Source organism: Tsukamurella ocularis (genome assembly GCF_965138335.1).
GTDB lineage: Bacteria > Actinomycetota > Actinomycetes > Mycobacteriales > Mycobacteriaceae > Tsukamurella > Tsukamurella ocularis_A.
This window is the reverse complement of the sequence record NZ_CBCSDV010000002.1, coordinates 1-55,854: the sequence shown is the minus strand read 5'-3', so window position 1 is coordinate 55,854 and position 55,854 is coordinate 1. Positions and strand designations below refer to the sequence as shown.

Genomic DNA, 55,854 nt, shown 5'->3' with positions numbered 1-55,854 from the left:
AAGGTGGCCAAACAGCACGCCCGCGGCAAGATGACCGCCCGTGAGCGGGTCGCGCTGCTGGCGAACGGCGGATTCCACGAGTTCGGCGCCCTCGCCGGGCCCGGCCCCGCCCAGCAGGGCGCCGCTCCCCTCGTCGCTCCGGGCGACGGCGTGGTCACCGGCGTCGGCTACATCGACGGCCGGCCGGCGGCCATCGCGGCCTTCGACTTCACCGTGCTCGGCGGCAGCAACGGCGCGACCGGGATGGCGAAACTGGACCGGTGCGCCGAGCGCGCGCTGCTCGACGGGATCCCGCTGATCATGCTCATGGACGGCGGCGGGCACCGGATGCAGGAGGCGCTGGACTCCCGGCTCGCCGCGCCCGGGTCGCGGCTCCTGCTGCGCCTGGCCGACCTCTCCGGGCACGTGCCGCTCGTCGCCGCCATGATGGGGCCCGGTTTCGGTGCGCCCGCCAACATCTCGGCGTGCTGCGACTTCGTGACCATCGTGCGCGGCATGGGCACCATCGGCATCTCCTCGGCGCCGCTGGTGCAGGCCGCGACGGGTGAGAATCTCACCAACGACGAGATCGGCGGCGCCGACCTGCAGGCCGAGCGCGGCGTGGTGGACGTGGTGACCGATACCGAGCAGGAATCGGTGGACGCGATCCGCGCCTTCCTGAGCTACCTGCCCGCTTCCGCGGCCGACGAGCCGCTGGTCTCCGCCGGCCCGCACGAGCCCGGCGACACGGCGGACGGTATCGACACCCTCGTCCCGTCGTCGATGCGCCGGGCCTACGACGTGGTCGACGTGATCGAGGCGATCGCCGACGTCGACACCGTCTTCGAGCTCAAGCGACTGCACGCGCCGAACATCGTGACCGCGTTCGCGCGGATCGACGGCCGCCCGGTGGGCGTGGTCGCGAATCAGCCGCGCTTCCACGCGGGCGCGCTCGACGCCAACGCCTGCGAAAAGGCGGCGCACTTCATCGCCGTGTGCGACACCTTCGGGCTGCCGCTGCTCATCCTCATCGACCTGCCCGGCTTCCTCGTCGGCGCGGGCGCCGAGGAGACGAACCTCGTGCGGCGCAGCGCGCGGCTCGGCTACGAGCTGGCGGCCGCCACGGTGCCGCGATTCGTGATCGTGACGCGCAAGGCCTACGGCGCCGCGTACATCGCGATGGGCGGCGGCCGCAGCATCGAGGCCGACCTCTCGCTGGCCTGGCCCACCGCCGAGATCTGCGCGATCCCCATCGAGAGTGCGGTCGACCTCGCCTTCCGCTCGCAGTACGAGGCGGCGCCCGATCCGGCGAAGGCGCGCGGCGACCTCATCACGCTGTTCCAGGCGAACGTCGACCCGCTGCTCGCGGCCGACGGCTTCGGCATCGACGACGTGGTGCTGCCGTCGGCGACGCGGCCGATGCTGGCGGAGGCCCTGGGCCGGGTACGGCGCCGACAGCCGCGCGTGCCGCAGAAGCGCCGGTCCATCTCCCCGATCTGACCGGGGACTAGGCCCGACGGTGCCGGCGCACCGCGTCCGTGTTGGCGCAGCGCGGCGAGCAATACGACTGCCTGCCACCGCGGCTGGTGTCGGCGAAGACCCGCACGCAGCCCTCGCGGGCGCAGGCGCCGAGCCGCGCGCCCTCGGCCTCGGTGGTGAAGACGGCGAGCCCGCCGGCGGTGACCGCCTTGACCCGACTCAGCAGGGATTCGGTCTCCGGAGTGAAGTGCAGGTGCGGCCGCCAGTCGTCGTGGGCGGTGAGATAGATCCCCGCGGTGCCCGCGCCAAGAAGACGGTTCACCGCGGTGCACCGGTCGTCGACGGTCTCGGCGAGGAAGGGAGCGCGCAGCAGGTCCGCCCAGCCCCCGAGGCCGTCGACCGCGGCGGCGTCCAGCTCGACCCGCCGTATCTCGTGCTCGTGCAGCGCCGCGGCGACCCCGTCCTCGGACCACCCGCCATCGGCCCGGAGGTTCACCAGGTCGACGGCGAGCCGTACCCCGGTCATGTTGTCGTGATCGAACTGCACGGATCGATCATCCCGCCCGGGCGGCGATCTCGGGCTCCGACACGGGCACCTCGACGGTCCGGCCGACGAGCTTGATCCGCCACGCCCCGCAGGCGCAGCGTTGGTACATCACGATCCCCTCGCTGGTCGGGTGGTGCGATTCGGTCTCCCAGGCGTGGATCTGCATCTCGTTCTCGGTCATGCGATCGAGCGTGCGACGGGGCCATTCGACGTTTCAACCATTACACGACGAGCCACCGCACCGCCGCCGTCCTCGTACCCTAGGGGGGTATAGTAAGGTGGATCGATGCGAAAGGCGGGCGAGGCGATGAATCCCCTGGTGACGATAGGCGTGTTCGCGGCCGGCCTGGCCGTCGTGTTCGCCGCCGCGTTCGCCGTGGGCGCCGCCGTCGGCCCGACGCCCGAGGGCCCCGGGCCGCACGCGGCCGCACCGTCGACCTCGGAGGGAGGCCACGGTGGCCACTGACACCCACCCGCCCGAGGCGGTCGTCGACCTCGCGATCGAGGGTATGACGTGCGCCTCGTGCGCGCACCGCATCGAGCGCAAGCTGAACAAGCTCGACGGGGTCACCGCCACCGTCAACTTCGCCACCGAGAAGGCGCACGTCACGGCGCCGGCCGGCACCGATCCGGCGGTCCTCGTCGACACCGTGGAGCAGGCGGGCTACGCGGCGCACGTGCCCGCGGCGCCCGGCGGAGACGAGGACGACGAGCCCGCGGGCCGGACGCACGAGCCCGCCGATGCGCTGCGCCGGCGATTGACGATCAGCGCCGCGCTCACCGTCCCGGTGATCGGGATGGCGATGATCCCCGCCCTGCAGTTCGACTACTGGCAGTGGCTCTCCCTGACCCTCGCCTCGCCCGTGGTGGTGTGGGGCGCGCTCCCCTTCCACCGCGCGGCGTGGACCAATCTCCGGCACGGCACCGCCACGATGGACACGCTCGTCTCGATCGGCGTGCTCGCCGCGTTCGGCTGGTCGGTCTACGCCCTGTTCTGGGGCACTGCCGGCGTCACCGGCATGACGCACCCGTTCACGTTCACCATCGAGCGGATGGACGGCACCGCCACCATCTACCTCGAGGCCGCCGCCGGCGTCACCACGTTCATCCTCGCCGGGCGCTACTTCGAGGCGAAGAGCAAACGGCAGGCCGGGGCCGCCCTGCGCGCGCTCCTGGAGCTCGGCGCCAAGGACGCGACCGTGCTGCGCGGGGGCGTCGAGACACTCGTTCCCATCGGCGACCTGGTCGTGGGCGACGAGTTCGTCGTGCGGCCGGGCGAGAAGATCGCCACCGACGGCGTCGTCGCCTCCGGGCAGTCCGCCGTCGACGCCTCCATGCTCACGGGCGAGGCCGTGCCCGTCGAGGTACGTCCCGGCGACGCCGTGACCGGCGCGACCGTCAACGCGGGCGGCCGGCTCGTGGTGCGCGCAACCCGGGTCGGCGCCGACACGCAGCTCGCCCAGATGAGCCGCCTGGTCGAGGACGCGCAGGCCGGGAAGGCGAAGGCGCAGCGCCTCGCCGACCGGATCTCGGGCGTCTTCGTGCCGATCGTCATCGCGATCGCGGTCGGCTCCCTCGGCTTCTGGCTCGGCTCCGGGCAACCCGCCTCGATGGCGCTCACCGCAGCGGTCTCGGTGCTGATCATCGCCTGCCCGTGCGCCCTCGGCCTCGCCACGCCCACGGCGCTGCTGGTCGGCACGGGCCGCGGCGCCCAGCTCGGAATCCTCATCAAGGGCCCCGAGGCGCTGGAACACACCCGCACCGTCGACACCGTCGTGCTCGACAAGACGGGCACCGTGACCACCGGCGTCATGACCCTGCAGGCGGTGCACCCGGCCGCGGGCGAGTCCGCCGACGAGGTCCTGGCCGTGGCCGCCGCGCTGGAGGCCGCCTCCGAGCACCCGATCGCCCGCGCCGTCGTCCGCGCCGCGCCCGCGACGCTCGGCACCGTCGACGAGGTCGGCGCACTTCCAGGGCTCGGGATCCGCGGCACCGTCGACGGGCGCGCGGTCGCCGTCGGACGCCCGACCCTGCTGAGCGATGCCGCGATGCCCCTGCCCGACGATCTGCGGGCGGCGTTCGACGAGGCGCAGCAGCACGGCCGGACCCCGATCGCCGTCGGCTGGGACGGCGCCGCCCGCGGCGTCCTCGTGGTCTCCGACGAGGTCAAGCCCACGTCGCTGGAGGCCGTCGCGCGGCTCCGCGAGCTGGGGCTGCGGCCGATCATGCTCACGGGCGACAACGAGCCCGCGGCCCGGTTCATCGCGGCTCAGGTCGGCGTCGACGACGTGATCGCCGGCGTGCTGCCCGCCCAGAAGGTGGAGGCGGTGCGCCGCTTGCAGGCCGACGGCCACGCGGTGGCGATGGTCGGCGACGGGGTCAACGACGCCGCCGCGCTCGCCGCCGCCGATCTGGGCATCGCCATGGGCACCGGCACCGACGCCGCGATCGAGGCGTCCGACCTCACCCTCGTCGGCGGCGACCTGCGTACCGTCGTCGACGCCATCCGGCTCTCGCGACGCACCCTGAGCACCATCAGGACCAACCTGTTCTGGGCCTTCGCGTACAACGTGGCAGCACTCCCCCTCGCCGCGGCGGGTCTGCTCAACCCCATGCTGGCCGGCGCCGCGATGGCGCTGTCCTCCGTCTTCGTGGTCAGCAACAGCCTGCGACTGCGGAGTTTCCGTCCCAGGAAGGGATACTGATCCCATGACCACCGACACCGGCCACGCGCACCACGGCTACATGTCCGACAAGGACGAGTACCTCAAGCGGCTGCGCCGCATCGAGGGGCAGGCACGCGGCCTGCAGCGGATGGTCGAGGAGGAGAAGTACTGCATCGACATCCTCACGCAGGTCTCGGCCATGACCAAGGCCCTGCAGGCGGTCGGGCTCGGCCTCCTCGAGGACCACATGAGCCACTGCGTCGTGAACGCCGCCCGGTCGGGGGACGACGCGGAGACGGCGGCCAAGCTCAAAGAGGCGACCGACGCGATAGCCCGTTTCACGCGCTGAACCACTTCCACAGTTGCAGCGGCGAATTCCGGGCACTGGAATGCGCGAACCGACTTCCCCGGAGTAACGCGTTCCCGTACAGTGACTGTTGTCAGCGAAGTGAGACGCGTCTCACACTCCGACACCCTCACCCATGCACCCGCCCGGCCCACACATCACCGGGCGGGTGTTGGTGCGTTCGGGGCTACTTCGCCTCGGCGGACGCGAAACGCGACAGCGCCAGCAGGCGCGACGTCGCGCGCAGGTACTTCTTCCGGTAACCGCCGGCCAGCATCTCCGGGGTGAAGATCTCGTCGAGCTTGGCGCCCGAGACCAGCACCGGGATACCGGCGTCGTAGAGCCGGTCCGCGAGCACGACGATGCGCAGCGCGACGGTCTGGTTGTCGGCCGGGTGCACCCCGCTGATGCACACCTTGGAGATCCCGTCCACCAACTGCTTGTACCGCGAGGGATGCAGCTTCGACAGGTGCTCGGACAGCGCGTCGAAGTCGTCCAGGGTGGCGGTGGGGTCCGCCTCGGCGACGGCGACCAGCTCCTCGTCGGTGAGCGGGTCCGGCGCGGGCGGCAGATCGCGGTGCCGGTAGTCGGGCCCGTCGACGCGCACCGACTGACTGGAAGACCGAGCTGAGCTTGTTGATCTCGCGGAGGAAGTCCTGCGCGGCGAACCGGCCCTCGCCCAGCTGCCCCGGCAGCGTGTTCGACGTCGCGACGATCGAGACGCCCCGCGCCGCCAGCTCGGTGAGGAGCCGCGACATCACCATCGTGTCGCCCGGGTCGTCGAGCTCGAACTCGTCGATGCAGATCACGCTGTGGTTCGCCAGGTACTCGACGCACCGGTTGAACCCGAGCGCGCCCACCAGGTGGGTGTACTCGACGAAGGTGCCGAACGACTTCGGCGACGGGACGCTGTGGAAGATCGACGCCAGGAGGTGGGTTTTGCCGACGCCGAAGCCGCCGTCGAGGTAGAGACCCACGCCGTGCGGCGGGGTGCTCTTGCGGCCGAACAGGCCCTTCTTGTTCCGCTGCTTGGTGAGCTTGACGACGTCCGCCACGAACGCGCGCCCCGTCTGGACCGCGGCGGCCTGCGTCGGCTCGTTCGGGTCCGGGATGTAGCTGTCGAAGCTGACCTCGCTGAACATCTCCGGCGGAACGAGCTGCTCCACCATCTGCTCCGGCGTCACCGTCGGGTTGCGATCCACGAGATGCAGCGTCATGAGTCGTGATCATATGCGCTGGTCGTCGCGGTCGGAAAATCTCGCGCTACGGTCGTGACGTGATCGAGCCACTGCCCACCGACGACGCCGCCCTCGCCCGCGCCTTCGACCACCCGACCGCCGAGGGCCGATCGTACGTGCGCGCCAACATGATCGGCTCCCTCGACGGATCGTCCACCGCCGCCGGACGGTCGGGTGGCCTGGGCGGCGACGGCGACCGCCGCGTCTTCCGGGCGCTGCGGGCCGCGGCGGACGTGGTCCTGGTCGGGGCGGCGACGGTGCGCGACGAGGACTACGGCACGCCCGGGCACCCCGCGCTCGCGATCGTGACCCGGGGAACCGTCGCCCGCACGCCCCGCCTGTACCCGCCCGAGGGGCCCGAGCCTATCGTGTACTCCGGGCGGGGCGCATCCGTCGACCTGCGTTCGGTGCTCGACGATCTGTACGCGCGCGGCCACCGGCGGATCCTCACGGAGGGCGGCCCCGGTGTCCTCGGCGCGCTGCTCGCGGCGGGCCTCGTCGACGAGCTGTGCCTGACCATCGCGCCGATGCTGGTCGGGGGCGCGGGCAAGCGCATCGTGAGCGGGCCCGACCTCCCACTCGATCGCTGGCGGCGCGGCCCGGTGCTGGGCGACGACGAGGGCTACCTCTACACGCGCTGGATGCGCTGACGCCCGCCGCGGCCCGATCTCGCTACTGTGAACGCCATGTCCCACGCGCGCCACCGAGCCCTCGCCGCCGCCGGGATCGCCGTCGGCGCCATCGTCGCCGTGTCCGCCTGCGCGCCGGTCCCGGCTCCGACTCCCGACTACGTCACGGACTTCGGGCAGGGCGGCCGCGCGCCGTCCGCCTCCGCTGACGAAGCACCGAAGGGCCCGGAGTGGAAGGCCTCCGCGAAGGACCCGCTTGCCTGGCAGGACTGCACGAACCGCCTCGCCGCCCGCTACGGCACCCCGCCGGCGGGGAACGCCACCCTGCAGTGCGCCACTCTCACCGTCGGGGTCGGCCAGGCCGAGGCGCCTCTGAAGCTCGCCGTGACGCGGGCCCGGGTGCCCGGCACGCCCGATACCGCCGCGCCCCTGGTGCTGGTCGGCGGCACCGAGTTCACCGGCCAGCGGGCGCTGGCCACCCTCGCCGCCGGCGACAGCCCCGTGCTGGCGAACCGGCCCGTGGTGGCCGTCGAGCGTCGCGGCATCGGCACGTCCGGCGCGCTCACCTGCCGCACCGCCGCCGATCAGGCACTGCTGCGCAGCGGCGGCGCGGCGGGACAGAGCCTGGAGACGCGCGTGGCGAAGATCGGCGAGGCCGCGCAGAAGGCGTCGACCACGTGCGGCGACGCCTACGCCGACGCGATCTCCGACTTCACCGCGGCGTCCGCGGCCGAGGACCTGGAGAAGCTGCGCACCACGTGGGACGTGCCGGCCCTGGGGCTGCTCGCCGTCGGCGACGGCTCCACCACCGCCCTCGCGTACGCGGCGGAACACCCGAAACAGGTCGCGCGCCTGATCCTCGACTCCCCCGTCCGCTACGGCGGCACCGAGCTGCAGCGCGCCGAGGACGCCGCGCGCGGTACCTCGGCCACCGTCGACGCCTTCGCCGCGCAGTGCGGACCCACCTGCGCCCTCGGCGCGGACCCCGCCGGCGCCGTGCGCGGGATCATCGACGACGCGGCCGCGGGCCGGTTGGGCTCGTTCACGGACTCCGATGTCCGACGGGCCGTCGTCGTCACCCTGGGCGTGGGCCCCGGCGACCGAGACGCCCGCGTCACGCGCCTCGCCACCGCGCTGCAAGGCGCCCGGTCCGGGGACGCCGCCCCGCTGCGCGCGCTGCTCCGCACCGCCGACGAGGCCATCGGCACCGACGGCCAGTTCCTCGGGCGCTGTTCGGACGCCGTCACCAAGGCCTCCCCCGACCAGATCCTCGCCTCCGCGCGGAAGTGGGGTCCGGAGTTCCGGCTCGGCGCGGCCTCGGCGCTCGACCTCGGCACGTGCGCGGCCTGGCCGACGATGACGGCGCCGCCGAAGCTCACCGACCTCGGCGTGACGTCGGTGGTCGCCACCTCGGCCGCCGACCCCCTGACCGCGCGCACCGCGCTCGACACCCTGACGGGGCAGCTCACGGTCGTCGGCGCGCAACCCACCGCCGTCACCTGGGCCGGGATCGGCGACGGTGCCGTGGTCCGGTCGTCGTGCGTGCAGAAGTCGTTGATCGGCTACCTGGACCGGCTCGACCCGCCGTCGACGCGGGCCTGCCCCGCGTGACCGGCGCCGGCCCGGGCCGCCGGACGCGGGCGGGCCTCCGCGTCGCCGCCGCGGCGTCGGATACGGTTTAGCGGTGTCGTCTGTCGCCCTCGCTCGGATGAAGTCCGACCCCGGCCTCGTGGTCAAGGCCATCCTGTGGCCGCTCGCCCTCCTCACCCTGCTGCAACGGCTGATCGTCCTGGTCCCGAACGGGAACAAGACCGACGATTTCACCACCGTGTACGCCGCCGCCGTGCGGTTCCTGCGGCACGAGGCGGTGTACACCGAGAACTACGACACGGTGGATCCGCACTATCTCTACCCGCCGTCGGGAACGCTGCTGATGGCGCCGTTCGGGTACTTCGACCCGGAGACCGCGCGGTACATCTTCGTCGGGCTCAGCGCCGTCGCACTTCTGCTCGCCCTGTACATCATGCTCCGGATGTTCGGCTACGGCCTGAACTCCGTTGTCGCGCCCGTGGTGCTGTTCTTCGCGGTGGCCACCGAGGCCGTGACCAGCACGCTGGTCTACACGAACTTCAACTGCTTCGTCCTGCTGGCCGAGGTGGCCGCGATGGCGCTGTTGCTCAAGCGGAAGGACCTGTGGGCGGGCGTCCCCCTCGGGCTGTCGTTCGCCGTCAAACCGCTGCTCTTCGTGATGCTGCTGCTGATCGTCGTGAACCGTCAGTGGAAGGCGCTCATCGCCGCCGTCGGCATCCCCGTCGTGCTGATGGGTGCGGGCATGCTGCTCTCCGCGGATCGCACCGAGTTCTTCCACAAGACGCTGCCCTATCTCAGCGAGGCGCGCGACTACTACAACAGCTCGATCCAGGGCAACGCGCAGTACTTCGGGCTGCCGGAGTGGCTCTCGCTGTTCCTGCGGGCCGCCGTGGTCGTGATGGCCGCCGTCACCCTGTGGCTGCTCTGGAAGTACTACCGCCGGAGCAACGAGCTGCTGTGGCTCGCGACCTCCACCGGGACGCTCCTGACCACGTCGTGGCTCGTCCTGTCGCTGGGCCAGGGCTACTACTCGATGCTGCTGTTCCCGATGCTCATGACCGTGGTCTACCGCAGCTCCGTGCTGGGGAACTGGGCGTCCTGGGTCGCGGTCTACGGCTTCCTCAGTTACGACAACTGGCTATCCGGCAAATGGCCCGCGTTCGGGCGGTCGTTGGCGTACCTCAAGTGCACCCTCGGATGGTCGCTGCTCATCGTGGTGCCGTTCTGCGTCCTGCTGTTCCGGTACCTCGACGCGAAGGCCGAGAACCGGCTCGACGAAGGGATCGACCGGCCCCTCACGCCGGACGAGGAACCGGGCAAACACGAACTGGCACCAACCGCTGTACAGGGTTAACGTGGAGTCATGACAGACCCGAAGCCCAAGCTGGAACTGAGCGATTCCGAGTGGCGTAAGCGCCTCACCGCACCGGAATACCGCGTTCTGCGCGAGGCGGGGACCGAGGCTCCGTTCAAGGGCGAGTACACGGACACGAAGACCGCCGGCGTCTACCGGTGCCGGGCGTGCGGCGAAGAGCTCTTCCGTTCGGATGCCAAGTTCGAATCGCACTGCGGTTGGCCGTCGTTCTTCTCGCCGCTCGCGGGCGACAAGATCATCGAGCGCGTCGACAACTCGCTGGGCATGCGCCGCGTCGAGGTCCTGTGCGCCAACTGCGACAGCCACCTGGGCCACGTCTTCGAGGGCGAGGGCTACGACACCCCCACCGACCTCCGGTACTGCATCAACAGCATCTCCATGCGCCTGGAGCCCGACGACGCTTCCTGAGCCGACCTCGCAGCGGCTGCGGGGCGGGGCTCGTCGAACGATTCTGCAGCCCGCGAGCCGCTAGGCGAGGGGGCGAAGCCTAGTGAGCGAGGCCCGCCCCGCGGCCGCCCCCTGCCCACCGGCTAGGGAAGCGCCGTGACGAGCTCGCGCACCCCCACGCGCGGCCCCGAGAAGAACGGCGTCTCCTCGCGCGTGTGCCGGCGCGCATCGGTGGCGCGCAGGTCGCGCATCAGGTCGACGATGCGGTGCATCTCCGGCGCCTCGAAGGCGAGCAGCCACTCGTAGTCGCCGAGCGCGAAGGCGGGCACGGTGTTCGCGCGGACGTCCGGGTAGCCGCGCGCCGCGCGCCCGTGGTCGGCGAGCATCTTGCGGCGCTCGTCGTCGGGCAGGAGGTACCACTCCAGGCTGCGCACGAACGGGTAGACGCAGATGTACGCCCCCGGGTCCTCCCCCGCGAGGAAGGCGGGGATGTGGCTCTTGTTGAACTCCGCGGGGCGGTGCAGCGCCGAGTTCGACCACACCGGACGGCTCGCGCGGCCCAGGGCGGTGCTGCGCCGGAAGTCGTTGTACGCGGCCTGCAGGTCCTCGAGCTTCTCGGCGTGCCACCAGATCATGAAGTCGGCGTCGGCACGCATCCCCGCGACGTTGTACACGCCGCGGACGACCAGGTCGCCCTCCTGGATCTTCGCCAGGAACGCCTCGGCCTCAGTGGCCGCCGCGGCCCGCTGCTCGTCGTCGCCCAGCTCGCCCGGCGTGATCGAGAACACCGAGAACATGAGATAGCGGACGGTCGAATTGAGCTCTGCGTAATCCAGTTTGGCCATGCCCTCGATCGTAGTCCCGCGCGCGGGACCGGCTCAGGACAGGTCGGCGAGCACGCGCTGCGCTGCGGCATCGGCGCGGGCGATGCACGCGGGCACCCCGACCCCGTCGAAGTACGCCCCCGCGAGGGCCAGGCCCTTCGGCGTGGCCGTCTCGATCGCGGCGAGGGTGTCCCGGTGGCCCGGCAGGTAGACGGGGATGCCCTCGTACCAGCGCTGCACGTGCGCGACGGTCGGCTCCACGGTGACGCCGAGCACGTTGGCCAGGTCCTCCCGCGCCGCCGCGACCAACCCGGCGTCGACGTCGTCGACGATCCGGCTCACCCCGAGGCGACCGAAGGACAGGCGCACCGTTCCACCCGGCAGGTGATCCCACTTGCGGCCCGACAGCGTGACCGCCTTCGCGCTGACCTGCTCGCGACTCGCCACGAGCACGCCGGACAGGTCGGGCAGCTCGGTGTCCTCGGGCAGCCGCATCGTCACGAGCGCCGAGCTGGCCGCCGGGATCGTGCCCACCGCCGCGCCCAGCTCGGGCAGGCTCAGCCCGACGAGGCGGCGCACCTGCGGCGCGGGCACCGCGAGGACGACCGCATCGAACATCGAGCCGCGCAGGCTCCAGCCGGGCCGCACCTCGGGCACGGGGGCGCCCAGCATGATCCGATCGCCGAGCCGCTCGGCGAGTGCGTCGAGCAGCTGTTGGTAGCCGCCGCGGAAGGCCCCGAAGACGGGGCTGTCGTCGGGTTCGCCGAGGACGTCGCGAACGGCCTCCCCCAGCGACGCGGCGCCCGCATCGAGGCGGGCGGCCAGGGCGGGCAGCGCGGCGCGCACGGAGACGTCGTCGGCGTGGGCCGCGAAGACACCCGACACCATCGGGTCGACGCTGCGCTCGACGACCTCGTCGCCGAGCCGCGAGCGGACCAGTGCGCCGATCGAGGCGTCGGCACCGGGGTTCCATCGCAACGGGATCCGCACCTCGTCGGCATCGCCCGGGATGCCCATCACGGTGCGGCCGAAGCCACCACGGAGGGCGCCGTCGGCGAACAACGCCGGGCGGCGACCGGCGGGCTCGACCAACTGATCGGCGAGGCCGAGCTCGGTCGCCAGGTCGATCACCTCGGGCCGGCGGCGGACGAAGGCCTCGGCGCCGACGTCGAGGCGCTCTCCGCCGATGGTCTCGGAGCGCAGCTTGCCGCCCACCCGATTGCCCGATTCGAAGACGGTGACCCGCGCACCCGCCTGCTGCAGCCGCAGTGCGGCGACCAGCCCGGAGATGCCCGCCCCGACGACGGCGACGTTGCTCATAGCGTGTGCACCAGGTCGACGACGCGGGTGAGCGCATCGGGGTCGGTCGACGGGAGTACTCCGTGGCCGAGGTTGAAGACGTGCCCGACGGCGCCGGCGGCGAGCGCCGCATCGGCGTCGGCGACGACGCGCCGGACCTGCAGGTCGACGGTGGCCCGGTCGGCCATCAGGGTGGCCGGGTCCAGGTTCCCCTGCAGCGCCTTCCCGGGGCCGACGCGGCCCGCGGCCACGTCGAGGGGGACGCGCCAGTCGACGCCCACGACGTCGGCGCCGGCTTCTCCCATGGCCCCGAGCAACTCGCCGGTGCCGACCCCGAAGTGGAACGCGGGCAAGGCGGGAGCGCTCTCGCGCAGCGCGGCGAAGACCCGCTCCGAGTGGGGCTGGACGTAGGTGCGGTAGTCGGCGAGCGACAGCGCTCCGGCCCAGGAGTCGAACAGCTGGAAGGCCTGCGCGCCGGCGTCGGCCTGCACCCGCAGGAAGGTGATCGCGATGTCGGCGAGCGCGTCGAGCAGCGCGTGCCAGGTCTCGGGCTCGGTGTACATCAGCGACTTCGTGCGCTCGTGGTTACGACTCGGCCCGCCCTCCACGAGATACGAGGCCAGGGTGAACGGGGCGCCCGAGAAGCCGATGAGCGCGACGCCCGCGGGCAGCTCGCCGCGCAGCAACCGCACCGCCTCGGCGATCGGCTCGACCTGGGCCGCGTCGAGCTTCGGCATGGCGGCGACGGCCGCGGCGTCCCGGATCGGCTGCTCGATGACGGGGCCGATCCCGCTCACGATGTCGAGGTCGATCCCGGCGGCCTTGAGCGGGACCACGATGTCGGAGAACAGGATCGCGGCGTCCGTGCGGTGCCGGCGCACCGGCTGCAGCGTGATCTCGCACACGAGATCGGGTCGGAAGCACGACTGGAGCATCCCGATCCCCTCGCGCGCCTTGCGGTATTCGGGCAGGGAGCGCCCGGCCTGCCGCATGAACCACACCGGGCGGTGCTCCGGGGTGCGCCCCGCCGCCGCGTCGAGCAGCGGGTACGCCGCCGCGGCCGTCGTCGATCGATCCTCGGTACTCATCGACACCGATCATGTCATGACTGCCGCGCGCGTAGGCCGCGGCCTGCGGCGCGCCTCCACGTGCGTCGCCTCCGGAGCGGCTACGGTCACGGTTTGTGAGCCAACCAGGAACGGGTGACGAAGCGGCGGGCGGTGCGGGAGCGCGCGGCGCCGAGCCGGAGTCCTTCCGCGCGGCCGTCGAGTCCCTTCACACGGCGACGGTCCGCCCCGAGATCGAGATCGGCAGCATCCGGCCGCCGCAGCGACTCGCGCCCTACAGTTACGCCCTCGGCGCCGAGGTCCGTGCGCCCGAGGCCGACGTCGTGCCCGAGCACTCCGACGGCGAGACCTTCGGCCGCCTGATCCTGCTCCACGACCCCCACGGCCACGAGGCGTGGAACGGCATGATGCGGCTCGTCGCCTATGTGCAGTCCGAGGTCGACGAGTCGCTGGCGTCCGATCCGCTGCTCCCCGAGGTCGCCTGGAGCTGGTTGACCGACGCGCTCGCCGAACGCGGCCAGGAGGTGACCGCGCTGGGCGGCACCGTCACCGCGACCGCGTCAGTGCGCTACGGCGACATCGCCGGCCCGCCGCGCGCCCACCAGCTGGAGCTGCGGGCGTCGTGGACGCCCCTGGGAGACGACCTGTCCGGGCACGTCGAGGCCTTCTGCACGGTGCTCGAGACCGCCGCCGGGCTGCCTCCCGCCGGCATCACCCGGCTCGGCTCGGGGTAGGCACACCCGTGGGCAAGGCCTCATCGGAACCGGTCCCCGGCATTCCGCTCACCGAACCCGCCGAGGGCGTTCCGGAGCCCCTGACCACGGTCGAGGAGTTCGCCGAGTGCGCCGCGGCACTGCGCCGGGGCACCGGCCCGATCGCCGTCGACACCGAGCGGGCGTCGGGCTTCACCTACTCCTCCCGCGCCTACCTCATCCAGATCAAGCGGACGGGTTCCGGGCTGTTCCTGCTCGACCCGATCCACGAGCCCGAGGGCCTCGCTCCGGTGATCGAGGCGATGCGCGGCGTCGAGTGGGTGCTGCACGCCGCCGACCAGGACCTGCCCTGCCTGCGGGACGACGGCTTCGAGTGCGACGCGCTCTTCGACACCGAGCTCGCGGGCCGGCTCCTGGGGGCGCCGCGGGTCAATCTCGCGGCGATGACCTCGGAGTACACCGGCTACGCGCTGGCGAAGGGACACGGTGCCGCGGACTGGAGCACCCGGCCCCTGCCGCACGACTGGCTCAACTACGCGGCGCTGGACGTGGAGGTGCTGGTCGACCTGCGCGACGAGGCCTACGAGCGCCTCCAGGACGCCGGGAAACTGGAATGGGCGCTCGAGGAGTTCGAGTACGAGCGCACCCGGCCCGACCCCCTGCCGAAGACGGATCCCTGGCGCCGCGTCTCGGGCCTGAGCACGCTGCGCAACCGCCGCCAGCTCGGCCGGGCCCGTGAACTGTGGCTCGCGCGGGACGAGATGGCCGAGCAGCGCAACGTCGCGCCGGGGCGCACGCTGCCGGATGCCGCGATCATCAACGCCGCTGCGAAGAACCCGGCCACCGAGGCCGAACTCACCGCCCTGCCGGTGTTCGGCGGGCCGCGCATGCGACGCTCGGCGAAGCGCTGGCTCGGCGCGATCCAGCGGGCCAACGCCCTCCCCGAGACCGCTCTGCCCCCGCTCCACGGTCCGCGCAACGGGGTGCCCGCGAACAACCGCTGGGCGAAGTCGAACCCGGAGGCGGCCGAGCGCCTCGCGGCAGTGCGCGGAGCGCTCGCCGTGATCTCCGAGGAGGTCGCGGTGCCCGTGGAGAACCTGCTGCCGACGGACGCCGTCCGGCAGATCTGCTGGGACGGCACCGCCGACGGCGTCGCCGCCGTCGACGACGCACTGGCCGCCTCGGGCGCGCGGGCCTGGCAGCGGAGCCTCACGGCCGCCGCGGTCGCGGCCGCCCTCGCGTCCGTCTGAGCAGCGGCTCGCGCCGCTCAGGCGATCAACGCACCTGCTCCGGCGTGGCCTGCGCCTTCTCGACGGGCACGCTCACGTGCGCGCAGGAGGTGACCCAGCCGGTGATCCGGAAGGCGATCTCCGACGGGGTGAGCCCCAGGTCGGTCAGGATCTCGCCGCGGGAGGCGTGATCGAGGAAGCTCTGCTCGATCCCGAGGACGCGGGTCGGCACGTCCAGCTCGGCCCGTTGCAGCGCGGCGGTCACGGACGCCCCGATCCCACCGGCCACGCCGTTGTCCTCGAGGGTGACCACGAGGTGGTGGCTGCGCGCCAGGTCGACGATCGAGCCCGGCACGGGGAGCACCCACCGCGGGTCCACCACGGTCGCGGAGATGCCCTGATCGCGCAGGCGGGACGCCACGTCGACGGCGACGTGGGCGAAGGCCCCGACCGCGACGAGGAGCACGTCGGCGCCGCCGGCACCGTCCTCGACGAGGACGTCGGCACCGTCGGGCAGGCGGCGCACGGCCTCGAGGTCCGCGGGTACCGCGCCCTTGCCGTACCGAATGAGGGTCGGCGCATCGTCGACGTCGAGGGCCTCGGCGAACTCCTCACGCAGCCGAGCGGCGTCGCGGGGCACCGCCGCGCGCAGGCCGGGGACGATCGCGGCCAGCGAGAGGTCCCACATGCCGTGATGGCTGGCACCGTCGGGGCCGGTGACGCCGGAGCGGTCCAGCACCACGGTGACGCCCTGCCCCAGCAGCGCGACGTCCATGAGCAACTGGTCGAAGGCGCGGTTGAGGAAGGTCGCGTACAGGGCGACCACGGGATGCATGCCGCCCAGCGCGAGCCCGGCGGCGGAGGTGAGCGCGTGCTGCTCGGCGATGCCCACGTCGTACATGCGGTCCGGGAACTTCCGGCCGAAGTCGGCGACGCCGGTCGGCTCGGCCATGGCGCCGGTGATGGCGACCACGTCGTCGCGCCGCTCGCCGTGGGCGACCAACTCCTCCGCGAACACCGAGGTCCAGTCGCGGGCCCCGCCCGCGCCGCCGACGGGGAGGCCGGTGGCGGGGTCGATCACTCCGATGCCGTGCATCTGGTCGGCCTCGTGGTTCTCGGCGTGCTCGTAGCCGTTGCCCTTGCGGGTGAGGGCGTGCACCACCACCGGGCCACCGAAGTCCTTCGCGCGACGGAGGGCCGCCTCGAGGGCCAGCTCGTCATGCCCGTCGATGGGGCCGACGTACTTGAGACCCAGGTCCGCGAACAGCGCTTGCGGGCTCACCATGTCCTTGATGCCGGCCTTCATCCCGTGCAGCACGGAGTACGCGGGCTCGCCGACGACGGGCAGGTTCCGCAGCCGTCGCCGCGCCTCGCCCAGGAGCCGCTCGTACTCGGGCTGGGTGCGCAGGCCGGACAGGTGCGTGGCGAGACCGCCGATCGTCGGCGCGTACGAGCGGCCGTTGTCGTTGACGACGATGACGACCGGGCGGTCCGAGGCCGCGATGTTGTTGAGGGCCTCCCAGCACATGCCGCCGGTGAGGGCGCCGTCGCCGACCACGGCGACGACGGTGCGCTGCTCGCCTTTGAGTGCGAAGGCCTTCGCGAGGCCGTCGGCGTAACTGAGGGCCGCCGAGGCGTGCGAGGACTCGACCCAGTCGTGCTCCGACTCGGCGCGGCAGGGGTACCCGGACAGGCCGCCCGCCTGGCGGAGGGTGTCGAAGGCGTCGCGGCGCCCCGTGAGGATCTTGTGCACGTACGCCTGATGGCCCGTGTCGAAGAGCACCGGGTCCGTCGGCGAGTCGAAGACCCGGTGGATGGCCATCGTGAGCTCCACGACGCCGAGATTGGGGCCGAGGTGCCCGCCGGTCGCCGAGACCTTCTCCACGAGGAAGTCGCGGATCTCCCCGGCCAGCGCCGTGAGCTGGTCCTGATCCAGCCGACGCAGGTCGCGTGGGGTGTCGATGGTGCGCAGCAGGTTCATATCCCTCGTGTCTACTCCCGTGAGAGGTGCCTGTGCCACTTTACCGGCCGCGCCGGTCTTCGCGACCCGACACCAGGACCGCGAAGGCCTCGAGGTGATGGGTCCCCGGGAAGGCGTCCCAGGCCGACAGTTCGGCCACGCGGTAGCCGTTCTCGCACGCCGCGCCCAGGTCACGGGCGAAGGCCGCCGGATCGCAGCCGACGTGCACGATCGCCGCCGGCTCGGCCGCTGTGATCGCGCCCATGACCGCCGCCCCGGCACCCGTGCGCGGCGGGTCCAGCACCACGACGCCGGGCGCGGGCAGGCCCTTGTACCGCGCGGCCACGTCGCCGCGGTGGAAGGAGACGGGCTCGTGCGCGAAGGTCTGCCTGCCCGCCGCGATCGCACCGCCGGAGGTCTCCACCACGTCGACGGTGAAGCCACTGTCGACCAGGGCGCCGGCGAGGACGCCCGCGCCGCCGTACAGGTCCCAGGCCCGGCCGGGCCCTCCCCCGTACCGGGCGACGTAGTCGCCCACCCACTGCGCGTAGCGGCTCGCGGCGTCGCGGTGCGCCTGCCAGAACCCCCCGACGGGGATGCGCCAGGAGCGCCCACCCACGCGGTACTCGGCGAGCGCCTCGCCCGCGAGCACCTGCGCGGACCTGCCGCGGCGCGCGGGAACGGCCGCGTGCGCGGCGCCCGCGTCGTCGAGCACGAGCGCGACCTCGGCGCCGGGCTCGGTCCGCAGGCCGCCCGCGAGCTCGATGAGCCCGACCGGCAACTGCACGCACGGCGCCACGACGACGTCCGGACTGCGGTGCGCGTGCTGGCCGAGGCGGCCGTCCCCGTCGGCGACGAGGCGGGCGCGGTGCCGCCATCCCGCGACCGGGGCGTCGGACAGGGGCTCGACGACGGGCTCGAACGCGCCCGGATCGAAGCCGCCGACGCGGACCAGCAGATCCTGCAGGACCTGCGTCTTCATGGCGCGCTGGAACGCGGGCCCGGCGAAGGTCAGGTCGCAGCACCCCGCCCCCGCGGCGGCCGCGGCACAGGTCTCGGGCACGCGGTGCGGCGAGGCCTCGAGCACCTCGACGGTGCTCGCGCGGGCGTAGGACTTCTTGACCTCGGTGACCCGGGCGCGCACCGTCTCCCCGGGCAGCGCGCCGCGCACGAAGACGGCGCGCCCCTCGTGTCGCGCGATGACGAAGCCGCCGTGCCCCGGTGCGCCGCAGGTCAGCTCGAGCAGGTCATTCGGCGTGAGCATGCGTCGCCCTCCTGGCCACGAGGAAGGTGATCAGCAGGCCGACGGCGAACATGGGCCAGCCCATGATGATCCGGGCGACGCCGAGCCCGCCCACGTCGTCGTTCTGGTACAGCGCGAACTGGACGGCGAACCGCACGGCGAACATGCCGATCCACAGCACGGTCAGCCACACGAACGCGCGGTACTGCCGCCGGTCCGCGCGCCAGTCGGTGCCGGCATCCTGCGCAGCGGAGCCGGCCTCGCCCTTCTTCCGCTCGTCGAACAGGTGCCACAGCACGCCGACGAGCGGCCACCGCACGACGAGCGACACCGCGAACGCGACGGCGAAGACGGCCTGCATCACGATGCCGTACAGGAAGTACCCCTTCCCGTTGCCGCCCACGATCATCGCGATCACCACGCACACCGCGACGCCGAAGAAGCCGGAGATCGCGGGCTGGATCGAGGTGCGGGTCGCGACGCGGATCACCGCGACGAGCGCCGCCACGGCGAGCGCCGCGATCGCGCCGCCCTTGAGCCCCCAGACCGCGTTCGCGGGAACGAAGGCCATCACCGGCAGGGCGGAGTACACCATCCCCTGCCAGCCGCCCATCTGCTCGAGCACCTGATCCTTGATCGAGGGCTCGGGGGCCTCCTGCTCGGCCGTCGCGGGCTCCTGCTCAGCACCATCCGTCACAGGAACACAGTACGTGGGCCGCGCGGCCCACGAGCCCGACGTCGTACCGCGCGCAACCCCTGGCATGCTCGGCCCATGCACTTCCCCGCGGACACCACCGCCGTCCTGCTGCCGGGCTCGGGCTCGGACGCCGACTTCGTGGTCCGCGCGTTCGCGCCGCTCACGGCGCTCTGCGCGCGCACCGTCGCCGTCGACGCGGCGCCGCCCTCGGTCGTCGCGGGGTACCGCGCGGCGCTCGACGCCGCGGCGGCCCACGGCCCCGTGCTCGTGTGCGGCGTCTCCCTCGGCTCGGCCGTCGCGGCGAGCTGGGCGCTGGAGAACCCGGAGGCCGACATCGCGCTGGTGCTCACCCTGCCGCCGTGGAGCGGCGCGGCGGGGCCCGAGGTGCCCGCGGCGATGTCGGCCCGGGTGACCGCGGACACCGTCGACGAGGTCGGCGCGGCGGAGGCGATCGCCCGGATGCGCGCCGGGAGCCCGCCGTGGCTGGCGCGGGAGCTGAGCCGGTCCTGGGCGGGCCACGGCGACTTCCTCGCCGCTGCTCTGCGGGAGGCCGCCGGATACGCCGCCCCCACGGAGACCGAACTCGGTGGCCTGCCCGCGCGCACCGTCGTCGTCGGCGCCGCGGGTGACCTGATCCACCCTGTCGCCACGGCGCGGGACTGGGGCGCGGCGATCCCCGGTGCCACGACGGTGATCGTCGACCTCGCGGACCTCGGCCCCGACCCGGCCGTGCTGGGCCGGGCGGGGCTCGAGGGGCTTACTGCTGGTTGTTGAGTCGCGTGAGCGCGGAGCCCTGGGTGAGGCGGTCCTGATTGCTCTGCCGCAGGGCCGCCGGACCGTCCGCGGCGGCGCGCTGCGCGACCTGCGCGGCGATCGCGGCGGCGGCCTGCTCCTGCTGGGCCTGCTGCTCGGCCATGGCCTGCTGCAGCTGCTGCACCAATTCGGCGGGGAGCTCGATCTCGAGGTGATCGCGCGCCGGCCGGGGGTCGGTGCCGCGCCGGACCACCGTCTCCGCGAGCATGGCGCGCGCGAGCTGCGCGGCCTGATCGGCGTTCTCGAGCGGGGCGGCCACGACGATCCGGACCATCCACCGCGGACCGTCAACGCCGATGAACCGCAGCACGCCGTCGGGCTGGGTGCCCACGACCTCGCGGCCCCAGTGGCCGTCCTCGATCGCGACCTGGGCGCCGTTCTCGCGGAGCGAATCGGCCAGCTCGGTCACGACCTCGCGCCACTGCCCGCCCGACTTGGGCGCGGCGAAGACGCCCGGCGTGATGCGGCCGACCGGGGTGTCGAGGTGCACGCCCACGGGAGCGCCCTCGGGGCTCATCTCGACCTGCAGCTGCGATTCGGCCGGCATGGCCAGGATGATCGACCCCAGGTCGAGGCGGCCGTCGTCGAGTCCCTCGGTGCTCTCGAGGGAGTTGAGATCGTACGGCCCAGCGCCGGTGCCGAGCTCCTGCACCTCGTCGTCGTCCGTGGGCTCCGGCACCGTGTGATGCTCGGGCTGCCCGATCGTGGCGTACGGGTCGACGCTCGCGGTGCTGCGCTGCTTGGACTTGCGGCGGCCGAGGGCCATGAACGGTGCTCCTTGGTTGTTCGGGTACGGGAGGTCAGTGGGAGGTCTCGAGGCTGGCGTGCCCGCCCGACGAGCCGTAGCCGCCGGCGCCGCGCACGGTCTCGTCGAGGAACGAGACCTCCTTGAAGTCGGGCAACTCCACGCGCTGCACGAGCAGCTGCGCGATGCGGTCGCCGCGCTTGATGTCGACGGCAGTCTCGCGATCGGTGTTGAGCAGGCAGACCTTGATCTCGCCGCGATAGCCGGCGTCGATGGTGCCGGGCGTATTGACCACGGTGAGACCGTGTTTCGCGGCAAGGCCGGACCGGGGGTGGATCAGGCCGACGGTGCCGTGCGGCAGCGCGATCGCCACGCCGGTGCCGACGAGGGTGCGGGTGCCGGGTTCGATCCGCACGTCGATCGTCGAGTACAGGTCCACGCCCGCGTCGCCGGGATGTGCGCGCTTGGGGAGTGGGAGGCCCTCGTCGAGCCGCAGTAGGGGTATCTGGCTCACCATGGGATGCAGACTACGCTGAAGCCGTGTCGGACGATCGAACAGTGAAGACCTCGCGGCCGGGGAACGGTTACGTCGAGCGGCTCTCGGTGCCGTGGTACTGGTGGCTCGCGGGAGCGGTCGTGGCGGGCCTGCTCTGCTTCGAGGTGACGCTCGCCGCGAACTGGGGCGACTGGATGATCGGCGCGTTCGTGCTGATCGTCGTGGTGATCGCGGTCCTGCTCTGGTCGATGGGGCGCGGCAGCGTCGCGGTGCGCGACGGTGAACTGTGGGCGGGCAACGCCCACCTGCCGCTCCAGCTGATCTCCCGTGCCGCGGCGGTGCCGGCGGAGGCGAAGAGCGCGGCCCTGGGCCGCCAGCTCGATCCCGCGGCGTTCGTCTATCACAAGGGCTGGATCAAGACGATGATCGTCGTGGTCCTCGACGACCCCGACGATCCCACGCCGTACTGGATGATCTCCACGCGGCACCCGGAGAAGATGCTCGCGCTGATCCCCGCCGCGACCACGCTCGGTTGACGAGCGGGCCGCCGCGGAGAAGGGGCGCGTCAGGCGCAGTCGATGCAGATCAGCTCGGTGCCGTCCGGATCGGCGAGCCGGCTGCGGTGGTACACCAGGAAGCAGCTGGTACAGGTGAACTCGTCAGCCTGCTTGGGCACCACGCGGACGCTCAGCTCCTCGCCCGACAGGTCGGCACCGGGGAGCTCGAAGGACTCGGCGGTCTCGCCCTCGTCCACGTCCACCGTGCCGGACTGGCCCTCGTTGCGACGGGCCTTGAGCTCCTCGAGCGAATCCTCCGAGATCTCGTCCGCCTCGGACCGCCGTGGAGCGTCGTAATCAGTTGCCATGCCGTGTCATCCCCATCCTTGCTCGTGCCCCGGGCCTCGGGGTTTCCGAGGCCGCCGGGCGCGTTGTGTCCCGCGCGAGCGGCCAGAGTGTAGCGCACTAGAAATCGGATGTCACGGACTTTCCCTGACGGATACCGATTCCACCGCTCGTTGCCCCTCCAACGCACGGTGAGCCCAGATGATTCCCGCGACGGCGGAAGGATTCCCGCGACGGCGCCGCGGCGCCTCCCCGGCCGCGGCGACGTTCTCCCGTACAGTCGGGGCCGTGGTTTCCCAGCTCACCGGCGCGGGCCGGCGATTCGATCGGAACGGTGAACCGTTCCGGCGTCGCAACACGCTGCCCATCCTCATCGTGATCGCCGTCCTCGCCGTGGTCGCCATCGCGACCTGGGCCCGAGCCATGTCCTCGCAGGAGGAGACCGCCGCCCCCGTCTCGTGTCCTCCGCCGCCGGCCCCGTCGGCCTCGGCGACCGCGACGACGACCGGCGCCGCCGCCCGCGCGGGAGGCACCGCTCCGGCTCCCGCGCCGACGTCCGGACAGTTCGAGGTCGTCTCCCCCGACGACCTCGTCTCGGTGCGGCCCGCACCGCTCGCGGCCTCGACGGTGCGCGTGCTCAACGCCTCCGGTCAGGCGGGCCGTGCGGAGACCACGCTGAACAAGCTCGCCGACTACGGCTTCGGCGCCCCCACCACCGGCGCGTACGGCAACGACCCCGTCTACCCCGAGATGGCCTGCCAGGCGCAGCTCCGATTCGGCGATTCCGGTAGGGCCGCAGCCGCGGCGGCGTGGATCATCGCGCCGTGCGCCGAACTCATCAACGACGGGCGGCGCGACAACGGGGTCGACCTGGTGCTGGGCACCTTCTTCACCGACCTCGAGCCCAGCACCGATGCGCAGGAAATCCTCCGCATCCTCCGGGCAGCGCCCGCCGGGGCGGCCGACGGCGGGGCGAATCCCGCCCTCGTGTCCGCGGTGCACAGCCAGTCCTGCAACCGCTGAGCCGAACCGGGTCCGCCGCCGACAGGGCCGGGCCGGCGCGAGTCACAGCGCGTCCAGGCCTCCGGCCGCCCGGAGCAGGGCGATCACGTCGTCGGCGATGCCGGGCGCGGCCGCGAGCGTCAGAGCGCCGTCCGCGCTGGTGGAGTCGGCGGCCGGAACGATGACGACGGCGCCCGCCTCCTCCGCGATGAGCGAGCCGGCGGCCCAGTCCCACGGGCTCAGTCCGTGCTCGTAGTGCGCGTCGGCGCGGCCGGCGGCCACCATGCACAGGTCGAGCGCCGCGGAGCCGATGCGCCGCACGTCGCGCACCGCGGGCAGCAGCTGCGCGAGCACGCGGCCCTGCTTCTCCCGACGCTCGCGGGCGTAGCCGAAGCCGGTGGCGACGAGGGCCAGCGCGGGGTCCGTGATCGGGTTGGCGCGGAGATCGCGGACGGAGCCGTCCGGGGCGATCTCGCGCGCGCCGCCGCCGCGCGCCGCGGCGTAGACCGTTCCGTGCACGACGTCGGCGACCGCGCCGGCCACGGACACCCCGTCGACCCGCGCACCGACGGAGACCGCGTACGCGGGCACGCCGTAGAGGAAGTTGACGGTGCCGTCGATCGGGTCGACGACCCACTGCACGCCGCCGGGCTCCCCCTGCTCGCCGCCGAACTCCTCGCCGAGCACGGTGTCGTCGGGCCGCAGCCCGGCGAGCCGCTCGCGCACGAACCGCTCGGTCTCGGTGTCGACGACGGTGACCGGATCGGTCGGCGTCGACTTCGTCGTCACGCCTTCCGGGCGCGTCCCGTCGGCACCGTCGAATGCATTGGCGCCGAAGACCTCCGCCCGGCGCGCCGCGACGCGCTGCGCGGCTTCCGCGGCGACCGTGACCGCGATCTCGGACAACTCCCACCGGTTCGGTTGCACGTCCACCACAGAACCACAATCCGCGGTACTTTGTCAGCGCCGGGGGCACCCGGGCGGAGGACCACCGTCCGGCACTCGAGGAATGCGGAGCAGGTAATGGCGGAGAAAATGGGGTTCGGCGTCGACATCGGCGGCAGCGGCATCAAGGGCGGTGTCGTCGACATGGAGACCGGCGAGCTGGTCGGCGAGCGCTACAAGCTGCTCACACCACAGCCGTCGACGCCCGAGGCGTGCGCAGAGATCGTCCGCGAGGTGATCGAGCACTTCGACTGGAAGGGCCCGGTCGGCGTCACCGTGCCGGCCGTGGTGACGAACGGCACGGTGCGCAGCGCCGCGAACATCGATGCGGGCTGGATCGGCACCGACGCCGACAAGCTCTTCACGTCCACACTGGACCGGCCCGTCACGGTGCTCAACGACGCGGACGCTGCGGGTCTGGCCGAGGACCGGTACGGCGCGGGACGCGATTTCGACGGCGTCATCCTGCTCCTGACGCTGGGCACGGGCATCGGCTCGGCCCTCATCCACCGCGGGACCCTGGTGCCCAACACCGAGTTCGGGCACATCGAGGTGGACGGCAAGGAGGCCGAGCACCGGGCGGCGAGCTCGGTCAAGGAGCGCAAGGAGTGGAGTTACGAGCGGTGGTCGAAGGAGGTGAGCCGCGTCTTCCAGGAGTACGAGAAGCTGCTCTGGCCGGACCTCATCATCGTGGGCGGCGGCGTGAGCCGCAAGGCCGAGAAGTGGGTGCCGCTCCTCGACGTGACGACGCCGGTGATTCCGGCGAAGCTGCTGAACACCGCGGGGATCGTGGGCGCGGCGATGGCATCGCAAAGCGCCTGATCCGCCCGGTTCGGGCGCTTTGACCGCAGGTGAATGCAGGCAGAGCGACCGAATCGTTACAATGGGGTGCCGGCGTCGAAACGCCGGAACAGACGCCGGACCCCCTCGCCCCCGGACGCCTCAGCCACCACCGACGCCGAGCACGGCCCGGGACCGGTGCTGTTGTCGCGCCCGGGATGTGATTCCGGCGCACGCAGGCACAGTAGGAAAGGGCGTACGTGGCAGCGACGCAGACCAGCTCCAGCGCACCGTCGGCAGGCGGCGTGGACGGTTCGGCCACCTCGGCGGAGACCCCCGCCAAGAAGACCACCGCCAAGAAGGCTCCCGCGAAGAAGGCACCGGCCAAGAAGGCGGCCCCCGCCAAGAAGGCGGCCGCGAAGAAGGCCGCGCCCGCCAAGAAGGCACCGGCGAAGAAGGCGGCCGCGAAGAAGGCCGCCGGCCCGGTCAAGCGCACGGCGAAGAAGGCCGCGGGCAAGAAGGACGCCTCGGCGGCCGGCGCCGAGAGCGGTGCCGAGGACGAGGTCGATCCCGAGCTCGACGGCGATCCCGATCCCACCGAGCTCTCGGACGAGGACGTCGCGATCGACACCGACGCCGACGACGCCGAGGACGCCGCCGAGCCGAAGGGTAAGAGCGCCGTCACCAAGCCCGCCCCGGCGGACGCGGAGGACGAGGAGCCGTCCGAGCAGGACAAGGCCTCCGGCGATTTCGTGTGGGACGAGGAGGAGTCCGAGGCGCTGCGCCAGGCCCGCAAGGACGCCGAACTGACCGCCTCCGCGGACTCGGTGCGTGCCTACCTCAAGCAGATCGGCAAGGTCGCGCTCCTCAACGCCGAGGAGGAGGTCGAGCTCGCCAAGCGGATCGAGGCCGGCCTGTTCGCCGAGCAGCAGATCAACCGCTGGCTCGAGCGCGGCGAGAAGCCCGCGATCGGCATCCGGCGCGACATGAACTGGATCGCCCGCGACGGCAACCGCGCGAAGAACCACCTGCTGGAGGCGAACCTGCGCCTCGTGGTCTCGCTCGCCAAGCGCTACACCGGCCGCGGCATGGCCTTCCTCGACCTGATCCAGGAGGGCAACCTCGGCCTGATCCGCGCCGTCGAGAAGTTCGACTACACCAAGGGCTACAAGTTCTCGACGTACGCCACCTGGTGGATCCGGCAGGCCATCACCCGCGCCATGGCCGACCAGGCCCGCACCATCCGCATCCCCGTGCACATGGTGGAGGTCATCAACAAGCTCGGCCGCATCCAGCGCGAGCTGCTCCAGGACCTGGGCCGCGAGCCCACTCCGGAGGAGCTGGCCAAGGAGATGGACATCACGCCCGAGAAGGTGCTGGAGATCCAGCAGTACGCGCGTGAGCCGATCTCGCTCGACCAGACCATCGGCGACGAGGGCGACAGCCAGCTCGGCGACTTCATCGAGGACTCGGAGGCCGTCGTCGCGGTCGACGCGGTGTCGTTCACGCTGTTGCAGGACCAGCTCCAGTCGGTCCTCGACACGCTGTCCGAGCGCGAGGCCGGCGTGGTCCGCCTGCGCTTCGGGCTCACCGACGGCCAGCCGCGCACGTTGGACGAGATCGGTCAGGTCTACGGCGTGACGCGTGAGCGCATCCGCCAGATCGAATCGAAGACGATGAGCAAGCTGCGCCACCCGTCGCGCAGCCAGGTCCTGCGCGACTACCTGGACTAGGCGATTCACCGGAACGGCCCGAGGGGAACCCGCAGTTCCCGTCGGGCCGTTCCGCGTCTCCGCGATCGACCGCGGCGCCCTCGCGTCGCGCTCGGCTCCCGCGGGGACTTCTCACCCGATAGTGGGTTGCAACCCCCGCCTCTGCGAAGACCTCCCGCGGGAGGGGACCGTGCACCGCCGACGCGGGCGTGGCCTCATCGCTCGGCCGTCCCGCCGCGTCCCGCGACCCACAGCGGGCCGGTGACCAGCCAGATCACCGTGATCACGCCGAGCGTCCCGAACACACCGAGGAGCGCCTCGCGCTGCGTGTCGTCGGCCACGGTGTACCCCAGCCCCAGGGAGACCGCACCGGCGATCGCGACCGCCCCGAGCCAGCGGTAGAAGTCCGACCACTCCTTCCGCGTGCGTTCGGGCCCGAGCTTCGGCACCGTCCGGGGTGCGGGCCCGCCGGCGAAGCGGTGCGCGAAGCGCTCGTCCGCCCAGGCGATCATCCGGTGCCCGAACATGACGGTGCACCCGAGGTAGATGCCCGCGAGCCGGTGCGCGAAGCCGACCTCTCCGCCGCGGTACAGGTCGATCGCGACGGCCACGATGAGCACCACGTCCAGCAGCGGGACCAGAGCGAGCGACACCATGCCCGCCCGTCTCCAGCGCAGGATGTACCGCATCGCCAGCCCGCCGACGACGAGCACCCAGAATCCGATCTCGCACGCCGCGATCGTCCACAGCACCGGATTGTTCAGCTCTCCCATACCGCGCACTCTGCCCGCCCACGTACCCGCTGCCATCCCTCCCCCGGCGAGCGACACGTCCCCCGTTCGGCGGACCCGCCGCCCTCCGCGATGTGCTGCAATGGGCGCATGAAGTCGCTCGGTCGGTCGTGGACGTCGGAGTACGCCGCGGTCCCCGCGATCGGCATCACCGTCGTCGGAGCGCTGTTGTGGGCCGCCGGCGGCTGGTCGGTGCGCGGCGAGGCGGAGGACTTCTATCCCTGGCAGGTGAAGTTCGGGCTCCTCTGCGGCGCGCTCGCCGTCCAACTCCTCGCGCGACACCGCCCCGCGCTCGCGTTCGCGCTCATGTTCGCTCTCGCGGCCTGGGACTTCCCGTTCGGCCCGTCGGTGGTCCTGTGGATCGCCTTCTCGGACGTCATCTACCTCGCGGTGGCCACCGGCTCCGATCGCCTGCGCGACGTGGTCTCGTGGACGGTGCTGGGCCTGACGCTCGTGCTCGGCGTCGGAGCGGCCACCCTCGGCGGGGTCAAGGGCGGCATCTACATGGTCCTCGTGCTGGTCGCCGTCCTCTGGTCGCCGATCGGGTACGGCCGCGCGGTCCTCGCCTACCGCAGGCTCGCGGAACTGGAACGGGACGAGAGCGAGGCCCGGCGCGCGACCGCGCTCGCGGACGAGCGGCGCCGCCTCGCGCGGGAGTTGCACGACACCGTCGCCGGGCACCTGTCCGCGGTCGCGATCCTCGCCGACGCCGCACAGCGCACGCCCGAGAATCCGGCGGTGCTGCAGTCGATCCGGTCCGGGAGCCTCGCCGCCCTCGAGGAGATGCGCGCGACGATCAACCTACTCACCTCGCCCGACGACGCCGCCGTGCGCACGACCCTGGAATCGCTGGAGCCGCTCATCGAGACCGCGGGGGCCGCGGGCGTGACCGTCCGGCTCGACCTTCCCGACGGTCCGCTGCCCACGGCCGCCGAGGCCGCGCTGACGCGGATCCTCGGAGAGGTCATCACGAACGCCACCAAACACGCCCCCGGCGCCGAGCTGGAGGTCGCCGTCGACGCCGACCGGGAGGCCCTGACCATGACCGCCACCAATGCCCTGCCCCGCGCGGGCTGGACGAAGGGATCCGGGGACGGCCTGCGCAACATCGCCTTTCGCGCGGAATCCATCGGAGGCTCGGCGACCGCCGGCACGCACGAGGGCTCCTGGGTGGTCCGGGCGACGATCCCGATGGAGGTGGCGCGGTGACCGCCACCGTCGTCCTCGCGGACGATCACGCGGCGATCCGGGCCGGCCTGCGGCTGCTGCTCGAGTCCACCGGGGAGGTGCGGGTCGTCGGCGAGGCTGCCGACGGCGCCGCCGCCCTGCGCCAGGCGCGGGCCCTCAAGCCGGACGTGGTCGTCATGGACGTGCGCATGCCGCGGGTCGACGGCCTCGCGGCGACGGCGTCGGTGGTGGCCGAGACCGACAGCGCGGTGCTGGTGCTGACGACCTTCGACCTCGATGAGTACGTGCTGGGCGCGCTCAGCGCCGGGGCCAGCGGCTTCCTGCTCAAATCCGCCGGGGGCGACGAACTGATCCGCGCCGTCCTGGCGGTCGCCGCGGGCGACGCCGTGCTCGACCCGAAGGTCACCCGCGCGGTGATCGCGGCGATCCCCCGGCCCGGCGCCGAGCCGGCCGCGGTGGATCTCAGCGGGCTGACGGACCGGGAGCGCGACGTTCTCGCGGGGCTGGGCGAGGGGCTGTCGAACCAGCAGATCGCGCGGCGCCTCGACATCGGGGAGGCGACGGTGAAGACCCACGTCTCCCGGGTGCTGATGAAGCTCGGGGTGCAGTCACGAGTGCAGGCCGCGGTCGTCGCCGCACAATCCGGTTTGAACTGACCCCTTGACCTCAACAATACTTCGGGTTGTCTGATGGATCCGTTCCAGAAAACGACACGAGGAGAGATCATGACCGCCATCGACACCGCCGCCCCGTCGACCTTCCGCCTGACCCGCACGACCGCCGTCCTCGGCGCCGTCGGGCTGTCCCTGCTCGTCAACCTCGCCCTGTGGCTCGTCGGCCTCGTCGCGGGCGGCGACTTCACCATGTCCGACGAGGCCGGCGTCCGCGCCTCGGTGGCCCCCGGCGGCGTCGTCCTCATGACGGTCGCGCCGCTCGCCGTGGGCATGACCGCCGCCGTGCTGCTCTCGAAGCTGTGGGCCCCGATCCTGCGGGTCGCCGCCGTGATCGGCGCCGCGGCGGCGCTGGGCACCATCGCCGGCACGCTGGCCGCCGATTTCGACGGCCCGTCCACCGTGATGCTCTCGCTGATGCACGTGGTGATCGCCGTGGTGCTGGTCGCCGCCCTGGAGGCCCTGTTCCGCCGCGTGCGCTGACCCCGGCGGCCGGTGCGGCCGTCGGCAGAGGATCCGTACCCTCACCCCCTCACCGGGTGAGGGTACGGATCCAGTCCCGGGTGGCGGCGGGGTCGATCACGTCGTCCAGCTCGAAGGTGGTGGCGGCGTGCAGTGCTCGGCCACGCTGGTACGCCAGTGCCAACAGCTGGTCGAAGAGCTCAGCCCGGGCCGCCTCGTCGGGCGCCGCGGCGAGCTCCTTGCTGAACCCGAGCCGCACCGCACCCTCCAGCCCCATGCCGCCGATCTCGCCGGTGGGCCAGGCGACGGTGAACTGCGGGGCGTGGAAGCTGCCGCCGGTCATCGCCATGGCGCCGAGCCCGTATCCCTTGCGCAGCACGATCACCCCGAGCGGCACCGTGAGCCGCGCGCCGAGCACGAACAGACGCGAGAACCGTCGCACGGTGGCCTGCTCCTCCGCCTCGGGACCGACCATGAAGCCCGGCGTGTCGCACAGCGAGATCACCGGGAGCCCGTGCGCCTGCGCGAGTTCGAGGAAGTCCGCGAGCTTGTCCGCGGCCTCCGCGTCGATCGCGCCGCCCAGGTGGCGGGTGCTGTTGGCGATGAGCGCGTAGGGCTCGCCCTCGACCCGCACCAGCGCGGTGATGACGCCCACGCCGTAGTCGCGGCGCAGCTCCAGCGTCGAGTCCTCATCGACGATCGCGGCGATCGCGGTGCGGACGTCGTAGGCGCGCAACCGGTTCTCCGGCACCACGTGGCGGGCGCGCCGCGGGTCCGGCGCGGTCCACGCATCGACGGGGCCCGCGAAGTAGCCGAGGTACCGGCGCGCGCGGTCGACGGCGTCGGCCTCGTCGTCGGCGACGACGTGCACGACCCCGTTGCGGCGCTGCACCTCCACGGGCCCGATGGCCTCGGGCGGGTATTCGCCGAGGCCGCCACCGGAGATCATGGCCGGGCCGCCCATCCCGAGGTTGGCGTCCGGGGTCGCGATGACGACGTCGCAGATCCCCGCGAGCGCCGCGTTGCCCGCGAAGCAGCGGCCCGAGACGACCGCGATGAGCGGCACCCGCCCGCGCAGCGCGCCGAGCGACCGGAAGGTGGGCACGTCGAGCCCCGCGACGATGTCGAGGTCCGTGTCGCCGGGGCGGCCCCCGCCGCCCTCCGCGAACAGCACGATGGGCACGCCCCGGCGCTGGGCCACGTCGATGAGCCGGTCGGTCTTGGCGTGGTTGCGCCACCCCTGGGTGCCGGCGAGCACCGTGTAGTCGTACGAGATCACCATCGCCTCGGCGCCGTCGATCGTCGCGAGCCCGCCGATGAGCCCGTCCGCCGCGCCCGTCGCGATGAGTTCCTCCTCGGAGCGGCGGGCCCGCTGCGCGGGCAGGAGCAGCGCACCGTACTCGGTGAAGCTGCCCGCGTCCACGAGGTCGTCGATGTTCTCACGGGCGGTGCGCCGGCCGATCTTCCGCCGCTTGGCCACGGCGTCGGGCCGGCCCTCGTCGAGCGTCACCCGGTGCCGCTCGCGCACCTCGTCGAGATCGCCCCGAGGGCGGTCGAGGTCCTCGGCCTCCCCGGCTGCAGCGCCCGGCTCCGTGCCGTTCGCTGGGAGGTAGGTCAGCAGCGGGGTGCCCGCGGTGACGGTCCGCCCGGGCGTCACGAGCACGTCGCCGACGGTGACGGGCACGGTCAGGACCTGCTCGTGCTCCATCTTCATCGCTTCGAGCACGACGAGGGCGGTGCCCGGCTCGGCCGCGGCGCCGGGCTCCGCGACGGCGACGACGGTGCCGGTCAGCGTCGCGACGAGCACATCGCCGTCGACGTCGACGTCGGCGGCGGCGGGCGCGGTGGTCCCGGTCGCGGGCACGAGGTCGCCGATCCGCCGCGCGAGGTACCCGGTGTCGACGGGGCCCGAACGGAATTCGGGGTCGGCGAGGACGGCGCGCAGCAGCGCGAGGTTGGTGCCGGGGCCGTCGATCACGAACTCCCCCAGCGCCGCGTCGGCCTTCGCGTAGGCGCGCGCCGGGGTGGCGGCCCGCACGATCACCTTCGCGAGCAGGGAGTCGTACCGCGCGGACGTGGTCAGGCCGGGGCGGCCGTAGTCGTCGACCCGGACGCCGGGGCCGGTCGGCGGCGTGTACCCGGCGAGGGTGCCGGCGGCGGGGAGGACGGTGCCGTCACGCTGCGGCAGCTCGAGGTTGACGCGGGCCTGCAGGGCGGTCCCGTGGGCCGCGGCGGGCGACCCCGTGACGGCCCCGCCGCGGCAGCCGACCGCGGGCGGCAGGCCGAGGGTGTCCAGGGGCGCGCCCTCGGCGATGGCCAGCTGCGCGGCCACCAGGTCGACGCCCGTCACCTCCTCGGTCACGGTGTGCTCCACCTGGATCCGGGGATTGACCTCGAGGAACACGGCGCCCGAGTCGCGGACCAGGAACTCGACGGTCGCGAGCCCGCGGTAGCCGGCGGCGGCGCACAGCCTGGCGGCGTGGCCGTGCAGCGCGGCGCGCAGGTCGTCGTCCAGCGCCGGCGCGGGGGCGATCTCGACGAGCTTCTGGTTGCGGCGCTGAACGCTGCAGTCACGGTCGCCGAGCGCGACGGCGGCGGTGCCGTCTCCGACGACCTGGATCTCGATGTGCCGGGCGCCGGTCTGGAGTTCCTCGGCGAACACCCGGCCGTCGCCGAAGCCCAGCTCGGCCTCGGAGACGCAGGCCCGATAGGCGGATTCGAGCTCCTCGTCGAACCGGGGGCCGGGGGCCACGGCGCGCATGCCGCGGCCCCCGCCGCCCGCGACGGCCTTGATCATCACGCCGGCCGGGCGGCCGGCGGCGAAGGCGCGCACCGTCGCGAAATCGACGCCGCCGTCCGTCGCGGCGGGCACCGGGACGCCGGCGGCGACGGCCGCGGCGCGGGCGGCCGCCTTGTCGCCGAAGGTGCGCAGGACCTCGGGATCGGGCCCGACGAACACGAGGGCCGCCGCCGCGCAATCGGTGGCGAAATCGGCGTTCTCCGCGAGGAAGCCGTAGCCGGGGTGCACGGCGTCGGCGCCGGTGCTCGTCGCGGCGGCGACGACCGCCGCGCGGTCCAGGTAGGCGGCGGGCCCGGAACCCGGGAGTGCGACGGCGTCGTCGGCCGCGGCGACGTGCGGCGTGTCGGCGTCGTCCGCGGCGTAGACGGCCACCGTCGGGATGCCGAGTTCCCGTGCCGTACGGATGATCCGCAGCGCGATCTCGCCGCGGTTGGCGATGAGCAGCTTCACTTCGACTCCCCCTCGGCCGCGATCTGCGCGGCCCGCTCGAACAGCACGCCCTTGCGCACCTTGCCCGTCGCCGTCATCGGCAGCGCGTCGACGACGACGAAGTCGGGCACCTTGTAGCCCGCCATGTTCTCTCGCGCCCACGCGGTCAACTCCGCGACGTCGACGGGGCCCGCCGAGACGACGAAGGCGAGCGGCACCTGCCCCTTGCGCGAGTCCGGCCGCGGCACCACCGAGACCGATCCGATCGCCGGGTGGTCCTTCAGCAGCGCCTCCACCTCGGACGGGAAGACCGACATGCCGTTCACCTTGATCATCTCCTTGGTCCGAGCGAGGTAGTGCACGGCGCCCCAGTCGTCGATCATGCCGACGTCGCCGGTGTGCAGCCAGCCGTGGCAGACCGCCTCCGCCGTGGCGTCGGGCCGGCGGTGGTAGCCGGTGAGGATCGATTCGCTGCGCACCACGATCTCGCCGGTGGCGCCGACGGGGACCGGCGCGCCCGCGGCGTCGACGACGAGGATGTCGGTGCCGGGCACGGGGAGTCCGCAGAAGACGGGATCGGCGGTGAGGTCGCGGTCGTCGTCCTGGAAGCCCAGGGTGAAGGTGTCGGCGGTGTGCGTCTCGGTCATGCCGTAGGAGGCCTCACGGAGGACACCGCCGGTGAGCGCGCGCCAGCGGGCGCGCAGTTCCGGGGTCAGCTTCAGCACGAAGGAGACGGCCAGCGGGTTGACCACGCTGCGGAAGGCGGCGCCGTCGAACCCTGGCAGCTCCATGAGCTCGACGTAGTTGTCGACCGTGGCGACCACGTCGGTCACCGCGTAGCGGGCGATGAGCGCGGCCGCGGCGGCCGGGTCCCAGCGGGTCATCAGCACGACCGTCTGGCCGTTGAGCAACGGTTTGAGGATCCCGAAATCCTCACCGGCGATCCAGAAGACGGGAAGGAAGTTCAGGCCGACGGGGCTGCTCTCCCCCACCTCGGTGCCGCCCGCGAGCGTCGCCGTCGCGGCGGTGTACGCCATGTGGCGCTGGGTGTGTTCGCAGCCCTTGGGCAGGCCGGTGGTGCCGCCGGTGTAGTTGAGCGCGGCGAGTGCGTCCGGGTCGGAATCCCGCGCCGGGGCGGGCCGGGCCGCGGCCACGCGGTGCCAGTCGCTGCGCGGATCGGACGCGGTGTCGAAGGGCGGCACGGCATCCGCGAGCGGCGCAGTCCCGGCGAGGAGGTCGCCGAGGGCGGTCGCGAGCACGGTGTGCACGGGCGTCTCGGCGCGCACCGACTCCACCAGGTCCAGCAGATCGGTCTGCGCCAGCAGCACCCCGACGCCGGCGTCGTCGAGCTCGTGCTGCAGTTCGCGCCCCTTGAGCAGCGGGTTGACCGGGACGTGGACGGCGCCGAGCTTGAGGATGCCGAGCATCGCGATGGCGAACTGCGGGCAGTTGCCGAGGTACACGCCGACCGCGTCGCCCGGGCGCACGCCAAGGTCCGCGAGCAGGCCCGCGAATCGATCGGAGAGTTCGTCGTACTCGGCGTAGGTGACCTCGCGGCCGTGGAAGGCGATGGCGACCGTCTCCGGCCGATGCCGGGCCCAGTGCCGGAGGTGCTCGACCATCGCGGGCGTCCCGGCCGGGTACTCGACGGTCCGCGGCACCTGCTCCGGCCAGTTCCGCAGGCGCAGCGCGCGGATCTCGTCGGCGGCGGCGTCGAGCGCTGCGGCGGGGCCGGTGGTGCGGTCGGTCATGGAGCTCCTTCGGTGCGTCGGCTCCGTCAGAAGCCGATCAGGCGTTCGGCGACGCGGATCTGATCCGCGACGAAGCGCTCGCGCGCGGCGGGGCTGTCGCGCGCCACGCGCTTCGCGCCGTGATGGATGGTGTCGTTGAGGATGGTGACCAGGACCGCCGGCGGCAGGCACAGGTCGACGGTGCCGGGATCGAGGGATTCGAGGTAGGCGGTGTAGCGGCGGTGCGTGCGCCGGGTGGTGCGGTCCCAGACCTCCGCGACGTCGTCGCGCACCGGCGCCATCGCGTCGAACAGGGCCACGAGGCCGCCGTTCGCGAAGACCGCGTCGGCGTACGCCCGCATGGTCGCGGCGATGACCTCGCGCGGCTCGTCGGTCTCGATGCCGTCGAGCATCTGTGTGGCCTCCAGCTCCGTGCCGATCCGGTCGACGAGGGCGAGGAGGATCTCGTCCTTCGAGCGGAAGTAGGCGTAGAACGTGGGCCGGGAGGTCTGCGCGCGGGCGGCGATGAGTTCCACCGTCGTCGCCGCGTAGCCGAGATCGTCGAAGCACTCGGCCGCCGCCCGGAGCAGTTCCTCCCGGCGGGCGCCGCCGGCGTCCTTGCGGGTCGCGCGGGCCCGTTCCTGCGATTCGCTGATCGTCACGCTCACGAGTCTGCTCGGCTCCGCTCGGACCTTCAAGGACGCCGGCGCCGGCTCACACCGACGCGGGGACGCCGGGCACCGCGTTCGGATCCTCGCGCACCGCCCTGCCGTTCGTCTCCTTGAGGAAGTAGGCACTGGCGAAGGTCACCAGGCCCATCGCAGCGAGGTAGACCGAGACGAACGTACTGGACTGGGTCTCCGCGATGATGGCGGTCATGATCAGCGGGGCCACGCCCGAGACGGCGACCGCCGCGAGCTGGTACGCCAGCGAGGCGCCCGAGTAGCGGATCCGCGGCTCGAACAGTTCCGCCATGAACGCGGCCAGCGGCCCGTAGGTCAGGGCCTGGCCGAAGCTGGAGACGAACATCGCGACCAGCAGGAGCCCGATGTTGGTGGTCTCCGCGAGCCAGAAGAACGGGAACGCCCAGGCGATGAGCACGGCGCCGCCGATCAGGATCAACGGCCGGCGGCCGACGCGGTCCGAGATCGCTCCGGCGATCATGATCACGACCGGCATCACGACGGAGGTGGCCAGCACGCACATCAGGATGGAGTTGCTGCTCATGCCCAGACCTCCGGCGGAGGGCTTCTTGCTGCCGTAGCTCACGAAGCCGGCGATCGAGACGTAGAACGCCGAGTTCGTTCCGGCGAGCAGGCCCGCGCCGAGCAGGATCTTGACCCAGTGCTTGCGGATCGCCTCGGAGAGCGGCGCGGCGGCGATCGCCTCCTTGCCGGCGTTCTTGGCGGCGACCTCCTGCTGCAGGGCGAGGAACTCGGGCGAGTCCTCGATCTTCTTGTGGATGTACATCACCACGGGCACCAGCACGGCGCTGGCCCAGAAGGGCACGCGCCAGCCCCAGCTGAGGAACGCGGCGTCGTCGAGGACGGTGTTCATCAGGATCATCATCACGTTGCCCAGCAGCAGCCCCAGGGGCACGCCCATCTGGCCGAAGGTCCCGGCGAAGCCCCGCTTCTTGGGGCCCGCGGACTCCGTGAGCAGCAGCACCACGCCGCCCCACTGGCCCCCGCACGCGAGGCCCTGCACGAAGCGCAGGGACACGAGCAGGATGGGCGCCAGCGAGCCGATCGCGCCCGCGGTGGGCAGGCAGCCGATGAGGAAGGTGGCCAGGCCCATCGCGGTGAGGCACCAGATCAGCATCGGCTTGCGGCCGATCTTGTCGCCGAAGTGCCCGGCGAGGATGCCGCCGAGCGGCCGGGCGATGAAGCCGACCGAGAAGGTCGCGAAGGCCATCAGCGTCCCCATCAGCGGCGACAGGTTCGGGAAGAAGACCTTGTCGAACACCAACGCGGCGGCGGTGCCGTAGATGAAGAAGTCGTACCACTCGATCGAGCTGCTGATCAGCCCGGCCGTGAGGAGTTTGCCGTGCGACTTCTTCACCGGTGCGACGGCACCGGGCTCGTGGGTCTGTGTCATGGATAGCCCTTCGGATGAGTTGTGATCCCCGACACAGAGAATGCTTGACGTTGACGTTGATGTCAACCGATTCCGCGAAATTGCTAAGCGTTTGCTTACGCAGCTGGGAGAAGGTTTCCACGGCTTCGGACCGTTCGGCGTCGGTCACGGCGCCCATCACGTACAAAGGGCACATGGCACTCCTCGAACCCGATTTCCCGTCCGCCAACGGCCGCGACACCGTCCGCGCCTGGATCTACTCACCCGTCCGGGAGCCCCGCGCGATCGTTCAGCTGATCCACGGCCTCGGGGAGCACTCGCGCCGGTATCTGCGCCTGATCACCGCGCTCCTCGACGCCGGCGTCGTGGTGGCCGCGGAGGACCACGCGGGACACGGGGCGACGGCGATGGGCTCGGGCGTGTGGGGCGACGCGGGCGAGGACGCCGCCCACGTGCTCGTCGCCGACGCCGCCACGCTCCGCGCGACGGTCCGGGACCTGCACCCGGGCCTGCCCTACATCGCCTTCGGGCACTCGATGGGCTCGATGATCGCCCGCGGGCTCGCCACGGCGCAGCCGGACGGGATCGACGGCCTGGTGCTGTGCGGAATCGCGGCGCAGATCGCCGGGATCGACGGTGTGGTCGACCGCGCCGCACTCGCCGCCGAGCCCGATCAGGCGGGCCCCGCGCCCGCGCACTACGTCGCGGAGCTGTTCGACGGCTTCGTCTCCCGGTTCGGCGACGGTGCCGGCCCCACCGACTGGGTGGCGCGGGACCCGGATGTGGTGCGCGACCATGCGGGCGACCCGTTCAACAACTTCGGCGCCCCGCTCTCGGCCCGGTTCCTGCGCGGCTTCATCGACCTGTACGACGCGGCGAACGGCGATGCCTTCTACGGCGCCCTCCGACCGCAGACGCCGGTGCTGATCCTCGCGGGCGACCAGGATCCGGTCACCAACTACGGCGAGGGCGCCTACCACGTGGCGAACGCCCTCGTCGCGTCCGGACACGCGGACGTCCGGACGCGCGTCTACCCCGGCGTGCGGCACGAGGTGCACAACGAGCCCGAGACCCGCGACGACGTGACCGCCGAGCTCCTCGCTTTCGTCGACCGGATCACAGCATGAGCGCGGCCCCGGCGGCGACCATCGCCGGGGCGCACGCCCGGCCGGTCACCGCGCGCGCAGCTCGCGCTTGAGGATCTTGCCGGTGCCGCCCTTGGGCAGCTCGGCGAGCAGGTGGATCTCGCGCGGGTACTTGTACGCGGCGAGGCGCTCCCGGCTGAACTCGGTGAGCGCGGCGGCGTCGGCGCTCGCGCCCGGTCGCAGCACGACGAAGGCGACGACCTCCTCCCCCAACCGATCGTCGGGGCGGCCCACGACGGCGGCCTCGACGACCTCGGGGTGGGCGTAGAGCACCTCCTCGACCTCGCGCGGGTACACGTTGTACCCGCCGCGGATCACGAGGTCCTTGAGCCGGTCGACGATGAAGAAGTAGCCGTCCTCGTCGCGGTAGCCCAGGTCCCCCGTGTGCAGCCACCCGTTGCGCAGCGCCTCGGCGGTGGCCTCGGGCCGCTTGTAGTAGCCCTTCATCACGTTGTGACCGCGGACCACGATCTCGCCGATGTTCTCCTCCCCCGGCGGGAGCTCGGCACCGTCGAGGTCGACGGCCCGCATCTGCACGCCCCAGATGGGCTTGCCGATCGAGAGGACCTTGCGCTGCTCGGCGCTGATGTTGAAGGTGGCGGTCGAGGCGGTCTCCGAGAGGCCGTAGCCCTCGAGGATCGCCAGGCCCGGGAACTTCTCCTCGAACGCCCGGATCACGCCGCCGGGGATCGACGCGCCGCCGGAGACGGCGGCCCGCAGGCTGGAGACGTCGCGGCCGGCGAGCTCGACGCCGAGGAGCGCCACGTACATCGTGGGCACGCCGGAGAGCACCGTGACCCGGCGGCGCGCGATGACGTCGACGACGGCCTCCGCCTCGAACCGGGGCACCAGCGCCACGGAACCGCCGTAGCGGACCGCGGCGTTGAGCACGCTGGACAGGCCGAAGACGTGGAACAGCGGCAGGGCACCGAGAGCGACGTCGTCGTCGCGCATCCCGAACAACTGCGGCGCGACGGTGCAGTTCATGTAGAGCTCGAAGTGGGTGAGCTCGGCCCCCTTCGGCCGCCCGGTGGTCCCCGAGGTGTAGAGCAGGACGGCGGTGTCGTCGGAGCTCGTCGGGTGGATCTCCCCGGTGTCCGCCTCGGCGAGCAGGTCGGCGAACGGCGCCGCACCCGACGGGGTCGGGGCGCCGAGCGAGACCACCACCACGTCGCGCACGCCCGCCTCGTCCGCACCGGCGAGCGCGGCCTCGGCGGAGAAGTCGGAGGCCACGAGCAGCTTCGCGTCGCTGTCGCCGAGGTGGTAGGCGATCTCCGGCGCGGTGAACAGCGGGTTGAGCGGCACCATCGTCAGGCCCGCCTTGAGGATCCCGAAATACGCGAGCACGAACTCCGGAAGGTTGGGCAGCTGGACGGCGACCTTGTCGCCGGGGACGAGGCCGCGGGCGAGCAGCGAGGCGGCGAGCCGCCCGGACTGCTCGTCGACCTCCCGGTAGCTGATCTCGCGGTCGCCGAAGAACAGGGCATGCGCGTCGGGCGCGGTCGTCGCCGACTCGCGCAGCATCGTCGCCAGGTTGAAGGACACGCCGCCTCACTCCCCCGCCAGGACGCGCCGCGGCACGTCGACCAGCATGGTGTCGATATGTTCCTGGGTGACACCGCGGTCGAGCACGTACGGGAAGACGTCGTCGAAGACGTGCGTGTAATGCCACTGGAGCATGCCCGCCTTGACGTTCGGGTCGATCCAGTCGATGTAGCAGGAGGCGTCCTGGGACAGCACGATCTTCTCGGCGTACCCGCGCCGCACCATCTCGATGAGCGTCTCGTTGCGCGCCTCGAACGTGGTCTCGAGATTGATGCCGAACCGGTCGAAGCCCAACGTGAAGCCGGCGTCGGCGAGGGCCGACAGGTGCTCGACGTCGGTGGAATCGCCGCTGTGCCCCAGCACGATCCGACTCGGGTCCACGCCCTCCTCGTCGCACATCACCCGCTTCACCACCAGGCCGGTCTCGGACCCCGGGTGCGTGTGCACGGTGATCGGCACGCCGGTGGCGTTGTGCGCCTTCGCGACCGCCCGCATCACCCGCTCCACGCCGTCGGTGAGCCCGTGGTGGTCGATCGCGCACTTGAGCATGCCCGCCTTCACCCCGGTCTCGCCGATGCCCTCGGTGATGTCGCGGACGAACATGTCCACCATGGGATCCGGGAAATCGATGCCGGTCATCGCCGTGAGCGCGGGGCCGCGGTACATGAAGTAGCGCGGCACGTCGCGGTAGGTGTAGACGCCCGTCGCCGCGACGATCCGCACCGGGGTGCGCTCGGCGATCCGCTGGATGCGCGGGAGGTAGCGGCCGAGGCCGACCACCGTGGGGTCGACGATGGTGCGCACCCCGGCGTCGTACGCCTTCTGCAGCTGCGCGACGGCGTCGTCCACGCGGGCATCCTCGTCGCCGAAGTCCTCCGGATAGTTCTGCTGGATGTCCGGGGTGAGCACGAAGACGTGTTCGTGCATGAGGGTGACGCCGAGGTCGGCGGCGTCGACGTCTCCGGTGACGGTGTGGACGACTCCCATGATTCCTTCTTCCTGTCTCGGTGCGCCGGGGCGCGGGTGTTCTCAGGCGGGCAGGTCGATCAGCCCCGCCAGCGCGGCGCGGTGCCGCCCCGGGGTGCCGAGCCCGATCTGGTCCGCCTTGGCGCGCTTGAGGTACAGGTGCACCGGGGCCTCCCAGGTCATCCCGATGCCGCCGTGCAGCTGCACCGCCTCCTCGGCCGCACGGACGGCCAGATCGGAGCAGTACGCCGCCGCCACGGCCACGGCGATGACGGCGTCCGGGTCCGCCGGACCCAGCTCGGCGAGCGTCACGGTCGCCGACCGCGCCGCCGCGCCGGCGGACTCCGCGTCCGCGTACAGCTCCGCCAGGCGGTGCTTGATGGCCTGGAAGCCCCCGACCACGCGCCCGAACTGCCTGCGCTGCTTCAGGTATTCGACCGTGGTGGCGACGCACCAGCGCGCCACGCCCGCCTGCTCCGCCGCGAGCAGCGCGGCGCCCGTGAGCAGTCCGGCACGGACGGCCGCGGCACCGTCGGACGTGAGGACCGTGCCGCGGGCACCGTCGAAGATCACGTCCGCCACCTGCCGCGTCATGTCGAGCGACGACACGGGCTCGACCCGCACGTCGGACGCCGCAACGGCCTGCAGGGCACCGTCGGAGCCGAGGACGAGCAGGACGTCAGCGCCGAGCACGCCGGCCACGGAGCGGACGGTGCCGGACAGGGCTCCGTCGACGGCGGTGACGGCGGGCGCGGCGCCGTGCGGATCGACCGCGAACGGTACGACCAGCGCGGCGACGCGCGTCCCCTCGGCGAGCAGCCCGGACAGTTCCGCTGCGCCCGCCTCGATCGCGACCGCCGCCGCGATCGCCGAGGTGAGGAAATCCCCCGCCGCGCAGGCGGAGCCGAGCTCCTCGGCGACCACGCCCGCGACGGCGACGCCCGCGCCGGCGCCGCCCAGCTCTTCGGGCACGAGCAGTCCGGTGACGCCCATCTCCGCGAGCTCGGCCTGCAGGCCGGGGGCCGGAGTGCCGTCGTAGGCGGCGATCAGGTCCGACGGTGCCACCCGCCGGTCGAGCAGGTCGCGGACGGCGGCGCGGAGGTCGTCCTCGATGTCGCTGCTGAGCAGCTGCGGCGTGAAGCTCACTTGGGCACGTCCTTCCACGGCAGGTCCTTGTCGACCCGATGCTCCGGCGGGAGGCCCAGCACGCGCTCCGCCACGATGTTCTTGAGGATCTCCGAGGTGCCGCCCTCGATGGAATTGCCCTTGGCGCGCAGGTAGCGGTACCCGGCGTCGCGGCCGTAGAAGTCCACCCGGTCGGGGCGCACCATCGTCCAGTCGCCGTACCGCAGGCCGTCCGCGCCGAGCAGCTCGAGTTCGAGGCCGGAGAGCTTCTGGTTGAGGCGGGCGAAGGAGAGCTTCATCGCCGCCCCCTCGGGGCCGGGCTGTCCCGAGGCCAGCTTCTGGCCGAGACGTAGCGCGGTGACCCGGGCGACCTCGCTGTCCACCCACAGGCGGAGCAGGTCGTCGTGCAGGTCCGGCGTGCGCAGCTCGGGCCGCTCCCGCCAGGTGGTCGCGACGACACCGATCATGCCGTCCTCGCGCCGCGCGGCGCGGCCGCCGATCGCGACCCGCTCGTTGTTGAGCGTGGCGTTCGCGACCTGCCACCCCTGCCCCACCGCACCCAGGCGATGCGCGTCGGGGATGCGGACGTTCTCGAGGAAGACCTCGTTGAACTCCGCCTCGCCCGTGATCTGCCGCAGCGGCCGCACGTCGATGCCCGGGTCGGACATGTCGCACAGGAAGTACGTGAGGCCCTTGTGCTTCGGCAGATCGGGGTCGGTGCGGGCGACGAGGATCGCCCACTGCGCGTTGTGCGCGCCCGAGGTCCAGACCTTCTGGCCGGTGACGATCCAGTCGTCGCCGTCGCGGACCGCGCGGGTCGCGAGGCCCGCCAGATCGGAGCCGGCGCCGGGCTCGCTGAAGAGCTGGCACCAGATCTCCTCGCCGGTCCACAGCGGCCGCAGGAACCGGTCGATCTGCGCCTGCGTGCCGAAGGAGAGGATCGTCGGCGCGGCCATCCCGAGGCCGATCCCGTTGACGCGACTGCGATTGTCGGGCGCGCCGGCGGCCGCGAAGCGGGCATCGACCGCCTGCTGCAGCGACCGCGACAGGCCCAGGCCGCCCCGCCCCTCGGGGTAGGCCACCCACGCGAGCCCCGCGTCGTACCGGGCGCGGAGGAACTCGAGCGGATCCGTCCCGGCGGGCGGATGCGCGGCGAGGAACTCGTCGACGCGCCCGGCGAGTTCCTCCGGGCCCGGCGCCGTCACTGGGCCGCCGCCCGCTTCTTCAGCTCGGCGCGCGCGAGCGAGTTCTTGTGCACCTCGTCCGGGCCGTCGGCGAACCGCAGCGTGCGGATGCCGGCGTAGTACTCGGCCAGCGGGAAGTCCTGCGACAGACCGCCTGCGCCGTGCGCCTGGATGGCCTTGTCCAGGATCCACTGCACCGTCTGCGGGGTGGCGATCTTGATCGCCTGGATCTCGGTGTGGGCGCCGCGGTTACCCACGGTGTCCATCAGCCACGCGGTCTTGAGCACGAGCAGGCGCAGCTGCTCGATCCGCACCCGCGACTCCGCGATCCAGTCGCGGATCACGCCCTGCTCCGACAGCGGCTTGCCGAACGCGGTGCGGCCCGAGACCCGGTCGCACATCAGCTCGACGGCCCGCTCCGCCACGCCGATCGAGCGCATGCAGTGGTGGATGCGGCCGGGCCCGAGCCGGGCCTGAGCGATCGCGAAGCCGTCGCCCTCCTCCGCGATGAGGTTGCTCGCCGGGACGCGGACGTCGGTGAACCGCATCTCCGCGTGGCCGCCGTGGCTGTGGTCGTCGTAGCCGAAGACCTCCATGCCGCGGAGCACCTCGAGGCCCGGGGTGTCCCGCGGTACGAGGATCTGCGACTGCTGACGGTGCCGCTCGGCGTCGGGCGCGGTCTTGCCCATGACGATGAAGATCTTGCAGTTCGGGTTCATCGCGCCCGTGATCCACCACTTGCGGCCGTTGATCACGTAGTCGTCGCCATCGCGGACGATCGACAGGCCGATGTTGGTGGCGTCGGAGCTGGCGACGTCGGGCTCGGTCATCGCGAAGGCCGAACGGATCTCGCCGTTCAGGAGCGGCGTGAGCCACTGTTCCTTCTGCGCGGCGCTACCGAACTCGTTGAGAACCTCCATGTTCCCCGTGTCCGGGGCGGCGCAGTTGAACACCGCGGGCGCGAGGTGCAGACTGCGGCCGGAGATCTCGGCGAGCGGCGCGTACTGCAGGTTGGTCAGGCCCGCGCCGCCCTCGCCGGGGAGGAAGAAGTTCCAGAAGCCGCGGCTGCGGGCCTCGGCGCGCAGCTCCGCCAGGACCGGGACGCTGTCCCAGGCCCAGCGGTCGTCCAGCTCGGCCAGCTGGCGGTGGAAGGTCTCCTCCGCCGGGTGGACGTGGCTGTCCATGAAGTCGGTGACCTGCCCGATCAGTTCGGTGGTCCTGGCGTCGTACGCGAAATCCATGTCAGTTCTCCTTCAGAGCGTCGAGGCCGGCGTCGAGCAGCGGATTCACTGCCTGACCGGCCTCGGCGAAGCCCTCGCCGACGGTCTGCCCGTTGACGTAGCGGTAGTGGATGCCCTCGACGATGCCTGCGAGCTTGAAGCAGGAGAGGGCGATGTAGAAGCCGAAATCGCCGAGGTCCCGGCTCGATCCGGCGGCGTAGCGGTCGATGATCTGCTGCTCGTCGAGGAAGCCGGGAGCCTCGCTCACGTCGCTGACGGTGCCGGCGGAGACCTTGGCCAGGCGGCCGTAGACGACCATGAGGGCCAGATCGGTGAGCGAATCGCCGATGGTCGCGAGCTCCCAGTCGACGACGGCGGCGGGCTCGTCCTGGGGCGAGACCAGCACGTTGTCGAGGCGGTAGTCGCCGTGCACGATGCCGGGCACCGCGTCCGCCGGTACCCGCGCCTCGAGCGCGGTGAACAGCTCGTCGACCTTGGGCAGGTCGCGGGTGTGCGCGGCGGCGAACTGCTTGCGCCAGCGCTGCACCTGCCGCCCCAGGAAGCCCTCGGGGCGACCGAAGTCGGCGAGGCCCACGCTCGCGGGATCGACGTGGTGCAGCTCGACGAGGGTGTCGACGAGCCGCTCGGAGATGGCCCGGGTGCGCTCGGCGCCGAGCGCCTCGAGCTCGGTCGCGCGGCGGTAGGGCACGCCGTCGATCTCGCTCATCACGTAGAACGGCGCGCCCAGCACCTCCGGGTCGTCGCAGTACGCGTACATCACCGGAACGGGCACGGCGGTGCCGCCGAGCGCGGACATCATCCGGTACTCGCGCCCCATGTCGTGCGCGGACGGCAGGAGCTTGCCCACCGGCGGACGGCGCAGGATCCAGGACGAGGCACCGTCGGAGATGCGGTACGTGAGGTTGGACTTGCCGCCCGCGATGAGCACGGCCTCGAGCTGCGAACCCGCGCCCTGCACGTGCTGCGGGAGCCACGAACCGAGGACGTCGAGGTCGAGGCCCGGGTGCTGCTCCGCCATCAGAAGACCACCACGGAGACGGTCTCGGCGACGCACGCGGGACGGTCGCCGCCCTCGCGCTCGATGGTCACGCGCGCGACGACCTGCTGGCCGCCGCCGCCCGGGGTGACCGAGACGAGCTCGACGCCGGCCCGGACGCGGGAGCCGACCGGCACCGGCGCGGGGAAGCGGACCTTGTTGCTGCCGTAGTTGACCCCCATCTTCGTGCCCTCGACCGTGTAGATCTGCCACACCAGCATCGGGATGAGCGAGAGGGTCAGATAGCCGTGGGCGATGGTCGAACCGAACGGCCCGGCCTTCGCCTTCTCCGGGTCCACGTGGATCCACTGGTGGTCGCCGGTCGCCTCGGCGAACAGGTCGATCCGCTTCTGGTCGATCTCGACCCAGTCGCTGTAGCCGAGGTGCTCCCCCACGGCCGCCTGCAGTTCCTCGAGTCCGTTGAGTACCCGCATGTTTCTCGCCTCCTCGTCCTGTCCGGCCCTAGTCCTTGGGTCCGCCGGCCACGTACAGGACCTGGCCCGAGACGAAGCCCGCGCCCTCGCTGGCGAAGAAGCTGGCTGCGTGGGCGATGTCCGCGGGCTCGCCGACGCGCTGCACCGGGATCTCCTTGGCGGAGAAGGCCTTGAAGTCCTCGAAGGGCACGCCGATGCGCTCCGCGGTGGCAGCGGTCATGTCGGTGGCGATGAAGCCGGGGGCGATCGCGTTCGCGGTCACACCGAACTTGCCGAGCTCGATGGCGAGGGTCTTGGTGAAGCCCTGCATACCGGCCTTCGCCGCCGAGTAGTTCGCCTGGCCGCGGTTGCCCAGCGCCGACGTCGACGACAGGTTGACGATGCGGCCCCAGCCCTCCTTGGTCTGGTACTTCTGCACCTCGCGCGACATGAGGAAGGCACCGCGCAGGTGCACGGCCATGACCTGGTCCCAGTCCGAGACCGACATCTTGAACAGCAGGTTGTCGCGGAGGATGCCGGCGTTGTTGATCAGGATCGTCGGGGCGCCGAGCTCGTCGGCGACGCGGCTGACCGCGGCCGTGACCTTCTCCTCGTCGGAGACGTCGACGCCCACGCCGATGGCGCGGCCGCCGGCGGCGGTGATCTGCTCGGCGACCGCCTGGCAGGCGGCCTCGTCGAGGTCGAGGACGGCGACGGCGTGCCCGTCGGAGGCGAGGCGGCGGGCCACCTCGGCGCCGATGCCGCGGGCGGCTCCGGTCACGATGGCGATGCGCTGGGTCATGGTGTTCTCCTTCAGGGGTGGATGGGTGTTGCGGCGAGCGCGGGAACGAGCGCGCGCAGCGCCGTACGGGTGGCGCCGGGGTCGGTGTGGTGGATCGCGCGGATGCCCAGGGCCGCGGCGCCGTCGACGTTCGGAGTCGCGTCGTCGATGAAGGCCGCGCGCTCGGGCGGTACGCCGAGCCGGTCGAGGGCGAGCCGGAAGATGGCGGGGTCGGGCTTGCGCAGCCCCACCTCCTCCGAGATGATCACCGGCGCGAACAGGGCCGCGAGACGCTCACGGGGATAGAGGTTCCCGCCGCCCCAGCTGTTCGAGACGATCGCCACCGGCACGCCCGCTGCCTGCAGGTCGGCGGCGAGCTCCCACATCGCCGGGTCCTCCTGGATCCGGGCGAACATGCGGCGCAGCACCCCGTCGGGGTTCACGGGCTCGCCCGTGCGGGTGCGCAGCGCCGCGGCGAACTCCGCGTCGAACTCCGCCTCGGGCAGCTCGCCGGTCTCGAGCCGGTGGATCGGGCTGCCGGCGTCGGCGTCCCGGCCGAGCCAGGCCTTGAGCGTGGCGGTGAAGCTCGCGGGTTCGATGCCCTCGTCGGCGATCCAGGCCTCGATGCTGTGTCGCATCGGCTCGGTGAGAACGCCGCCGTAGTCGAAGAGCACGGCGTCCACCTCGCGGCCCGCCGCGGTGTCGATCGCCGCGGTCACTGCGCCGCCTGGTAGACCACGCGGCCCACGGTGGTGCCGTCGCCGAGGCGCTGCAGGCCGTCGGGCACGGCGTCGAACGACAGCCGCTCGCTGACCAACGGATTCACCAGCCCCTGGTCGGCCAGCGCGGTGAGCTCCGCGTGGCACTGCTGCACCGCGGCCGGGTCGTAGGCGTTGTAGAGGCCCCAGTGCAGGCCGACGATCGAGTAGTTCTTGATCAGCGCGTGGTTGAGCGCTGCCTCCTGGATGGTGCCACCGGCGAAGCCGATGATGAGGATCCGGCCCTCGAAGGCGATGCACTTGGTGGAGCGCCGGTAGGTGTCGCCGCCGACGGGGTCGTAGATCACGTCGGCGCCGCGGCCGCCGGTCTCCGCCTTGACCACCTCGACGAAGTCCTCGGTGCGGCGGTCGACGACCACGTCGGCGCCGAGAGCGCGTGCGACTTCCGCCTTCTCGGGCCCGCCGACGACGCCGATGACCTTGGCGCCCGCGGCCTTGCCGAGCTGGATCGCGGCGCTGCCCACGCCGCCCGCGGCGGCGTGCACCAGGAGCGTCTCACCCGCCTGCAGGTGCGCGCGGCGGTGCAGCCCGAACCAGCCGGTCTGGTAGCCGATGAACAGCGACGAGGCCTGCGCGTCGTCGAGCGACGCCGGCGCGGGGAACGCCTGCGCCGCGTTCAGCACCGCGTACTCGGCGAAGCCGCCGTACGGCAGCGCGGAGCCGCCGAGGACGCGCTGCCCCACGGTGAAGCCCTCGACGCCCTCGCCGACGGCGACGACCTCGCCGCACAGCTCGACGCCGGGGGTGAACGGCAGATCGGGCTTGACCTGGTAGAGCCCGCGACACATGAGCACGTCGGGGAAGTTCGCCGCGGTGGCGAGCGTCCGGACGGTGAGCTGCCCGGGACCCGGGTCGGGCGTCGGGGCGTCGACCTCGCGGAGCACCGCGCGCGGCTCCCCCAGTTCCTGCACCTGCCAGGCCCTCATCGGTCGCTCTCCTTCGTCTCGAGCCGCTGCTGCAGCTTGTTCATGCCGTGCAACCACTTGTCGGTGGCCGTCGCACGGGTGGCGTAGTAGCCCGCCACCTCGGGGTGCGGGAGGATCAGGAACTCGTCGCCGGCGAGGGCGTCGACGGCGAGCGTCGCGACCTGCTCCGGCGTGAGCGCGGAATCGCGGCTGAGCAGCTCCTCCAATTCGCCCGAGCGCTCCAGCATCCCCGTCTTCACGCCCTGCGGGCAGATCGCCTGCACGACGACGCCGCGATGCCGGTACGTCGCGGAGAGCCACTCGGCGAAGGCGACGGCGGCGTGCTTGGTCACCGAGTAGGCGGGCGCGCCGAGCATGGTCAGCAGTCCCGCCGCCGACGCGGTGACCACGAACCGGCCGCCGCCGGCCGCGGCCCACTCGGGGACGAGCAGCCGGGCGGCGCGCACGTGCGCCATCACGTTGACGTCCAGCGACAGCGCCCATTCCGACTCCGGGGTGTCGAGGCCACGGCCCCTGTCGACGCCCGCGTTGGCGTACCAGGCGTCGATCGCGCCGATCTCACCGCGCGCGGTCGCGATGAGGGCGGCGACGCCCTCCTCCGAGGCGGCGTCGCCGGGCGCGGCGTACGCGGTGCCGCCGGCCGTGGCGATCGCGGCGACGGTGCGCTCGGCGCCGTCGGCGTCGAGATCGGCGACGACGACGCGCGCGCCGCGGGCGGCGAGCTCGCGGGCGAGGGCCGCGCCGATGCCGTTGCCGGCACCGGTGACGACGACGCCCTTGTCCTTCGGGTCGAAGGCGGCCACGGCCTACACCCCGCCCGTGAGCAGGACGCCACCGTCGACGGTGAGCGTCTGGCCGGTCATCCAGGCGGCGTCGTCGGAGAGCAGGAAGGCGACGACCGATCCGATGTCGTCGGGCACGCCGAGTCGCTTGAGCGGGTAGGCCGCGGAGACCTGCTCCTCGCGGCCCTCGTACAGGGCGGTGGCGAAGCGGGTCTTGACCACGGCCGGCGCGACGGCGTTGACGCGGATGTCCGGGCCGAGCTCGACGGCGAGCTCCTCCGTCAGGTGGATCACGGCGGCCTTGGAGACGCCGTAGAAGGCGATGCCGGGCGCGGGGCGCAGACCGGCGACGGAGCCGACGTTCACGATGGCGCCGCCGTGCTCCTTCTGCCAGGCGGCGTACACCTTCTTGGTCCACGACAGGGTGGAGAGCACGTTGACCTCGAAGATCTTGCGCGCGGCCGCAGTGTCGATCTCCATGAGCGGGCCGTATACCGGGTTGATGCCGGTGTTGTTGACGAAGTAGTCGGCGCTGCCGAAGGTCTCGATGGCGGTCGCGATCACCTGATCCTGATGCGCCTCGTCGTCGCCCGAGCCGGCCACGGCGACGGCGACGTCCGGACCGCCCAGCTCGGCGACCGCGGCGTCGAGCGCCTCCTGCTTGCGGGCCGTGATGACGACCTTCGCGCCGTCGGCCACCAGCCGCTGCGCGATGGCGAAGCCGATGCCGCGGCTCGCTCCCGTGACGATCGCGGTCTTCCCGGCGAATCGGGTCATGCTGCACACCTTCCATTCAAACTGACTAAGCGCTCGCTTATTTTGTAGCGTACGACACACGAAGCCCCTGTGACGACCCCTTGGACGCGCGAACACCTGTGATGCTTCTCACAGTACGGACGCCGCCGTCGCCCCACCCCGGAAACGCCGAGCGGCCCGTACGCCGAAGACGTACGGGCCGCTCCGAGGCGGGTCAGTCGCGGATCAGCTGAGCCGCTCGATGATCATCGCCATGCCCTGTCCGCCGCCGACGCACATGGTCTCGAGGCCGAACTGCTTGTCGTGCCACTGCAGCGAGTTGATCAGCGTGCTGGTGATGCGCGCGCCGGTCATGCCGAAGGGGTGCCCGACGGCGATCGCGCCGCCGTTGACGTTGACCTTGTCGGCATCGATGCCCAGGTCGCGGACCGACGGGATCACCTGCGCCGCGAAGGCCTCGTTGACCTCCATGAGGTCGATGTCGCCGATCGACATGCCCGCCCGCTGCAGCGCCTGCTTCGAGGCCTCGACGGGGCCGAGGCCCATGATCTCGGGCGAGAGGCCGGTGACGCCGGTGGAGACGATCCGCGCGAGCGGCGTCAGGCCGAGGGCCTTCGCCTTGGTGTCGGACATGATCACCACGGCGGCCGCGCCGTCGTTGAGCGGGCAGCAGTTGCCGGCGGTGACGGTGCCGTCGGGCCGGAAGACCGGCTTGAGGCCGGCGATGCCCTCGTAGGTGACGCCGGCGCGCGGACCGTCGTCCTTCGAGACGACGGTGCCGTCGGCGAGCGTGACCGGGGTGATGTCCTTCGCCCAGAAGCCCGAGGCGATGGCGGCCTCGGCGCGGTTCTGGCTGCGCACGCCCCACTCGTCCTGATCCTGGCGGCTCACGTTCTTGAACTGCGCGACGTTCTCCGCGGTCTGCCCCATGGCGATGTAGACGTCCGGCAGGACGCCGGCCTCGCGCGGGTCGACCCAGGTCTGGCCGCCGGCCGCGAAGGTCGCGGTGCGCGCCTCGGCGTCGGCGAAGATCGGGTTCTTCGTGTCCGGCAGGCCGTCCGCGTTGCCCTTGATGTAGCGGCTCACGGTCTCGACGCCGCCGGAGATGAAGACGTCGCCCTCCCCCGCCTTGATCGCGTGGAAGGCCATGCGGGTGGTCTGCAGGCTCGAGCTGCAGTAGCGGTTGACGGTGACGCCGGGGAGGTGGTCCAGGCCGGCCTCGACGGCGACGACGCGGGCGATGTTGAAGCCCGACTCGCCCGCGGGCTGGCCGCAGCCGAACATCAGATCGTCGATGTCGCGCGGGTCCAGACCCGGCACCTTGGCCAGCGCGGCCTGCACCATCTGGACGGAGAGGTCGTCCGGGCGGGCGTCCTTGAGCGAGCCCTTCGCTGCGCGCCCGATGGGCGACCGGGCGGTGGAGACGATGACTGCTTCGGGCATGGGATGACCTCCGAGTTGAACCTTTACTAACTAAGCGCTCGCTTAGCGGTGTACCATTTACTCTGCACCACTGAGAGCCGGTCGTCAATCGACCGATCACTGTGGTCCCGTTCACAGTAGAGACATCGCGCCGATGCTGCGCATCGCGGTCGCGCCGAAGGGGAAACGATGACCGAAGCCGAAGCGCCGTCCCGCGCGGACGCCACCCGCGCGCGCCTCCTGGCCGCGGCCGCGGAGGCCTTCGCCGAGCGCGGCTTCCACGGCACCACCACCCGGGACATCGCGTCGGCCGCCGGCATGAGCCCCGCGGCGGTCTACGTGCACTACAAGTCCAAGGAACAACTGCTGCACCAGCTCTCGCGCGTCGGGCACCAGCGGATCATCGACGCGATCGACGCGGTCGACGACGCCGCCGACACCCCCGCCGTGCGCCTGGCCGCCGCGATGCGGGCCTTCGCGACGCATCACGCGTCCTCGCACACCAGCGTCCGGGTCGTGAACTACGAGCTGGACGCACTCACCGACGAGCACCGGGCCGAGATCAGCGGCCTGCGCCGAGAGATCACCCGCCGGCTGCGCGCGATCGTCGACGCCGGGGTCGGGGACGGCTCCTTCGACACGCCCGACCCGCGGATGGCGACGATCGCCGTCCTGTCCAGCGGCATCGACATCGGCCGCTGGTACCACGACGGCGGCGAGATCACCCCCGACCGCATCGGCGACTTCTACGCCGACCTGGCCCTGCGCACCGTCGGGGCGAACACCACCGAAACCCCGAAGTAGAGAACCCGAGGAGAACACCATGCGTCGTACCGTCTACACCGCCGATCACGAGGCCTTCCGCGAAACCCTGCGCGCCTTCATCGAGGCGGAGGTCGTTCCGCACTACGACGAGTGGTACGCCAACGGCATCGTGCCCAAGGACTTCTACCCCAAGCTCGGCGAGCTGGGCGTCTTCGGCATCGAGGTGCCCGAGGAGTACGGCGGCGCCGGCATCGAGTCCTTCAAGTACCAGGCCGTGATCAGCGAGGAACTCGGCCGCGCCGGCGTCTCCTTCGGCGGCTCCAGCGTGCACATCGCCCTGTGCCTGCCGTACCTGACCGGCCTCGCCACCGACGAGCAGAAGCAGCGCTGGCTGCCCGGCATGGCCGCCGGCGAGCTGATGTTCGCCATCGCCATGACCGAGCCCGGCACCGGCTCCGATCTCGCGGGTATGAAGACCACCGCGAAACTCTCCGAGGACGGCACTCACTACGTGCTCAACGGCGCCAAGACCTTCATCACGGGCGGCGTCAACGCCGACCGCGTCATCGTCTGCGCCCGCACCGCGCCGTCGACCCCCGAGGACCGCCGCCACGGCATCTCCCTGTTCGTCGTCGACACCTCGCTCGAGGGCTACGCCGTGGGCCGCAAGCTCGACAAGATCGGGCTGCGCACCTCCGACACCGCCGAGCTCTCCTTCACCGACGTCAAGGTGCCCGCGACGGACCTGCTCGGCGAGGAGAACAAGGGCTTCTCCTACCTCGGCCAGAACCTGCCGCAGGAGCGCCTGTCGATCGCCGTCGGCGCGTACTCCCAGGCGTCGGCCGCCGTGCGGTTCGCGCAGGCGTACACGCAGGACCGCAACATCTTCGGCAAGTCCGTCGCCTCGTTCCAGAACACGAAGTTCGAGCTGGCCGCCTGCAAGGCGAAGGTCGACGCGATGGAGTCGAGCGTGGACCGCGGCCTCGAGCTGCACGACGCGGGTCAGCTCACGGCGGCGGATGCGGCCTCGCTCAAGCTGTTCTGCACCGAGGCGGCCTCCGACGTGATCGACCGCTGCCTGCAGCTGCACGGCGGGTACGGCTACATCAACGAGTACCCGATCGCGCGGCTCTACGCCGACAACCGCGTCAACCGCATCTACGGCGGCACGTCCGAGGTGATGAAGACCATCATCGCCAAGGACATGGGCCTGTAGCACTCACCGGCGCGGCGGTGCTGTACTGAGCGCATGGACCTGCTGATCGGCCTGATCGGCGTCGCGCTCCTGTGGGCGGCCGTCGCCCACGTCCGGCGTGCCGGGCCGGGATCGGAGTGGTTGCTCCGGCGGGCCCGGTACGCCCGGGCGTGGGTGATCGCGAGCCCGGTGGCCGCGGCGCTGTGGCTGGTGGTGACCGTCAACGCGGTGATGCTGCTCGGCCTGCCGGACCGGCTCGCCGATCAGGTCCTGCAGGTGCACAGCACCAACCTCGACCGGTTCGCCACGCACCCGCTGCAGGCGCTCATCACCTCGGCGCTGTGGATCGAGCCCGTCGACATCGTCTTCGCGACGCTCGTGACCGCGCTCGTCCTCGGACCGGCCGAGCGCTGGCTCGGGCACCTCGGGATGCCGGTGGTCTACTTCGCCGGGAGCGCGACCGCGTCGCTGATCTCGGTCCTGTCGGCGAATCGCCTGCTGGCGCATGGGATCATCACCGATGATCTCGATCTCCGCGGCATGATCGACGTCGGCGTGAGCTACGGCAGCCTGTGCGTGCTCGGGCTGCTCGTGTACCGCATCCCGTCCTGGCGGTGGCGGTTGGCCACGATGCTGGCGCTGCCCGTCCTGGTGCGGCTCACGCTGCCCTTCTTCGGGATGTACTCCACGCTCGGGCATCTGCGCGCGGTGCTCCTGGGCTATCTGCTGTGGCCGGTCACGCGGATACCCGCCGTACGGCACCGCGCCGTGGGGTGGACCTGGCGTTTCCACCCCGCCGAGCCGAACGGACCCGCCCCGCCGAGCGAGCCCGGCGGGGCGACCGTCACCAGACCTTGACGCGGTCCTTCGGGTCGAGCCACTCCTTGTCGCCGGGCTTGACGCCGAAGGTCGTGGCGAAGGCGCTCACGTTCTTCACCACCTGGTTCGCGCGGAACTCGTTCGGCGCGTGCGGATCCGTGGCGAGCGATTGGATCGCCGAGGCCTCCCGCGCCTTGTTCCGCCAGATGCGCCCCCAGCTCAGGAACAGCGGCGTCAGGTCCGGGTCCGCGCTCACCCCGGCGCTCGCACTCGGCGAGCCGCTCTCCGACGGTTCGCCGGCCGACGGGGCGCCGCTCGCCTGCGCGGCCCCCTCGGTCCCGGCATCGCGGTTCGCGACGGCGATCCGGTAGGCGGCGACGGCGATGGACAGCCCGCCGAGGTCGGCCAGGTTCTCCCCCACCGTGAGCCCGCCGTTCACGGTGTTCGTCGGGGGCAGCCCGGCCGGGACGAGCGCGTCGTACTGTGCGATGAGCGCCTTGGTGCGCTTGTCGAACTCGGCCCGGTCGGCCGGCTCCCACCAGTCCTTGAGGTTGCCGTCACCGTCGTACTTGGCGCCCTGATCGTCGAAGGCGTGGCCGATCTCGTGCCCGATCACGGCGCCGATGCCGCCGTAGTTGACCGCGGCCTGCGCGTCGGGAGAGAAGAAGGGCGACTGCAGGATCGCGGCCGGGAAGACGATCTCGTTCATGCCGGGGTTGTAGTAGGCGTTCACCGTCTGCGGCGTCATGAGCCACTCGCCCTTGTCCACCGGTTTGGCGAGTTTCGCCAGCTGGTAGGCGTTCTCGAACTCGCCCGAGGCGCGGACGTTGGCGACGATCGACTTCCCGTGGGTCTTGAGATCGCCGTAGTCGCGCCACTGCTCGGGATAGCCGATCTTGGTACGGATCTTCTCCAGCTTGGCCGCCGCGGCGCGCCGGGTGGCCGGGGTCATCCAGTCCAAGTCCTCGAAGCTGGCGCGGTAGGCGCTGCGGAGGTTGTTCACCAGCTGCTCGGCCTGCTGCTTGGCGTCCGATGGGAAGTGCTTCTTGACGTACAGCCTCCCGAGCGCCTCGCCGACCGCCCCCTCGACCACCGCCACGCCGCGCTTCCATCGCTCGCGCTGCTGCTCGACCCCGCTGAGCGTCTTCGAGTAGAACTCGAAGTTCGCCGTGGCGAAGGGCTCCGCGAGGTAGGCGGCGTAGGCACGCACGACCTGGATCCGGGCGTGATCCTTGAGAGTGTTCAGATCGGTGTCCTGCCACAGCTTCGCCGCGGAGGTGAGGAAGCTGGGCTGCGCGACGACGACGTTCTTCACGTCGTCGGCCTTCATTCCCACGGCCTTCTGCCACCGGTCCCAGTCGTAGCCGGGGGCGAGCTTCGCCAGCTCCGACCACGGGTACGGGTTGTAGGTCGCCGTCGCATCGCGCGAGCGGACGCGGTCCCAATGCCCCTTCGCCACCGATGTTTCGAAGGCGAGCACCCGGGCGGCGACGCCCGGCGCGTCCGACAGGCCCGCGAGCGAGGCCATCTTCTCCAGATACGAGCGGTACTTGTCGCGCACCTCGGCGTACTTCGCGTCGCGATAATAGGCCTCGTCGGGCAGGCCGATGCCGGACTGCACGAGGCTGAGCACGTACTTCGACGAGTCCTTCTGGTCGGTGTCGACGTAGAAGCCGACCAGCCCACCCACGCCCTGCTTCTCGTGCGCGCCGATCACGTCGAGCAGCGCCGCCTTGTCGGCGGCGTTCTCGATCGCCTCCAGGTCGGGCTTGATCGGATCCGCGCCCTCCCGGTCGATGCGGGCGGTGTCCATGAAGGAGTCGTAGACGTCGCGGATCTTCGCCTCGTCGCTGCGGGTGCGCGGATCCTTGATGCCCTCGATGATGGCCTTGAGCTGATCCAGCGCGCGATCGGACAGCTCGGTGAAGGTGTTGAACGAGGCCTTGTCCGCGGGGATCCGGTAGCCGTCGGCCCACGCGCCGTTGACGTGCCGGAAGAGGTCGTCCTGGACGCGCACGCCCGGCGCCGCGCCACTCAGGTCGGGCCCCGTCAGCGGCCGCGGCGGCCGCGCGGAGGAGGACGGCGACCCGCCGCCGGGCCCGGACACGCCGCAGGCCGCGAGAACCGCGGTCCCCGCGAGGACGCCGAAGCCGGCGAGGAACCGCCGGCGGTCGAGCCCGCCCGATGGTGCGCCGAACGGGTCGCGGTCCGGGCGGGGCGGGTG

53 protein-coding genes and 1 pseudogene (1 of these 54 only partly in view) are annotated in these 55,854 nt (G+C 72.0%); 22 read left to right on the top strand and 32 right to left on the bottom strand.

Going from position 1 to position 55,854, the window contains the following annotated elements; genetic code table 11:
* Positions 1 to 1,479, top strand: partial view of an acyl-CoA carboxylase subunit beta gene (locus ACNAYW_RS02955; RefSeq protein WP_415848270.1) — the 3' portion only. Its footprint begins 84 nt before the window's first position; the window shows 1,479 of its 1,563 coding nt (coding positions 85–1,563); its start codon lies off the left edge, out of view; its stop codon occupies positions 1,477 to 1,479.
* A 7-nt stretch (positions 1,480 to 1,486) separates the two neighbouring features.
* Here the strand turns inward: ACNAYW_RS02955 and ACNAYW_RS02950 are convergent, their stop codons facing one another.
* On the bottom strand, positions 1,487 to 2,005 hold the full coding sequence (locus ACNAYW_RS02950; RefSeq protein WP_415848269.1) for a CGNR zinc finger domain-containing protein: 519 nt from the start codon (positions 2,003 to 2,005) through the stop codon (positions 1,487 to 1,489).
* Positions 2,006 to 2,012: 7 nt separating this feature from the next.
* A complete protein-coding gene (locus ACNAYW_RS02945; RefSeq protein WP_415848268.1) occupies positions 2,013 to 2,186 on the bottom strand; it encodes a hypothetical protein in 174 nt (57 codons plus the stop codon).
* A gap of 105 nt (positions 2,187 to 2,291) precedes the next feature.
* Between ACNAYW_RS02945 and ACNAYW_RS02940 the strand changes: the two genes are divergently transcribed.
* Genes ACNAYW_RS02940 through ACNAYW_RS02930 form a run of 3 tightly spaced genes read left to right on the top strand, consistent with a single transcriptional unit; the run spans position 2,292 to position 5,020 of the window.
* A complete protein-coding gene (locus tag ACNAYW_RS02940; RefSeq protein ID WP_415848267.1) occupies positions 2,292 to 2,471 on the top strand; it encodes a hypothetical protein in 180 nt (59 codons plus the stop codon).
* Complete coding sequence (locus ACNAYW_RS02935; protein ID WP_415848266.1) at positions 2,461 to 4,710, top strand: heavy metal translocating P-type ATPase; 2,250 nt, start codon at positions 2,461 to 2,463, stop codon at positions 4,708 to 4,710. The genes ACNAYW_RS02940 and ACNAYW_RS02935 overlap by 11 nt, the downstream gene beginning before the upstream one ends.
* Before the next feature lie 4 nt (positions 4,711 to 4,714).
* Positions 4,715 to 5,020 carry a metal-sensitive transcriptional regulator gene (locus tag ACNAYW_RS02930; RefSeq protein ID WP_415848265.1) on the top strand — a complete coding sequence of 102 codons (306 nt, stop codon included), beginning with the start codon at positions 4,715 to 4,717 and terminating at the stop codon, positions 5,018 to 5,020.
* Positions 5,021 to 5,204: 184 nt separating this feature from the next.
* Here ACNAYW_RS02930 and zapE read toward each other — a convergent pair.
* Positions 5,205 to 6,234: pseudogene (zapE, locus tag ACNAYW_RS02925) on the bottom strand (cell division protein ZapE).
* A gap of 59 nt (positions 6,235 to 6,293) precedes the next feature.
* Between zapE and ACNAYW_RS02920 the strand changes: the two are divergent.
* The 4 genes from ACNAYW_RS02920 to msrB all read left to right on the top strand — a co-directional run bounded on the left by ACNAYW_RS02920 (position 6,294) and on the right by msrB (position 10,257).
* A complete protein-coding gene (locus tag ACNAYW_RS02920; protein WP_415848264.1) occupies positions 6,294 to 6,905 on the top strand; it encodes a dihydrofolate reductase family protein in 612 nt (203 codons plus the stop codon).
* 36 nt (positions 6,906 to 6,941) lie between these two features.
* Positions 6,942 to 8,495, top strand: a complete 1,554-nt coding sequence (locus ACNAYW_RS02915; protein ID WP_415848263.1) for an alpha/beta fold hydrolase — start codon at positions 6,942 to 6,944, stop codon at positions 8,493 to 8,495.
* 73 nt (positions 8,496 to 8,568) lie between these two features.
* The gene (locus ACNAYW_RS02910) at positions 8,569 to 9,828 is read left to right on the top strand and encodes a glycosyltransferase family 87 protein (RefSeq protein WP_415848262.1); all 1,260 of its coding nucleotides are present in this window, start codon (positions 8,569 to 8,571) and stop codon (positions 9,826 to 9,828) included.
* A 9-nt stretch (positions 9,829 to 9,837) separates the two neighbouring features.
* Positions 9,838 to 10,257 carry a peptide-methionine (R)-S-oxide reductase MsrB gene (gene msrB / locus ACNAYW_RS02905; protein ID WP_415848261.1) on the top strand — a complete coding sequence of 140 codons (420 nt, stop codon included), beginning with the start codon at positions 9,838 to 9,840 and terminating at the stop codon, positions 10,255 to 10,257.
* A gap of 122 nt (positions 10,258 to 10,379) precedes the next feature.
* On the opposite strand, the gene hemQ is transcribed toward msrB, so the two are convergent.
* The 3 genes from hemQ to hemE are packed head-to-tail and all read right to left on the bottom strand — an operon-like array spanning position 10,380 to position 13,447.
* On the bottom strand, positions 10,380 to 11,081 hold the full coding sequence (gene hemQ, locus ACNAYW_RS02900) for a hydrogen peroxide-dependent heme synthase (protein WP_415848260.1): 702 nt from the start codon (positions 11,079 to 11,081) through the stop codon (positions 10,380 to 10,382).
* A gap of 33 nt (positions 11,082 to 11,114) precedes the next feature.
* Positions 11,115 to 12,380 carry an FAD-dependent oxidoreductase gene (locus ACNAYW_RS02895; RefSeq protein WP_415848259.1) on the bottom strand — a complete coding sequence of 422 codons (1,266 nt, stop codon included), beginning with the start codon at positions 12,378 to 12,380 and terminating at the stop codon, positions 11,115 to 11,117.
* Positions 12,377 to 13,447: a uroporphyrinogen decarboxylase gene (gene hemE, locus ACNAYW_RS02890; protein ID WP_415848258.1), complete on the bottom strand. Its 1,071-nt coding sequence runs from the start codon at positions 13,445 to 13,447 to the stop codon at positions 12,377 to 12,379. Before hemE ends, ACNAYW_RS02895 begins: the two co-directional genes overlap by 4 nt.
* Positions 13,448 to 13,542: 95 nt before the next feature.
* Between hemE and ACNAYW_RS02885 the strand changes: the two genes are divergently transcribed.
* Positions 13,543 to 14,160, top strand: coding sequence for a DUF3000 domain-containing protein (locus tag ACNAYW_RS02885; protein WP_415848257.1), 618 nt, complete (start codon positions 13,543 to 13,545; stop codon positions 14,158 to 14,160).
* An 8-nt stretch (positions 14,161 to 14,168) separates the two neighbouring features.
* On the top strand, positions 14,169 to 15,389 hold the full coding sequence (locus ACNAYW_RS02880) for an HRDC domain-containing protein (RefSeq protein WP_415848256.1): 1,221 nt from the start codon (positions 14,169 to 14,171) through the stop codon (positions 15,387 to 15,389).
* Between the two features lie 25 nt (positions 15,390 to 15,414).
* On the opposite strand, the gene dxs is transcribed toward ACNAYW_RS02880, so the two are convergent.
* From dxs to ACNAYW_RS02865, 3 genes are read right to left on the bottom strand one after another with little or no spacing between them, the layout of a single operon-like run.
* A complete protein-coding gene (gene dxs / locus ACNAYW_RS02875) occupies positions 15,415 to 17,349 on the bottom strand; it encodes a 1-deoxy-D-xylulose-5-phosphate synthase (RefSeq protein WP_415848255.1) in 1,935 nt (644 codons plus the stop codon).
* 40 nt (positions 17,350 to 17,389) lie between these two features.
* Positions 17,390 to 18,592, bottom strand: a complete 1,203-nt coding sequence (locus tag ACNAYW_RS02870) for a class I SAM-dependent RNA methyltransferase (RefSeq protein WP_415848254.1) — start codon at positions 18,590 to 18,592, stop codon at positions 17,390 to 17,392.
* Complete coding sequence (locus tag ACNAYW_RS02865; RefSeq protein WP_415848253.1) at positions 18,576 to 19,268, bottom strand: DUF3159 domain-containing protein; 693 nt, start codon at positions 19,266 to 19,268, stop codon at positions 18,576 to 18,578. Before ACNAYW_RS02865 ends, ACNAYW_RS02870 begins: the two co-directional genes overlap by 17 nt.
* Positions 19,269 to 19,343: 75 nt before the next feature.
* Here ACNAYW_RS02865 and ACNAYW_RS02860 point away from each other — a divergent pair, with 75 nt between their 5' ends.
* Positions 19,344 to 20,042, top strand: coding sequence for an alpha/beta fold hydrolase (locus ACNAYW_RS02860; protein ID WP_415848252.1), 699 nt, complete (start codon positions 19,344 to 19,346; stop codon positions 20,040 to 20,042).
* Here the strand turns inward: ACNAYW_RS02860 and ACNAYW_RS02855 are convergent.
* Positions 20,026 to 20,847 (bottom strand): DUF3710 domain-containing protein, encoded by an 822-nt coding sequence (locus ACNAYW_RS02855; RefSeq protein WP_415848251.1) that lies wholly within the window; start codon positions 20,845 to 20,847, stop codon positions 20,026 to 20,028. The genes ACNAYW_RS02860 and ACNAYW_RS02855 overlap by 17 nt on opposite strands.
* A 34-nt stretch (positions 20,848 to 20,881) precedes the next feature.
* A complete protein-coding gene (gene dut / locus ACNAYW_RS02850) occupies positions 20,882 to 21,343 on the bottom strand; it encodes a dUTP diphosphatase (RefSeq protein WP_415848250.1) in 462 nt (153 codons plus the stop codon).
* A 23-nt stretch (positions 21,344 to 21,366) separates the two neighbouring features.
* Here dut and ACNAYW_RS02845 point away from each other — a divergent pair, with 23 nt between their 5' ends.
* On the top strand, positions 21,367 to 21,858 hold the full coding sequence (locus ACNAYW_RS02845) for a DUF3093 domain-containing protein (protein WP_415848249.1): 492 nt from the start codon (positions 21,367 to 21,369) through the stop codon (positions 21,856 to 21,858).
* 29 nt (positions 21,859 to 21,887) lie between these two features.
* Here the strand turns inward: ACNAYW_RS02845 and ACNAYW_RS02840 are convergent, their stop codons facing one another.
* Positions 21,888 to 22,187 (bottom strand): DUF4193 domain-containing protein, encoded by a 300-nt coding sequence (locus ACNAYW_RS02840; protein WP_068525100.1) that lies wholly within the window; start codon positions 22,185 to 22,187, stop codon positions 21,888 to 21,890.
* A gap of 265 nt (positions 22,188 to 22,452) precedes the next feature.
* Here ACNAYW_RS02840 and cei point away from each other — a divergent pair, with 265 nt between their 5' ends.
* On the top strand, positions 22,453 to 23,187 hold the full coding sequence (gene cei / locus ACNAYW_RS02835) for an envelope integrity protein Cei (protein ID WP_415848248.1): 735 nt from the start codon (positions 22,453 to 22,455) through the stop codon (positions 23,185 to 23,187).
* Between the two features lie 42 nt (positions 23,188 to 23,229).
* Here the strand turns inward: cei and ACNAYW_RS02830 are convergent, their stop codons facing one another.
* Positions 23,230 to 24,093 carry an inositol monophosphatase family protein gene (locus ACNAYW_RS02830; RefSeq protein WP_415848247.1) on the bottom strand — a complete coding sequence of 288 codons (864 nt, stop codon included), beginning with the start codon at positions 24,091 to 24,093 and terminating at the stop codon, positions 23,230 to 23,232.
* Between the two features lie 96 nt (positions 24,094 to 24,189).
* Between ACNAYW_RS02830 and ppgK the strand changes: the two genes are divergently transcribed.
* Positions 24,190 to 24,933 carry a polyphosphate--glucose phosphotransferase gene (gene ppgK, locus ACNAYW_RS02825; RefSeq protein ID WP_415848246.1) on the top strand — a complete coding sequence of 248 codons (744 nt, stop codon included), beginning with the start codon at positions 24,190 to 24,192 and terminating at the stop codon, positions 24,931 to 24,933.
* Between the two features lie 263 nt (positions 24,934 to 25,196).
* Positions 25,197 to 26,624 carry an RNA polymerase sigma factor gene (locus ACNAYW_RS02820; RefSeq protein WP_415848512.1) on the top strand — a complete coding sequence of 476 codons (1,428 nt, stop codon included), beginning with the start codon at positions 25,197 to 25,199 and terminating at the stop codon, positions 26,622 to 26,624.
* Between the two features lie 194 nt (positions 26,625 to 26,818).
* Here the strand turns inward: ACNAYW_RS02820 and ACNAYW_RS02815 are convergent, their stop codons facing one another.
* Positions 26,819 to 27,376: a hypothetical protein gene (locus ACNAYW_RS02815; RefSeq protein ID WP_415848245.1), complete on the bottom strand. Its 558-nt coding sequence runs from the start codon at positions 27,374 to 27,376 to the stop codon at positions 26,819 to 26,821.
* A 108-nt stretch (positions 27,377 to 27,484) separates the two neighbouring features.
* On the opposite strand from ACNAYW_RS02815, the gene ACNAYW_RS02810 reads away from it, so the two are divergent.
* The 3 genes from ACNAYW_RS02810 (at position 27,485) to ACNAYW_RS02800 (ending at position 29,736) form a co-directional block, all read left to right on the top strand.
* Positions 27,485 to 28,603, top strand: coding sequence for a sensor histidine kinase (locus ACNAYW_RS02810; RefSeq protein WP_415848244.1), 1,119 nt, complete (start codon positions 27,485 to 27,487; stop codon positions 28,601 to 28,603).
* Positions 28,600 to 29,238: a response regulator gene (locus ACNAYW_RS02805; RefSeq protein ID WP_415848243.1), complete on the top strand. Its 639-nt coding sequence runs from the start codon at positions 28,600 to 28,602 to the stop codon at positions 29,236 to 29,238. The genes ACNAYW_RS02810 and ACNAYW_RS02805 overlap by 4 nt, the downstream gene beginning before the upstream one ends.
* A 69-nt stretch (positions 29,239 to 29,307) precedes the next feature.
* Entirely contained in the window at positions 29,308 to 29,736 is a 429-nt protein-coding gene (locus ACNAYW_RS02800; RefSeq protein ID WP_415848242.1) for a DUF6069 family protein, read from the top strand.
* Positions 29,737 to 29,785: 49 nt separating this feature from the next.
* Here the strand turns inward: ACNAYW_RS02800 and ACNAYW_RS02795 are convergent, their stop codons facing one another.
* The 4 genes from ACNAYW_RS02795 to ACNAYW_RS02780 are packed head-to-tail and all read right to left on the bottom strand — an operon-like array spanning position 29,786 to position 36,771.
* Entirely contained in the window at positions 29,786 to 32,965 is a 3,180-nt protein-coding gene (locus ACNAYW_RS02795) for an acetyl-CoA carboxylase family protein (protein ID WP_415848241.1), read from the bottom strand.
* The gene (locus tag ACNAYW_RS02790; protein ID WP_415848240.1) at positions 32,962 to 34,695 is read right to left on the bottom strand and encodes an AMP-binding protein; all 1,734 of its coding nucleotides are present in this window, start codon (positions 34,693 to 34,695) and stop codon (positions 32,962 to 32,964) included. Before ACNAYW_RS02790 ends, ACNAYW_RS02795 begins: the two co-directional genes overlap by 4 nt.
* Before the next feature lie 26 nt (positions 34,696 to 34,721).
* Entirely contained in the window at positions 34,722 to 35,336 is a 615-nt protein-coding gene (locus ACNAYW_RS02785) for a TetR/AcrR family transcriptional regulator (RefSeq protein ID WP_415848239.1), read from the bottom strand.
* A 52-nt stretch (positions 35,337 to 35,388) separates the two neighbouring features.
* The gene (locus ACNAYW_RS02780) at positions 35,389 to 36,771 is read right to left on the bottom strand and encodes an MFS transporter (protein ID WP_415848238.1); all 1,383 of its coding nucleotides are present in this window, start codon (positions 36,769 to 36,771) and stop codon (positions 35,389 to 35,391) included.
* Between the two features lie 173 nt (positions 36,772 to 36,944).
* On the opposite strand from ACNAYW_RS02780, the gene ACNAYW_RS02775 reads away from it, so the two are divergent.
* The gene (locus ACNAYW_RS02775; RefSeq protein ID WP_415848237.1) at positions 36,945 to 37,877 is read left to right on the top strand and encodes an alpha/beta fold hydrolase; all 933 of its coding nucleotides are present in this window, start codon (positions 36,945 to 36,947) and stop codon (positions 37,875 to 37,877) included.
* Between the two features lie 45 nt (positions 37,878 to 37,922).
* On the opposite strand, the gene ACNAYW_RS02770 is transcribed toward ACNAYW_RS02775, so the two are convergent.
* From ACNAYW_RS02770 to ACNAYW_RS02710, 13 genes are all read right to left on the bottom strand, one after another.
* A complete protein-coding gene (locus ACNAYW_RS02770; protein ID WP_415848236.1) occupies positions 37,923 to 39,440 on the bottom strand; it encodes a long-chain-fatty-acid--CoA ligase in 1,518 nt (505 codons plus the stop codon).
* Between the two features lie 6 nt (positions 39,441 to 39,446).
* Positions 39,447 to 40,427: a phosphotriesterase family protein gene (locus ACNAYW_RS02765; RefSeq protein ID WP_415848235.1), complete on the bottom strand. Its 981-nt coding sequence runs from the start codon at positions 40,425 to 40,427 to the stop codon at positions 39,447 to 39,449.
* A 42-nt stretch (positions 40,428 to 40,469) separates the two neighbouring features.
* Positions 40,470 to 41,552 carry an acyl-CoA dehydrogenase family protein gene (locus tag ACNAYW_RS02760; RefSeq protein WP_415848234.1) on the bottom strand — a complete coding sequence of 361 codons (1,083 nt, stop codon included), beginning with the start codon at positions 41,550 to 41,552 and terminating at the stop codon, positions 40,470 to 40,472.
* On the bottom strand, positions 41,549 to 42,736 hold the full coding sequence (locus tag ACNAYW_RS02755; RefSeq protein WP_415848233.1) for an acyl-CoA dehydrogenase family protein: 1,188 nt from the start codon (positions 42,734 to 42,736) through the stop codon (positions 41,549 to 41,551). The genes ACNAYW_RS02760 and ACNAYW_RS02755 overlap by 4 nt, the downstream gene beginning before the upstream one ends.
* A complete protein-coding gene (locus ACNAYW_RS02750; protein ID WP_415848232.1) occupies positions 42,733 to 43,956 on the bottom strand; it encodes an acyl-CoA dehydrogenase family protein in 1,224 nt (407 codons plus the stop codon). The genes ACNAYW_RS02755 and ACNAYW_RS02750 overlap by 4 nt, the downstream gene beginning before the upstream one ends.
* A 1-nt stretch (position 43,957) precedes the next feature.
* Positions 43,958 to 44,974 (bottom strand): phosphotransferase family protein, encoded by a 1,017-nt coding sequence (locus ACNAYW_RS02745; RefSeq protein WP_415848231.1) that lies wholly within the window; start codon positions 44,972 to 44,974, stop codon positions 43,958 to 43,960.
* Positions 44,974 to 45,426 (bottom strand): MaoC family dehydratase, encoded by a 453-nt coding sequence (locus ACNAYW_RS02740; protein WP_415848230.1) that lies wholly within the window; start codon positions 45,424 to 45,426, stop codon positions 44,974 to 44,976. Before ACNAYW_RS02740 ends, ACNAYW_RS02745 begins: the two co-directional genes overlap by 1 nt.
* Positions 45,427 to 45,454: 28 nt before the next feature.
* Positions 45,455 to 46,207: a 3-oxoacyl-ACP reductase FabG gene (fabG, locus tag ACNAYW_RS02735; RefSeq protein WP_415848229.1), complete on the bottom strand. Its 753-nt coding sequence runs from the start codon at positions 46,205 to 46,207 to the stop codon at positions 45,455 to 45,457.
* An 11-nt stretch (positions 46,208 to 46,218) separates the two neighbouring features.
* Positions 46,219 to 46,905: an HAD family hydrolase gene (locus tag ACNAYW_RS02730; protein ID WP_415848228.1), complete on the bottom strand. Its 687-nt coding sequence runs from the start codon at positions 46,903 to 46,905 to the stop codon at positions 46,219 to 46,221.
* Positions 46,902 to 47,891 (bottom strand): NADPH:quinone oxidoreductase family protein, encoded by a 990-nt coding sequence (locus ACNAYW_RS02725; RefSeq protein ID WP_415848227.1) that lies wholly within the window; start codon positions 47,889 to 47,891, stop codon positions 46,902 to 46,904. Before ACNAYW_RS02725 ends, ACNAYW_RS02730 begins: the two co-directional genes overlap by 4 nt.
* The gene (locus ACNAYW_RS02720; RefSeq protein ID WP_415848226.1) at positions 47,888 to 48,694 is read right to left on the bottom strand and encodes an SDR family NAD(P)-dependent oxidoreductase; all 807 of its coding nucleotides are present in this window, start codon (positions 48,692 to 48,694) and stop codon (positions 47,888 to 47,890) included. The genes ACNAYW_RS02725 and ACNAYW_RS02720 overlap by 4 nt, the downstream gene beginning before the upstream one ends.
* A 3-nt stretch (positions 48,695 to 48,697) precedes the next feature.
* Entirely contained in the window at positions 48,698 to 49,450 is a 753-nt protein-coding gene (locus ACNAYW_RS02715; protein WP_415848225.1) for an SDR family oxidoreductase, read from the bottom strand.
* 204 nt (positions 49,451 to 49,654) lie between these two features.
* A complete protein-coding gene (locus tag ACNAYW_RS02710; RefSeq protein ID WP_415848224.1) occupies positions 49,655 to 50,872 on the bottom strand; it encodes an acetyl-CoA C-acetyltransferase in 1,218 nt (405 codons plus the stop codon).
* A gap of 168 nt (positions 50,873 to 51,040) precedes the next feature.
* On the opposite strand from ACNAYW_RS02710, the gene ACNAYW_RS02705 reads away from it, so the two are divergent.
* From ACNAYW_RS02705 to ACNAYW_RS02695, 3 genes are read left to right on the top strand one after another with little or no spacing between them, the layout of a single operon-like run.
* Positions 51,041 to 51,655 carry a TetR/AcrR family transcriptional regulator gene (locus ACNAYW_RS02705; RefSeq protein WP_415848223.1) on the top strand — a complete coding sequence of 205 codons (615 nt, stop codon included), beginning with the start codon at positions 51,041 to 51,043 and terminating at the stop codon, positions 51,653 to 51,655.
* Between the two features lie 19 nt (positions 51,656 to 51,674).
* Positions 51,675 to 52,832, top strand: coding sequence for an acyl-CoA dehydrogenase family protein (locus tag ACNAYW_RS02700; RefSeq protein ID WP_415848222.1), 1,158 nt, complete (start codon positions 51,675 to 51,677; stop codon positions 52,830 to 52,832).
* Positions 52,833 to 52,865: 33 nt separating this feature from the next.
* Positions 52,866 to 53,669 (top strand): rhomboid-like protein, encoded by an 804-nt coding sequence (locus ACNAYW_RS02695; protein ID WP_415848221.1) that lies wholly within the window; start codon positions 52,866 to 52,868, stop codon positions 53,667 to 53,669.
* Here ACNAYW_RS02695 and ACNAYW_RS02690 read toward each other — a convergent pair.
* Positions 53,656 to 55,737 (bottom strand): M13 family metallopeptidase, encoded by a 2,082-nt coding sequence (locus ACNAYW_RS02690; RefSeq protein WP_415848511.1) that lies wholly within the window; start codon positions 55,735 to 55,737, stop codon positions 53,656 to 53,658. The two genes, ACNAYW_RS02695 and ACNAYW_RS02690, sit on opposite strands and share 14 nt — an antisense overlap.
* Between the last annotated feature and the right edge of the window lie 117 nt (positions 55,738 to 55,854).

Excerpts from the sequence above, each read along its gene's own strand:
- ACNAYW_RS02945 (WP_415848268.1), bottom strand. The coding sequence starts at position 2,186 with ATGACCGAGAACGAGATGCAGATCCACGCCTGGGAGACCGAATCGCAC.
- ACNAYW_RS02940 (WP_415848267.1), top strand. The coding sequence starts at position 2,292 with ATGCGAAAGGCGGGCGAGGCGATGAATCCCCTGGTGACGATAGGCGTG.
- ACNAYW_RS02930 (WP_415848265.1), top strand. The coding sequence starts at position 4,715 with ATGACCACCGACACCGGCCACGCGCACCACGGCTACATGTCCGACAAG.
- ACNAYW_RS02915 (WP_415848263.1), top strand. The coding sequence starts at position 6,942 with ATGTCCCACGCGCGCCACCGAGCCCTCGCCGCCGCCGGGATCGCCGTC.
- msrB (WP_415848261.1), top strand. The coding sequence starts at position 9,838 with ATGACAGACCCGAAGCCCAAGCTGGAACTGAGCGATTCCGAGTGGCGT.
- hemQ (WP_415848260.1), bottom strand. The coding sequence starts at position 11,081 with ATGGCCAAACTGGATTACGCAGAGCTCAATTCGACCGTCCGCTATCTC.
- ACNAYW_RS02895 (WP_415848259.1), bottom strand. The coding sequence starts at position 12,380 with ATGAGCAACGTCGCCGTCGTCGGGGCGGGCATCTCCGGGCTGGTCGCC.
- hemE (WP_415848258.1), bottom strand. The coding sequence starts at position 13,447 with ATGAGTACCGAGGATCGATCGACGACGGCCGCGGCGGCGTACCCGCTG.
- dxs (WP_415848255.1), bottom strand. The coding sequence starts at position 17,349 with ATGAACCTGCTGCGCACCATCGACACCCCACGCGACCTGCGTCGGCTG.
- ACNAYW_RS02870 (WP_415848254.1), bottom strand. The coding sequence starts at position 18,592 with ATGCTCACGCCGAATGACCTGCTCGAGCTGACCTGCGGCGCACCGGGG.
- ACNAYW_RS02860 (WP_415848252.1), top strand. The coding sequence starts at position 19,344 with ATGCACTTCCCCGCGGACACCACCGCCGTCCTGCTGCCGGGCTCGGGC.
- ACNAYW_RS02855 (WP_415848251.1), bottom strand. The coding sequence starts at position 20,847 with ATGGCCCTCGGCCGCCGCAAGTCCAAGCAGCGCAGCACCGCGAGCGTC.
- dut (WP_415848250.1), bottom strand. The coding sequence starts at position 21,343 with ATGGTGAGCCAGATACCCCTACTGCGGCTCGACGAGGGCCTCCCACTC.
- ACNAYW_RS02840 (WP_068525100.1), bottom strand. The coding sequence starts at position 22,187 with ATGGCAACTGATTACGACGCTCCACGGCGGTCCGAGGCGGACGAGATC.
- ppgK (WP_415848246.1), top strand. The coding sequence starts at position 24,190 with ATGGCGGAGAAAATGGGGTTCGGCGTCGACATCGGCGGCAGCGGCATC.
- ACNAYW_RS02815 (WP_415848245.1), bottom strand. The coding sequence starts at position 27,376 with ATGGGAGAGCTGAACAATCCGGTGCTGTGGACGATCGCGGCGTGCGAG.
- ACNAYW_RS02810 (WP_415848244.1), top strand. The coding sequence starts at position 27,485 with ATGAAGTCGCTCGGTCGGTCGTGGACGTCGGAGTACGCCGCGGTCCCC.
- ACNAYW_RS02800 (WP_415848242.1), top strand. The coding sequence starts at position 29,308 with ATGACCGCCATCGACACCGCCGCCCCGTCGACCTTCCGCCTGACCCGC.
- ACNAYW_RS02790 (WP_415848240.1), bottom strand. The coding sequence starts at position 34,695 with ATGACCGACCGCACCACCGGCCCCGCCGCAGCGCTCGACGCCGCCGCC.
- ACNAYW_RS02780 (WP_415848238.1), bottom strand. The coding sequence starts at position 36,771 with ATGACACAGACCCACGAGCCCGGTGCCGTCGCACCGGTGAAGAAGTCG.
- ACNAYW_RS02775 (WP_415848237.1), top strand. The coding sequence starts at position 36,945 with ATGGCACTCCTCGAACCCGATTTCCCGTCCGCCAACGGCCGCGACACC.
- ACNAYW_RS02765 (WP_415848235.1), bottom strand. The coding sequence starts at position 40,427 with ATGGGAGTCGTCCACACCGTCACCGGAGACGTCGACGCCGCCGACCTC.
- ACNAYW_RS02750 (WP_415848232.1), bottom strand. The coding sequence starts at position 43,956 with ATGGATTTCGCGTACGACGCCAGGACCACCGAACTGATCGGGCAGGTC.
- ACNAYW_RS02745 (WP_415848231.1), bottom strand. The coding sequence starts at position 44,974 with ATGGCGGAGCAGCACCCGGGCCTCGACCTCGACGTCCTCGGTTCGTGG.
- ACNAYW_RS02740 (WP_415848230.1), bottom strand. The coding sequence starts at position 45,426 with ATGCGGGTACTCAACGGACTCGAGGAACTGCAGGCGGCCGTGGGGGAG.
- fabG (WP_415848229.1), bottom strand. The coding sequence starts at position 46,207 with ATGACCCAGCGCATCGCCATCGTGACCGGAGCCGCCCGCGGCATCGGC.
- ACNAYW_RS02725 (WP_415848227.1), bottom strand. The coding sequence starts at position 47,891 with ATGAGGGCCTGGCAGGTGCAGGAACTGGGGGAGCCGCGCGCGGTGCTC.
- ACNAYW_RS02715 (WP_415848225.1), bottom strand. The coding sequence starts at position 49,450 with ATGACCCGATTCGCCGGGAAGACCGCGATCGTCACGGGAGCGAGCCGC.
- ACNAYW_RS02710 (WP_415848224.1), bottom strand. The coding sequence starts at position 50,872 with ATGCCCGAAGCAGTCATCGTCTCCACCGCCCGGTCGCCCATCGGGCGC.
- ACNAYW_RS02705 (WP_415848223.1), top strand. The coding sequence starts at position 51,041 with ATGACCGAAGCCGAAGCGCCGTCCCGCGCGGACGCCACCCGCGCGCGC.
- ACNAYW_RS02700 (WP_415848222.1), top strand. The coding sequence starts at position 51,675 with ATGCGTCGTACCGTCTACACCGCCGATCACGAGGCCTTCCGCGAAACC.
- ACNAYW_RS02695 (WP_415848221.1), top strand. The coding sequence starts at position 52,866 with ATGGACCTGCTGATCGGCCTGATCGGCGTCGCGCTCCTGTGGGCGGCC.